Consider the following 46189-nt stretch of genomic DNA (forward strand, 5'->3'; position numbering starts at 1 on the left):
TCCCGGGCCACGGCGGCGGGCGCGGCTAGTCCGAACGAGGGATGTGCGGGCCCCGCTCTCGCCGCACGCTTGGCGCGGGACGACCCTTTTCACAAAGGAGCAGAGATGAAGGAATCCGCACAAGCCTGCGTCGCCGTGGTGACCGGCGCCTCGCGCGGTGCCGGCCGCGGCATCGCACTGGCGCTCGGCGCAGCCGGCGCCACGGTGTATGTCACCGGCCGCACCGAGACAGAAGGCAGCGCGCCGTTGCCCGGCAATATCCACGCCACCGCGCGCGAGATCGATGCGCTCGGCGGCCGCGGCATCGCGATTGCCTGCGACCACGGCGACGACGCCCGGGTCGCGGCGCTGTTCCGCCGCGTGCGCGAAGAGGCTGGAAAGCTCGACATCCTGGTGAACAACGCCACCTCCCTGCATGACCAGCTGATCCAGCCGGGGCCGTTCTGGCAGAAGCCGCTGGAGATGGCCGGCATCCTCGACGTGGGGCTGCGCTCAGCTTACGTGGCCAGCTGGCATGCCGCGCCCATCATGGCCGCGCAGGGCCGCGGGCTGATCGTGTTCACCTCGTCGTTTGGCGCCAACTGCTACATGCACGGTCCGGCCTACGGCGCGCAGAAGGCGGGCATCGACAAGTTCGCGCACGACATGGCGGTCGACCTGCGACCCTGCGGGGTTGCGGCGGTATCGCTGTGGATGGGGCCGCTGCGCACGGCGCGCACGCTGCGGGTATGGGAAGAACATCCGGACAAGTACGCGGCCTTCGCGCCGGTGGCGGAAACGCCTGAGTTCACCGGGCGGATCATCGATGCGCTGTACCGCGACCCCGCGCTGATGGACAAGTCCGGACGGGTGCTGATCGGCGCAGAGGCGGCGCTGGCCTATGGCATCGTCGATGCGGAGGGGGTGCAGCCGCCGTCTTACCGGCAGGCGCTTGGGGGGCCGCCGCCGGTGCATCCGGCGATTGTGGAATAGGGTTGGATCTGCGGGCGCATCGGCGCTTGCCACCACCGCTCACATACGCAGCCCCTCTCCCGCAAGCGGGAGAGGGGAGCAAACAAGCGCGGCCTCCTACCCTCCCTCCGACAACAACCCCGTCGTGAACACCGTCGACCGGATCAGCCACGCCCCATCAACCCGCACATACTCATCCGCATAGCGCCCCGTCAGGAACGTACGCGAACCACTGGCATCATCCAGCGCCAGGTAGGCCAGGTCCCAGCTGCCCTGCGCGGTGTTCTCATCCAGCACACGGATCTCCCCCTGCCCCGCAAAATGCATCTCCCGCAGCGTGGGTCGGCACGCCAGCTCTGCAAAGCACTGAACCAGCGCGTCGCGCCCCGCAAAGCTGCCGATCCGGTCATAGTGGATATGCGCGTGGTCAGCCACGAAGCACGCACGCATCGCATCAGGGTCCTTGTCATCGCAAGCGCGCAGGTAGCGCAGCTTGAGCGCGCGGATCGCCTCCGCGGCTTCCAGCCGCGCCACGCGCTCGGCAATGGCGGCCATTTCGGTCATGATCGATTCCCCGTTGATCAGGCTTCGCGCAGCTGGTACTTCAGCACCTTCCCCGCCGCGCTGACCGGCAGCGACGTCACGAACAGCACCTCGCGCGGCACCTTGTAGTTGGCCATGTGCCGGCGCGCCCACGCAATCAGGGTGTCGGCGTCCACGCGCGCGCCGTGGCGCAGCACCACGTAGGCGCGCCCCACTTCACCCAGCCGCTCGTGCGGCATGCCCACCACGGCCACCTGGGCCACCGCCGGATGGGCCACCAGCAGCTTCTCCACCTCGGCCGGGTAGCAGTTGAAGCCGCCCACGATAAACATGTCCTTGATGCGGTCAGTGATGCGCAGGTAGCCGCGCGCATCGAGCGTGCCCACGTCGCCGGTATGCAGCCAGCCGTCGCTGTCGATGGCTTCGGCGGTGGCTTCGGGCAGGCCGAAATAGCCCTGCATGACGTTGTAGCCGCGTACCAGCACTTCCCCCGGCTGGCCGGTGGCCACGGGCTGCCCGTGCGCATCGATGCAGCGGATTTCGATGCCCGGCATCGCGCGGCCGGACGTGGCGGCGACGGTTTCGGCGTCGTCGCCGGCACGCGTGAGCGTGGCAAAGCCGCACGATTCGGTCAGGCCATAGCCGGTGATGATGGTGTCGAAGCCCAGTTCGTCGCGCATGCGCTGGATCAGCGCCGGTGCGATCGCCGAGGCGCCGGTGACCGCCACGCGCAGCGAGCTCAGGTCGAATTCGCGCAGGCGCGGCGCGTTGAGCAGCGTCTGGTACAGCGTGGGCGGGCCGGGCAGCACCGTGATGCGCTCGTTCTCCACGCGCGTCATCACGGCTTCGGCGTCGAACACCAGGTGGGGCAGGACCGTGGCCCCGCGCGACAGCGCCGCGAGCCATCCGGCCTTGTAGCCGAAGGTATGGAAGAACGGGTTGACGATCAGGTAGCGGTCGCCAGCCCGCACCCCGGTAATGGCGGCCCAGCCGTCGATGGCGCGCAGATTCTGCGCATGGGCCGTCATCACGCCCTTGGGCCGGCCGGTGGTGCCCGAGGTGAACATGATGTCCATCGGGGTGTCGCCGCTCACGCCGGCCTCGCGCGCGGCCAACGCGGCCCTGTCCGTGCGCGGCGCCAGCCCCAGGAAATCGTCCCATGCCAGTTCGTCGGCACCGGCGCGCCGGCCCTGTCCCGGGCGCAGGATCACCAGCCGCTCCAGCGTGGCGGGACGGTGCGGGGCCAGCATCTGCGGATAGCTCTCTCCGAGGAAGCCGTCGACGCAGAACAGCAGGCGCGCGCCGCTGTCGGCCAGCACGGCGCCGGCTTCGGCCCCTTTCATGCGCGTATTCAGCGGCACCAGCGCCGCGCCCACGCTGTGCGTCGCCAGCGCCGCGATGATCCATTCGGAGAAGTTCGGCGCCCACAGCGCCACGCGGTCGCCGGGTTGCGCGCCCAGCGCCATCAGCGCACGCGCCGCCTGGATCCGGCTGGCGTCGAGCGCGGCGTAGGTCAGGCGCAGCCCGTCTTCCTGGATGGCGATGCGCTCGCCGTGGCGGCTGGCCGCGCGCCGCAGCAGCTCGGGGATGGTCTCGGCAATGCCGTCGTTTGCCGCGGCTTCGATGCCGGCCGGTGCCACAATGGCGTCGAGGGTATCTGATGGAGTCATGTCAATCCGGGAACTTCAGGTGGATCTCGCGGCTGGCCGGGCGCGCCTGGCAGGCCAGGGTCCAGCCCGCCTCCAGGTCGGCGCGGTCGAGCACATGGTTTTCGCCGAGCGTCACGTCGCCCTGCGTCACCTGGCACATGCAGGCGCCGCACAGGCCGGCGCGGCAGGAGTTGGGCGCAGCCACGCCGGCGCGCTGCAGGGCATCGAGCACGGTCTCGTCAGGCGCCGCGCCGAGCTGGTGGGTCGCGCCGTCCAGCTGCACGGTGAGTGCGGCGCCTTGCATGGTGGTCGTGGGCGCGGTGGCGGCCGCGCTGGGCGGCGCCGTTGCCACCGGCGCATCGGGCAAGGAGACGAAACGCTCCACGTGCAGCTGGCCACGCGGCACGCCCAGGGCCTGCAACGCGGCCTGGGCGCCGTCCATGAAGGGGCCGGGCCCGCAGACAAAGCATTGCGCCATGCTCCACGGCCGCACCAGTTCCTCGATCTGGCGCTGCGTGGGCGGCCCCTGCACGCTGTCCAGCCAGTGGATCACGCGCAGGCGGCCGGGATGGCTGTGCGCGAGCGCGGCCAGCGCCTCGCGAAAGATGATGGAGCGTTCGTCGCGGTTGGCATACACCAGCGTGACCGCGCCGCGCCCGTGTCGCAACGCTGCCTTGGCGATCGACAGCACCGGCGTGATGCCGCTGCCGCCCGCCAGCAGCAGGAAATCGCCATGCAGCGCAGGCGGCGTGAACACGCCGGCGGGCGGCATCGCCTCCACCGTGTCGCCGGCGCCGAGATGGTCGCAGATCCAGTTGGATACGCGACCGCTCTGCACGCGCTTGACGGTCACGCGCAGGGCGCCGTCCACGCCCGGCGTGCTGGACAGCGAATAGCAGCGCTGCAGCGGCACGCCGTCCACGGGCACGCGCAACGTGAGGAACTGGCCCGGGCGGTAGGAAAACGTCTCGCGCAGCCCCTCCGGCAGCGCGAATACCAGCGAATGCGCCTGGTCCGTCTCCGCGACCACTTCAGCAATCTGCAGCCGATGGAATTGCACTGGCGCCATGATGTCCTTGTTCCTGTCCTTGAGCCTATCCTTGACCCGCCGGGCGCGTGCTCAGGCCACGCCCATGATGGTCTGCGCGTTGTCGATACGAAGTTCCGCGCCGTTGATGAAGCGCGATTCGTCGGAAGCCAGGAACAGCACCAGGTTGGCCACGTCGCGCGGATGGCACATGCGCTGCATCGGCTCGGCGCCGCCGACCTCCTCCGGCAGGGCCGTGGCGCCGCCGGGGAGGAAGGCCGCGGTCATCGGCGTCAGGATGCCGTCCGGATGGATCGAGTTGCAGCGCACGCGGTAGCCGCTCTGCTTGCAATGGCCTGCCACCGCGCGCGTCAACGCGGCCACCGCGCCCTTGCTGGCGCTATAGGCGCAGAACGCGCCCATGCCGCCCAGCGCCGCCACCGACGACATGTTGACGATGCTGCCGCCGCCCGCCTTCATCGCGGCCACGCCGTACTTGCAGCCCAGGAAGTAGCCGTCGGCGTTGACGCGCATCACGCGTTGCCACTGCTCCAGCGTGGCGTCCTCGACCGTTCCCAGCATCAGGATGGCGGCATTGTTGACCAGCACGTTGGGCGCGCCAAAGCGCTGCGCGGTGCGCGCCATCACCTGCTGCCAGCCGGCTTCGCTGGCAATGTCGTGCGGCACGAACAGCGCGCTCTCGCCAATCTCGCGCGCCAGCGCGTGGCCCGCTTCCTCGTTGAGGTCGGTCAGCACCACGCGCGCGCCTTCGCGCGCCAGCAGCAGTGCGTCTTCCTTGCCGACGCCGCTGGCGGCCCCGGTGACGATGGCGATCTTTCCTTCAGTACGTCGGCTCATGGGTAGTCTCCTGGTGGTTGTGTGCGTGCCGGTCGCCGGCAGGCTGTCGTGCGAGATGGCGGCCCGCGTTGCGTCCCGACCAGATGCAGTCGGCAAGCGACAGGCCGCTCACGTAATGATTGGATGCGATGCCGACGGCGGTGCGGCCCACGGCGTAGAGCCCGGGGATGGGTGCCCCGCCCGCGGCAGCCAGCACGCGGCCGCTGGATTCTTCCACCGACAAGCCGCCCAGCGTGATCGCCGGGCACGGGAAGACCCGGCTGTCGGCCGAGATATCGATGGCCAGCCACGGGCCGGCCTCGAGCGACGCGCACATGGCCGCCGACTTGCCAGCCGGATCGGGCCCCTCGCCGCGCGCCGCGGCGTTATAGGCGTCGAGGGTCGACCGCAGCACCTGTCCCGGCATCCCGAGCTTGGCGGCCAGTGCCTCGACGCTGCCGGCGCGGCGCGCACCGGCCAGCATCAGCAGCGCCGCCGGCAAGGCCTGGAACGCCCACAGCCGGCCTCCCAGGCATTCACGCAGCGCCTCGCGCGCCAGCGCGCGGTTCAGCACCAGCCAGGCGCGCCCCCCGTGCCGCTCGCAGATGGCGTGGCCGAGGGTGGCGCCATAGGTTTCCTCGTTGCCGATGCGCGCGCCCAGTGCGTCGACCACGCAGCCGCGCGCCCAGGCGAACGGCGGATTGATGAAGCGCCACGCCGACACGTGCTCGAGGTGCCGCGTTGCGCCGCCCGCCGACTCGCCGAGGCGGATGCCGCTGCCGTCGCAACCGGTCGCACCCAGGCGCCAGGCCTGCTGGTACTTGCCGGCGTGGCGCGCCACCATGGCGCGGTTGAAGATAAAGCCCCCGGTGGCCAGCACCACCGCGCCGGTGCGCACCGCGACCGGGCGCGCATGGCGCAGCTCCAGTTGCAGCACGCGCGCGCGCAGCCAGTCGGCCAGCGCCGGCAGGCCGTTGTGCAGGCGCTCGGCCAGGCGCGCCAGGCGGGCATGGCGCGTCTGGTGGCGCCCCGGCGGCAGTTGCCACAGTTCGACGCCGACGACGGCGCCGTCGCGGTCGAGAATCAGCCGCCGCGCGGCGCTCTGGCGCATCACCGTGATACCCCCGCTCGCCTCCACCGCGCGGCGCAGCACGCCATACAGCGTGCGGCCGGACATGCCCGGGCCCTTCACGCGGTGTCCGCGCGGTGCCGGCGCGGCATGCTGCGCGTAGGCGGGCACTGCTTCGTTGCCGGAGTAGTACAGGTAGTAAGGCTGTGCCGGATAGGAAGTCTTGCGCGGCGGCACGGTGGCAGCAAAGCGCACTCCCAGCGCCTCCAGCCAGCCGATCATCGCGCGGCTGCCCTCGCAGAAGCCTTGCAGCGTGGCATCGCTGACCACCCCTTCGGTTTCCTGGCGCAGGTAGCCGGCCATGGCTTGCGGCGTATCGTCATAACCCGCGGCACGCTGGTAGGGCGTGCCGCCGCCGGCATAGACCACGCCGCCGCTTCTGGCGCTGGCGCCACCGCCTTCGAAGCGTTCCGCCACGATCACGCGCGCGCCGCCATGGGCGGCTTCCAGCGCGGCGCAGGCGCCGGCGGCGCCGAAGCCGACCACCACGGCATCGCAGGCAGCCTGCCACGGATGCGCGTCGGGATCATCGAGCCGCAACGGGGCGTGGACCGGTGTGACAGCGTCGTGGGCCATGGTGGCGCTTGCTCCGGGTCAGGCCGAACACAGCGCGCCCAGCGGCGCGGAGGTGGTATAGGCGCCGTCGACATAGACCAGCGGCGAAACCTCGCCGGCCAGCCTGACCTCACGCAGCCGGCCGATAAAGACCGCATGGGTGCCATAGTCGAAACGGCCATCCTGGCGGCAGAACAGGTTAGCCTGGGCATTGCGCAGGCTCGGCACGCCCAGCGTGTCGTCTTCCCATTCGCCGCTGGTGAAGCGCGCTTCGCCCTTGAGCCGGCCGCTGCAGTCCACGGCGATGTCGCGGTGGTCGGCGGCGAGCAGGTTGATGCAGAAGTCCGCGCCGACATCCAGCGGCGGGTAGATCGATGCATTGCGATGGATGCAGATCAGCAGTGAAGGCGGGTCGGCGGACAGCGAATCGACCGCGGTCACCGACATCGAATAGCGGCGCTCGCCATCGCGGCAGCTGATCACCGCGACGGAGCGGGCCATGCGCCGCATCGCCATCAGCATGTCGTCGCGCAGGGCGCTGCCGGCTTCGGCGCTGGCGCCTGCGCTGGAACTTGCGCTGGATTCGGGTCTGGCGCTCATATTGCCTCCTGTACGGGTTGAGCGGGGTGCGTCGCGGCGGCTTGCCGCGCAGGCTGCGAAATCACGTCCGCGGCGATCATGCCGAAGGTCATCGCCGGGCCCAGCGTGGACCCGGCGCCGGGATAGCTCGCGCCCATCATCGAGGCGCTGGTATTGCCGATTGCGAACAGGCCGGCGATGGCGCTGCCGTCGCCGCGCAGCACACGCGCGCTGGCGTCGGTCACCAGACCGCCCTTGGTGCCGATATCGCCGGCGTCGAGGCGCACCGCATAGAAGGGCGCCTTGCCGATCGGCGCGAGGCAGGGGTTGGGCCGTACCGCGGGGTCGCTGTAGTAGGTGTCGAACAGGTTGTCGCCCTTGCCGAATTCAGCGTCGACCCCGGTGGCCGCGTAGTCGTTCATGCGCGCGACGCTGGCGGCCAGGCCATCGGCATCGACGCCGATCTGCTGCGCCAGCTGCGCCAGCGTGTCGGCGCGCACCAGGATGCCGGACAGGCCCGCCGGAATGCTGCGATCCGGCATCACCGAGCCGGGCAGGATCGGCCCGCACGGGTACTTGTGCCGGAAGGTGGCGTCGAACACCATCCAGGCCGGCACGCTGCAGCCGGTCTGTTCGTGGTCGCGGTACATCGCGGGCACGAACTCGGAGTACGGCGCGGCCTCGTTGACGAAGCGCCGGCCCTGCCCGTTCACCACCAGGCAGCCCGGCATGGCGCGCTCGATAAACAGTGCGCGCTGTTTTTCCTCGCCCTGCACCTGCACCGTGGGCGCGCCCCAGACGTGGGACATCAGCGCCACCCCGGCGCCGGCCGCCTGCGCCGCGCGGATGGCGTCGCCGGTATTGTTGGGCGGGGTCGCGCTCCAGGCGGCCCGGGTCGGTTGCGGCAGGTATTGTTCGCGCATGGCCTGGTTGCGCTCGAAGCCGCCCGCGGCCAGGATCACGCCGCGCAGCGCGCGGATCTCCACCTCGCGTCCGTCCTGCATGGCGCGCACGCCGCGCACGGCGTCGTCCTCGACGACCAGGTCCTGCAGCGCGGTATCGAGCCACAGCGGAATCGCGCGGTCCATCATGGCGCGCCGCAGGCCGCCCACCAGGCTGTTGCCGAGCGTGAGCCGCCGGTCGCGCCGGGTCTTGCGGCGCCAGCCGAGGTCGAGCCAGTAGCGGGCGAACTGGCGCACCGCCAGGCCAAGCCAGCCGGGCGCGCGGCACAGCAGCGCATGCGCCTCGGCCGAGGTCACCGCCACGCGCCCGCCCACCAGCGTGCCGGGCGACGGCGGCCGCAGCCGCTCGAACTCTTCGCGCAACTGCGCGCCGTCGAACGGCATGGGGTCGAGCGCGCGGTAGCCCGGCATCGCCCCTGGCAGCTTCTGGTAGTAGTCGGCGTAGCGCGGCAGCGTGTAGTAGCGCACCCCCGCCTGCTGCTCCAGGTACTGCAGCATGCGCGGCGCCTGCTCCAGGTAGGCGCGGATGCGCTGCGGGTCGCCGTGCTCGCCGGTGCAGGCGAGCACGTATTCCAGGGCCCTGGCGTAGTCGTCGTGCCCGCCTGCCGGCGCGATATGGTGATTCAGCGGAATCCAGATGCCGCCGCCGGACACCGCCGAGGTGCCGCCGTACTGGCTGCTCTTCTCCAGCACCACCACCGACAGGCCGCGATCGGCGGCGCGGCAGGCGGCCAGCATGCCGCCGGCGCCGGAGCCGATCACTACCACGTCAAACTCGCTGGGCTGCATGCGCGCTCTGCTCTGGCTCATGATGGGTCCTCGTGCCGGTGCGGCTCAGATGAAGAAGTCCGTATTGGCGCGCCCCATCATCACGCCGCCCAGGTTCTGGCCGAAGCGGTCCAGGTTGTTGGCGTAGTGGGCACGCGCCGCATGCAGGTCGAGGAACCGGCGCACCATCGGGTTGCTGCGGTAGATGCCGTTGCCGCCGGCATAGCGCAGCAGGCCGTTGGCCAGCTGCGCGCAGCGCTCGGCCACCTGTGCCGACTGGAAGCGGAAAAGCAGACGGCGCGGCGTCTCGAGCTGGCCGCCGTCGCGCGCCACGGCCAGCAGTTCGTCAAAGTTGCGCTCCAGGATGGTCCGCATCTCGTCGATGGCCACCTGCGCGCTGGCGCACGCCATCTGCGCGCCACCGTCTTCCGCGGTCTTGCCGCCGCCATTGCTGCTGATGCGGCCGTCGGCATAGGCGACGAAGTCGTCCAGCGTGCCTTCCAGCGCGCCGATGCAGGCGGTGCAGACCGCGCGCACGAAGATCTGCGCGAACGGCAGCCGGTACAGCGGCACGTCATTGACGGCCAGGCCGGGGCTGGTACCCATGGCGCCATCGACGGCGCGATGGGTGCGGTAGTCCGGCACGAACACGTCGTCCACCACGATGTCGTGGCTGCCGGTCGCGCGCAGGCCCAGCACATCCCAGTTGCGCACGATCTTGTAGTCCGAGCGCGGCAGCAGGAAGGTGCGGTAGTCATAGGCGCCGCCAGATTCGGCCGGCGGCACCAGGCCGCCCAGGAAGATCCAGTCGCACAGCTCGCTGCCGCTGGAGAACTTCCAGTGGCCAGAGAAGCGGTAGCCGCCTTCCACCGGCGTGACCTTGCCCACCGGCATGTAGGTCGAGGCAATCAGCGTGGCGGGGTCGTTGCCCCACACTTCCTGTTGCGCGCGTTCATCGAACAGCGCCAGCTGCCAGTTATGCACGCCGACCACGCCATAGACCCAGGCGGTTGACATGCAGCCTTTGGCCAGCGCCATCTGGATGCGGAAAAAGGTTTGCGGGTCCAGCTCATAGCCGCCGTGGCGGCGCGGTTGCAGCACCTTGAAGAAGCCCGCGGCCTGCATCTCGGCGATGGTCTCGGCGGGAATGCGGCCTTCGGTTTCGGCCCGCGCGGCACGCTCTGCCAGCGCCGGGATCATCTGCTCGGCACGCGCGATCAGGCGTGCCGCCAGTTCCTTGGGATTGTTGTCGTGATGCACCGCGGTCTCCTTGTTTGCCTGGTTTTGTGGCTGGCATCGATATTTGCACCGGCGCGGCGGCGTGCCATCGTCTGTTGGGACTAGCTGTTATCGCGAACTCGCGCGTACGACTGCGTGGTTGCGCCCGCCCTCACCCCCGCCCCTCTCCCGCAAGCGGGAGAGGGGCGCAAACCCTCAGCGGGTCCATTAGCGTCCGGCCACATCAAGCCAGCGCGCGCAGCTTCCTGCCCTGCTTGCGGAAATGCGGGATCACGTACTCGCCGATATTGCGGATGGTCTCCAGCTGCGCCCACTGCGGCACCGTGCCCATCTGGCAGATGAACAGGATCTCGTCCGCGCCGGCATCGATCAGGCGCTGCACGTAGCCGATGCAGTCCTCCACCGTGCCGTAGGCGTGGTTCGGGTTCAGCATCATCATCGACGGATCGCTGAAATCCACCGAGACTTTCTCGGAGGCGAACTTCGTGTTGATGACGGCCTTGCCCTGCGCGTCCGTCGCGGTGACATGCTCGTCGTCCCACGTCGACGGATCAGGACGCTCGCCGCCGGCATACCAGTACGACAGCGACTCCATGAAATAGCGCTGTCCCTTGATGCCGATCTTGCGCGCGGCCAATCCGTCTTCCAGCACGATGGTCGGACACAGCGCCGCCAGGTGCTGGTGCGGGCGGAAGCCCACCTGGTCCTCCGGCTTGCGGCACTCCCACGCGGTGCGATAGATCTCGTTCTTCTTCGCCACATCGTCGGGCCCGCCGAAGCCGAGCACCAGCGCACCCATGCCGCGCGCGCCGGCGCGCTGCAGCGTGTCGGCGTTGGTGCAGGCCAGGTACATCAGCGGGTGCGGATCCTGGCGCGGCTTGGGGTGGATCGGGCGGCGCGGGATCTTGATGAACTCGCCGTCGTGCTCGATCTCGTCCTGGGTCATGATCTTCGGGATCAGGTACATCGACTCGTCGATCATCGGGTGCAGGCTGTTCAGGTCGTAGCCGAAGGTGCCGGCCTCCTGCTGGGTGCCGCCCTTGCCCACGCCGAAGTGCACGCGGCCGCCGGACAGGATGTCGAGCGTGGCGATGCGCTCGGCCACCTTCACCGGATGGTTCATCGCCGGCGGCAGGCAGACCACGCCGTGGCCGATGCCGATGCGCTGCGTGCGCCCCGCGACGAAGGCCAGGAACGTCTCCGGCGCGCTCATGTGCGCGTAGTTGGTCAGCGCGGTGTGCTCGACCGCCCAGACCACGTCGAAGCCCATGTCCTCGGCCAGCACCACCTGTTCCATGATGTCATCGAACACCTGGTGGTCGCCGGCGCGCGAGGCATCGACGGTCTGGGCTTCATAGATCAGCGAAAAACGCATTGCAGTCCCCTCTCGGTTTGTCGGTACCAGACCGCGTCCGGGGCACTGCGAGGCGCTGCGCCTTGGGCCGGAAGCGGCCGGTGTGATCGCAGTGTGGTCGGCGCAGGGCGTTGCAACATCGTCTGATTGGATTATGAGCCGCGCAGGGCGCGTCCCTATCATGGGCACCGGGCATACCGCCCGCGCTTATCGAAAGGAACAGATTCCATGCAAACCAGGCTGCTGCTTTACCCCGTCGCGGACATTGACGCCGCGCTGCCGTTCTTTACCGAAGCACTGGGACTGCCATTGAAGTTCCGTGATGCCGACCGCTATTGCGCGCTCGACGCCGGCGCGCTGACGCTGGCGCTGGTGGCCGGCGAGGAACGGCTGGTCGACCAGCCCGCGCTGGCCTTCAGGGTGGAGGCAGGAGACGATATCGCCGCGGCCATAGCGCGGCTGGTGCAGGCCGGCGCCACCGTGACGCAGGCCGCGGCGCAGGGACCGCACGAGACGCGCGCGGTACTGCGCACGCCAGAGGGCTTTGCGCTGGTGCTCAGCGCAAAGCTTGCGCCCGCCAGCTAGCCCAGCGAGATCACGCTGCTCAGCAGCATGCGCACCAGCGTGGCCTGGCGTGTCACGCCGGTCTTGGAGAAGATCGCACGCAGGTGCGCGCGTGCCGTGTTCTTGCTGATGCCGAGTTCGTCGGCGGCTTCATCGAGCGTCAGCCCGTTGGCCAGCTGCAGCGCCAGCTGCGTCTCGGCCGGGGTTAAGTCGAACAGTTGGCGCACCACGTCGTGCGAGGCCTGCGAGCGGCGCTCGGGGTCGCGGATAAACACCACGCACGCGGGGCGCTTGCGGTTGTCCTCGGACCACTCGCTCAGCGGGATGGTGCGGATCAGCACGCCCAGCCTGGCGCTGCCGGACGGACGCGTGATCGACATCGCCTCCATCAGCGCCGGCGCGGTGCCGAGGTGGCCCATCATGGCCTGGCGCAGCAGGCGCTGGAACTTGCGGTTCTCCTGGCCGTACTCGACGTCCAGCCCGCCCTTGGCGACGCGGATGCCGTCCTTTGCGCCAAGGATTTCATCGGCGGCGGCATTGGTCTTGATGATGGTGCCCGACTCGTCCAGGATCACCATGCCGACCAGCATGCGGTCGATGGCGCTGGCGTAGACGGTACGTTCCGACTCGACCACGTCCAGGCGCGAGTGCAGGTCCACCGCGCGCTTCAGGTGCGGCAGCAGGGAGGTGCACAGGGCCTTGTCCGCGACGGAGAAGTCAGGGCCGTCATGGTCGCGGCACACGCGGAAGCGGCACTCGACGCCGTCGTCGGTGCGCAGGTCGGCACCGAGGATGTAGCGGATGCCGACGTCCTTGAGGAACTGCTGGTAGAGCTCGCTCTTGCACCACATGCCGGGGCCGAGATGCTCGTCGATGGTCACCACCCGGTCCGACGGCAGCCCGATGAAAGGGTCCAGCGCGTAGTAGTAGTTGTTGTAGGAGGTCTCGCCCGGCAGGGTCGAGCCATGCTCGGACGCGTTGATCATCAGCCCGGGGCGATCGGTGGCCGGCGAGCGCAGGATCAGCGTGGCGTAATTGGCATTGAGCTGGCGCCGGATCTGCTCCAGCGCCTTGCCCCATGGCACCTGCTCCATCGGGCCCTGGTAGATATTGCCCAGCAATGCGCTGAACTCCGACAGCGACACCGTCGCCTGCGCGAACAGGTGTGCGGCCGCCTGGCTCTGGCTAACCTCCATCAGCATTTCCTCTGTCTCCATTGTGGCGTGCTCAGCGCTCCGGACGAGCCGGGCCGCTGGCTTGTGCGGGCTCTCTGGCCCTTTTTTTGTGACCCGATTATAGGGACGGCAAAGGGGGCGCGGCTGGCCCCCGCCTTCATGGTTTGCCCTAGGCGGCCCGGCCGCGCACACAAGCCGGACTAGTCCCGCGGGACAGGCCCATCGTCACGCGCCGGCCGCGCAAACACATACTCCAAACAGACTAAGGACAGACCCATCCCCGCCCGGCAAGGGCAAACCCCTATGCAACCGGTGTCGCAGGGCCGTCCTTACCCAAACAGACGATGCCCGCGCGCCGCGCCGCCGCTACAACGAGCCATGCGCGGCGATGGACGCCGCCGTTTTCAGGAGACTTCCACCATGGCGGCAACCCCGCGGCAGCAAGCCGCAGTGATCACCGGAGCGGCCAGCGGCATCGGGCGCGCGCTGGCGCAGGCGCTGGCGGCGCAAGGCTACGCGCTGGCGCTGGCCGATATCGATGCCGAAGCGCTCGAAACCGCACGCGCGGCGCTGGCGCACAACGGCGCGAGCGTCGTCGCCGTGCCCACCGACATCTGCGACGCGCGGCAGATCGCGCACCTTTGTGACGAGAGCTTCCGGCAACTGGGTCGTGTCGACCTGCTGTTCAACAACGCCGGCGTGCTGGCCACCGGCCGCTGCTGGGAATTGCCGCCCGAAGTGTTCGACCATGTCATGCGCGTCAACCTGTGGAGCGTGCTGCATGCGCTGCGCTGCTTCGTGCCGCGCATGGCCGCGCAGGGTTCAGGGCATATCGTCAACGTGGCGTCGATGGCGGGCCTCGCCGTCGGGCCCTGGCTGGCGCCCTACACGCTGTCCAAGCAGGCCGTGGTGGCGTTGAGCGAAGGGCTCGCGCTGGAGCTGCAGGCGGCGGGACTGCCGCTGGGCGTGTCCGTGGTCTGCCCCGGTCCGGTCGCCACGGGCATCGCCGCGGGCCTGGACCAGGGCGGGCCGCAGGAAGTGCTCCAGATGAACGGTGCGCTGCGCGGCGGCATTGCCGCCGGCATGACGCCCGACGCGGTCGCGCGCTGCATCCTGGACGGCGTCCGCGCTGGCCGGTTCTGGATCCTGCCGCATGAGCAGGCCGCGCACGCGGCGCTGGCACGTGCGCAGGGCATTGCCGCAGGCAGCGCGCCGTCGTTCGCGTTCCCGGACTGATTCCCCGACCGATCCAACCTGCCATCCAGGAGACACCATGCCGCTCGATCCCCAGGCCCGTGCCATGCTTGAAGCCATGGCCGCCATGCCCAGCCCCGATTTCACCACGCTGCGCGCCGCCGACTACCGCGCCGCGCTGGCGGCCATGCCGGCGTTCGCGCCCGGCGATCCCGTCGCCGCGCAGCAAGACCTCGCCATCGATGGCGCCGCGGGACCGCTGCAGGCCCGCCTCTATCGCCCCGACGCACCTTCCGGCGACAGCGCGGCACGACCGCTGCTGGTGTACTTCCACGGCGGCGGCTTTGTCCTCTGCGGCCTCGATTCGCACGACAACATCTGCCGCAGCCTGGCCCGGCGCAGCGGCGTGCTGGTGCTGTCGGTCGACTACCGGCTTGCGCCCGAGGCACGCTTTCCGGCGGCGGCCGACGATGCCGTCGCCGCGGTGCGCTGGGCCGCCGCGCATGCGGTGCAGCTGGGCGCCGACCCGTGCCGGCTGGCTGTCGCCGGCGACAGTGCCGGCGGCAACCTGGCCGCCGTGGTCTGCCAGCAGCTGCGCGGCAGCGGCATCGCACTGCGGCACCAGCTGCTGCTCTACCCCTGGCTGGACTGCAGCGATGCGGCCACGGCCAGCGCAAGCTATCGCGACTGCGCGCAGGGCTACTTCCTCAGCGCCGCGGAGCTGGACTGGTACCGCGCCCAATACCTCGCCACGCCCGCCGATGCCGATGATGTCCGCGCCAGCCCGCTGCACCAGCGCGACCTGCACGGCCTGCCGCCGGCCACCATCATCACCGCCGAATTCGATCCGCTGCGCGACCAGGGCGAGGCCTACGGCGAGGCGCTGCAGCGCGCGGGCGGCAATGCCGCCGTGCAGCGCTGGCCAGGCCAGTGCCACGGCTTCGCCAGCATGCAGGGGGTGATCGATGCCGCCAGCCACGCGCTGGACGCGGCCGCCGCGTCGCTGCGCCAGGCCTTCGGCGACGACCGCGGCCAGGAGGCAGCATGAGCCCCGCGCCCGCACTGCCGCCGATGGCCGAGGTGCTGGCGGCGCTGGCCGCGGGCCAGCGCGTGGTGGTGCTCGAGGACGAAACCGCGGAAGCCACCGGCTGCGTGCTGGTGGCCGCCGAGCGCGCCACCGAGGCCGACGTCAACTTCATGGCCGCCGAGGCGCGCGGCCTGGTGTGCATGGCCATCACCGAGGCACGCCGCGCGCTGCTGCAACTGCCGCCGATGGCAGCCAGCCAGCGCCAGCGCGAGCGCTACACCGTGTCGATCGAGGCCGCCAGCGGCGTCAGCACCGGCATTTCCGCCGCCGACCGCGCGCTGACGCTGCGCGTGGCGGCGGCGCCGCGCGCCCGGCCGCACGACCTGGTCCAGCCCGGCCATGTCTTCCCGGTGGTGGCGCAGCCGGACGGCGTGCTGCGCCGCGCGGGCTTTGCCGAAGCGTGCTCCGACCTGCCGCGGCTGGCCGGGCGCGTCGCGGCTGGCGCCTACACGATGGTGCTGGATGACGACGGCGAACTGCTGCGCGGACCTGACCTGCTGGCCTTCGCGCGACGCCACGGCCTGCCGGCGGTCTCCGTCAGCGCGCTGATCCACCACCGGTTGCTGACCGAGGGCGCGCTGCGCCGTACCCGCTCGACCGAACTGGCCACGCCGTTCGGGCGCTTCACCGTGCACGCCTACCATGACGCGCCGGTGGACGCGCTCCACCTGGCGCTGGTGCTCGGCCAGCCCGATTCGCAGACACCCGTGCTGACCCGCGTCCAGGCAGTCGAAATGCAGCGCGACGTGCTGGCCTTCGACGCGCCCGCGCCGCCGGCGTGGAACCTGGAGCGCGCGCTGGAACGGATCGGCGCCGAAGGCTGCGGCGTGCTGGTGCTGCTGGATGAGCGCGAGTCGCCGCAGCAACGGCTGGAACGGCTGGCCGCCCCGTCCGCCACGGCGCCCGCGCCGGCCTTCGCGCAGCGCGCGCTCGGCGTCGGCGCGCAGATCCTGCGCGACGTGGGCGCGCATAAGCTGCGCCTGCTGAGCCATCCGGTGCCGTATCGCGCCGTCACCGGCTTCGACCTGGAGGTTACGGAGTTTGTCCCGCCGGGCTGAGCGGCGCGCCGAAGCAGTCGGCAAAGCTGCGCGTGAAGCGCTCCACGTCGGCGTCGGGCAGGTGGTTGATGCCACCGGCCAGGCGCCGCCCGCCGCCGGTCTCGAAGGCGCGGCAGAAGTCTGCCGCGCCGGTAACGCTGTGCGCCGGCACCCGCACGCTGACCACGAAGCCGCCGCCGGACCGGGGCGACAGCAGGCCGATCGCATCGCCGGGACGCCCGCGCACCAGCTCGTTGGCCAGCACGCCGATCGCGCGCCGTGCCCACGGTGCGTCGGGCAGCACCAGCAGCGCGGCCCCGGGCATCTCATGCACGGGCGATAGCCGGCGCGCCTGGGCCATGTCGTCCTCGTAGCCCTCGCACAGCAGCGTGTAGGTGGCGCACTGCGCGGCGAAGTCCAGCGGGTCGGCGAAGGGCAGCATGTGCTGCGCGAGTTCGCCGGGATCGTAATGCAGGTCGGCCAGGCACTCGCCGTACGCGTTGTAGTTCAGGCAGGTGCCGAGCCGTTCCAGCACCGCCGTCTGGCATCCGTCCAGTCCCAGCTGCGCCGCCATGCTGCGCGCCACATCGCCGAGGTTATCGCCGAAGGCCGCGGTGATCGCCCAGCGCCGGTGGCGGCCGGCAAGGTGGCGGTCGACCAGGATGCTGGTGCAGACTTGCGCCCCCTCGTCGATATGCGCGCGCAGCCCGGCATGCGCCGGCAGCTCGCCGGCATGGTGGTGGTCGAAGTAGTCCACCCGGACGCCGGCGCCAAGCAGCCGCAGCAGCCCCCTGCGGTTCTGTTCGAGCGAGATGTCCAGCGCCGTCACGGTATCGCCGTCACGGGCGTCGATCCGCTCGAGCAACCGGATATCGCGCTTGACGCCGGTCACCAGCGTGGCATCGCTGGCGTGCAAATGATGGGCCAGGCGCAGCTGCTGCAGGGCGCACAGGCCGTCGGCGTCGCCGTTGAAGGCAAAGTAGCGTGTCATGGCATGCGGTGCGGAGGGCTCAGGGCATGAAATCGCCACCATTGGCGTCCAGCGAGGCGCCGGTGATGGCCCTGGCGTAGTCTGACACGAGAAACAGTGCCGCGCGCGCGCAATCGTCGTCGGTCGGCATGCGGCCCAGCGCAATCTGCGCGGTGACCGGTGCGATCACCTGGTCTTCGCTCACGCCCTGCTCGGCGGCGGCATGGCGCACATAGCCCTGCACCGGCGCGCCCCACATCCACCCCATGAAGATGCTGTTGGCGCGGATGCCATGCGGGCCGAGCTCGCGCGCCAGGTACTTGACCGCCACCGCCAGCGCGCCCTTGGACGCCGCGTAGCCCGATTCGCCGGGCATCGGCTTGCGCGTGGCCTGGGTGTTGATCATCACGATGGCGCCGCCGCCCTGCGGCTTCATCAGCGCGGCCACTTCCTGCGTCAGCGTCATGGTGCCGAAGACGTTGGTGTCGAACACCTGGCGCCATACGTCCAGGTCGGCGGCTTCCACCGGCTCGGGAAAGTTGCCGTGCTGGAAGGCGCTGTTGACCAGCGCGTCGATGCGGCCGAAGCGGCGCAGGGTTTCGCCGGCCAGGTGGCGGGACTGGGCGCGGTCAGTGATGTCGGTCACCACCTTGAGGACTTCACAGTCCGCGCCCAGTGCATCGATGCGGGCCTGGGCCTCGTCCAGCCTGGCGGCGGTGCGCGCGGCAATGGCAACGGCGCGGGCGCCCTCGCGCGCCGCTTCTACCGCCAGCTTGATGCCCAGGCCCGGGCCAATGCCGGATACGATGACGATCTTGTCTTTCAGCAGCATGTGGTGGTCTCCTCGTTGTTTTCTGTCTTAGTCGCGGCCCCGCACATGGCGCGCGCGATAGCCGGCGAAATCGCGTTCCAGCTGTGCCTGGCTGAGGCCAAACTGTTCCGGCGTATAGGCGTGCGCCGCACGCTGGTTGCGCGGGTTGCTTTCCATCCACGCCCACATGCCGGCGCGTGCGGCCTCGGTCAGCGGCACGCCGGCGAAGCGACAGACCGCCTGCGCCACGCCGAACGGATCGCGCACCGAGTCCTCGAAGCGCACGTCGAGGAAGCGCTCGGCAAGCATGGCGTCGCGCACGGCCATAGCGTGGTGGGTGCCGCGCCGCATCTGTTCGCTCCATTGGCGGCCCACCACGACCGGATCCGGCGCATCGGCGTACATCTTCCACAGCGTATACGCCATGCTGGCCATCGACGGGATGGTCTGCACCGGATCGCGATGGGTCAGTACCACCTGCGCGCCCGGGAATACCCGGAACAGCACCTCCAGCGTATGCAGGTGCTGCGGGGTCTTCAGCACCCAGCGCTGCGCCGCCGGTGTCTCCGCGCGCTGGCGCTTCTGCCACTGCAGGAACTGCAGCATGGTCTTCAGGCAGGCATAGACCTCGGTGTGGTCCTGGCGCGCCAGCCAGCCGGTGTAGGACGGCACATTGGCGTAGGAATCCATCGCGCACAGGAACGAATGCTCCATCAGCATGAATTCCTCGTCCGCGGCCATCGCGTCGAGCGGGTGGATGGCAAGGATGTCCGGAATCAGGCGGATCATCTGCGCAACCTCCTCGCGCGCCGCGGCGATGCGCCGGCTGGGGTCGCGCACGTCCTCGCCGGGCAGCGGCGCCGGGTAGCGGGTCTCCCACCACGCCGCCGAGCAGAAGCGCGCATCGGTGGCCAGCATGCGCTGCAGCAGGGTGGTGCCGGTGCGCGGCAGGCCGACGATGACCAGCGGGTCTTCCACGCGCTCGTGCAGGATTTCCGGATGGCGCCGGCAGTAGTCCTGGATCACCAGACGGTTCACCAGCTGGCCCTGCAGCTTGCCCGCCAGCATTTGCGAGCCTTGCGGCGACAGCTTGGCCTCGCGCGCCAGCGAGTCGGACAGCACCTGCAGCGCCTCCCGGTAGTTGCCTGGGCCGAAGTCGGCCAGGCCGCCGGCCTGCTCGCTCGCCTGCGCCAGCAGGCGCTCCACGTTGATGGCGTTCATGCGTTGTTCTCCCCGAATTCTTCATTGAGCGAGGCAAGCTTGACCACGCGCGTGCGCGGATGCGCCGGCTGCGTCGCGCCCACCCAGCGCCAGCACATGGTGCCGTGGTGATGGCCGGCGGTTTCCAGCCAGTTGGGCCGGCCCGGATCGCGCGCGCTGAGGATGACCGTGACGCCGCCGCCGGCATCGAGCCGGGCGCCGTGCTTGTTGATGCAGATGTCGTGGTAGCGGTAGTCGAGCGACTCCATCCAGTAATTGTTGATCTGGAAGTTCCAGAACTCGCAGTCCGGCACGCGGTCGACCTGGACCACCAGCGCCTCGTCATCCGCGAGCCGCCAGCAGGAGTGGTAGTAGAAGATATTGGGATCGCCGCCCGCCGCCTGGCAGACCGCCTGGTCCGCGGGCGGCAGCGCGTTGACATGGCCGGCATAACCCCTGGCCCATTCGGCAAAGATGCGCGCGGTGCCCTCGACAAAGCCCGCGGCGCGCAGCAGGCCGCCGTGCAGGCGTTCGGCGCTCAGCACGGGCGGCTTGCCGTGCCCGTCGATGCGCTCGATCTGCAGTTCGGCCGGGGTCTCCGCCTTGCGGTCGAGGAAGGTCTGGCGCACCACCAGCGCATTGGTGGCCGGCTCCATGCGCACCCAGTTGCCCGGCTGCGGCGCGGCGCTGAGGACGATCCCGAAATGCCCGTCCGGCGCCACCGCAAGCTGGTTGCTGTCGAGGAAACCAGTCTGGACCATGCGCCCGTCGGTTTCGTAGCCGCCCTTCTGCGTGCCGAAGCTGAGATACGCCACCGTGCCGCGCCGGCCGCGGATGCGATACGCCGCGTTGCCGTCCAGGCGCGCGTAGCGGTACAGGTTGTCCGGATTGTCCGCGCCGATCTTGGCGGTTTCGTGCGACGGCGAGAAAAAGCCGGGGAACGCCGGATCGGCGAACTCGACGTGCATTTCCAGCGCAATGCGCAGCAGGCGGCTCAGGTAGCGGAAGCCCTCGGCGCGCGTCAGCGCGTCCGTCGGCGCTTCGGGGCGCAGGATCTGCTGCCCGCTGCGCTTGAGCACTTCGCAAAACTCGGCCCAGGTCTGGCCGCTCAGCAATTGGTCTTCGGCGGAGATCGCCATCTGCCTGCTCCCGTGGTTGGTCGGCGCAGCAACGATACCCAGCGCCGGCCCAGCCCTTCCTCGTCCGGGTGGACTAGGAAATGCGTGCCGCGCACCGCGATTTCTTAGTCCGCCCGGACGAAGTGCCGCGAGGCCCCGGCTCGCTACCTTGTGGCCATGCCGGATCCCTGCAACGGGGCGGCACAACCAAGAGGACAAGAGGAGAACCCGATGTTGACCCACCTGGAGCAACTGGAGGCGGAGAGCATCCACATCATGCGGGAGGTGGTGGCGGAATGCGAAAACCCCGTCATGCTCTATTCGATCGGCAAGGACAGCGCCGTGATGCTGCACCTGGCGATGAAGGCCTTCCATCCGGCGCGGCCGCCGTTCCCGCTGCTGCATGTCGATACCACGTGGAAATTCCGCGAGATGATCGCATTCCGCGACCAGACCGTGGCACGGCTGGGGCTGGACCTGCGCGTGCATATCAACCCCGAAGGGCTGGCACGCCATATCAGCCCGCACGAGCACGGCTCGGCCGTCCACACCGACGTCTGGAAAACGCAAGGCCTGAAGCAGGCGCTAGACCACTATGGCTTTGACGCGGCCTTCGGCGGCGCGCGCCGCGACGAAGAGAAGTCCCGGGCCAAGGAGCGCGTGTTCTCGGTACGCACCGCGCAGCACCGCTGGGATCCCAAGATGCAGCGTCCTGAACTCTGGCGCCAGTACAACACGCGCAAGCGCAAGGGCGAGAGCCTGCGCGTGTTCCCGCTGTCGAACTGGACCGAGCTCGACATCTGGCAATACATCTACCTCAACGAGATCCCGATCGTGCCGCTCTACTTTGCCCGGGAACGGCCGGTGGTGGAGCGCGACGGCACGCTGATCATGGTCGACGACGAGCGCCTGCCGCTGCGCCCCGGCGAGACCCCGCAGCTGCGCAAGGTGCGCTTCCGCACGCTGGGCTGCTACCCGCTCACCGGAGCGATCGAGAGCGACGCCGACACGCTCGGCGGCATCATCCAGGAAATGCTGCGGGCGACCACCTCGGAGCGCCAGGGACGGCTGATCGACAGCGATTCGGCCGGTTCGATGGAGAAGAAAAAACAGGAGGGATACTTCTGATGGAAACCCTGATCGATAACGCGCCAGCGCTGGCGCAACCCGCTGGCTCGCCACAGGATGTCGCACACTATCTGCGCGCCCAGCAGAGCAAGAGCCTGCTGCGCTTCATTACCTGCGGCAGTGTCGACGACGGCAAGAGCACGCTGATCGGCAGGCTGCTGTATGAATCGAAGATGCTGTTCGAAGACCAGCTCGCCCAGCTCGAGGCCGACTCGAAGAAGATGGGCACGCAGGGCGAGGACCTCGACTTCGCGCTGCTGGTGGACGGCCTGGCCGCCGAGCGCGAGCAGGGCATCACCATCGACGTGGCGTACCGCTTCTTCGCCACCGACAAGCGCAAGTTCATCGTCGCCGACACACCGGGCCATGAACAGTACACCCGCAACATGGTCACCGGCGCCTCCACCGCCGACCTCGCCATCCTGCTGGTGGACGCGCGCCGCGGCGTGCAGACGCAGACGCGCCGCCACAGCTACCTGGTGGCCACGCTCGGCATCCGGCGCGTGGTGCTGGCCGTCAACAAGCTCGACATGGTGGACTATTCGCGCGAGGTCCATACGCGCATCGAGAACGAGTACCGCGCGTTCGCGCGGCAGATCGGCCTGACCGATATCGTCTGCATCCCCATGTCGGCGCTGCGCGGCGACAACATCACCGAGCCCAGCGCCAATACACCGTGGTACCAGGGCCCGACGCTGATGGCTCACCTGGAAAGCGTGCCGATCGACCACGCGCCCGCCCACGACGAGTCGTTCCGGATGCCGGTGCAATGGGTCAACCGCCCGAACCTGGACTTCCGCGGCTTTGCCGGCACCGTCAGCGCCGGCGAAATCCGCGCCGGCGACCGCGTGCGCGCGCTGCCCTCCGGGCGCGAGAGCCGCGTCGCCGGCATCATCGGCGCCAGCGGCGCCTGCGCGCACGCGGTGCGCGGCCAGGCGGTGACGCTGACGCTGGAAGACGAGATCGACGTCAGCCGCGGCGACGTGCTGGCGTGCGCCGAAGACCCGCCGGCGGTGGCCGACCAGTTCGAGGCCACGCTAGTCTGGATGAACGAGGACGCCATGCTGCCCGGGCGCCCTTACCTGCTCAAGCTCGGCACGCGCACCGTGGGCGTGACCGTGGCGCAGCCCAAGTACAAGATCAACGTCAACACGCTCGAGCACCTGGCCGCGCGCACGCTGGAGCTGAACGAGATCGGCGTATGCAACCTGCACCTCGACCAGCCGGTGGCGTTCGACCCCTACGCGCGCAACCGCGAGCTGGGCGGCTTCATCCTGATCGACCGCCTCACCAACAACACGGTCGGCGCCGGCATGCTGCACTTTGCGCTGCGCCGGGCGCAGAACGTGCACTGGCAGGCCATCGACGTGGACCGCCGCGCGCATGCCGCGCTCAAGCACCAGTCGCCGCGCATCGTCTGGTTTACCGGGCTCTCCGGCGCGGGCAAGTCCACCATCGCCAACCTGGTGGAAAAGCGCTTGCATGCGCTCGGCCACCACACCTACCTGCTCGACGGCGACAACGTGCGCCACGGCCTGAACAAGGACCTCGGCTTCTCCGAGGCCGACCGCGTCGAGAACATCCGGCGCGTGGCCGAGGTGGCCAGGCTGATGCTGGATGCCGGGCTGATCGTGCTGGTGTCGTTCATCTCGCCGTTCCGCTCGGAACGCGATATGGCACGCGCGCTGGCCGGGGATGGCGAGTTCATCGAAGTCTTCATCGACACCCCGCTGGCGGTGGCCGAGCAGCGCGACCCCAAGGGCCTGTACCGCAAGGCGCGTCGCGGCGAACTGAAGAACTTCACCGGCATCGATTCGCCCTATGAGCCGCCCGAGCACCCGGAAATCCGCATCGACACCACCGGCGCCAGCGCCGAGCAGGCGGCGGAGCGGATCGTGGCGTGGCTAAGGGACAGGCCCTAGGCGGAATGGACGATGAGGCGGCGGGCAGGGGCGGTACGATGGGATGCGGTGCAGGCGGCGGTGTGCGAAAGCGTCAGCGCTTGCCACCGCCCCACGCAATCGCACCCCTCTCCCGCGCAGTGGGAGAGGGGTGGGGGTGAGGGCCTGAGCATCCACGAAGTCAAGGCACAACGTGCTTGGCGGGCGCTCACCCTCACCCCCGGCCCCTCTCCCGCAAGCGGGAGAGGGGAGCAAACCATCGAGCCGCCATCATGCTGCCACCCCTCCCAGCCGCCGAGCTGAGCGCCCTGCTCGCCCAGCTCTATCAGGGGCCGACGGAAACCGTACCGTGGGCCGGCTTCCTGGAAAGCATGCGCCAGCGACTGGCCGCCGCCTTCGTCACGCTGGTGCTGCGCCACCCCGCCACCGACCGCCCCGGCCTGATCGTCAACGCCTCCGACTACGGCCCCCACCTGCCGGGCGAGCCTTCGTACAGCGAGCAGTACTACGCGCTGTGTCCCTTCCTGGACCTGCACCCCGACCGGCTCTTCAGCGCCGACGAACTGTTCGGCGAGACCGGCTGGCTGGCGCATCCGTTCTACACGCAATACCTGCAGCCGCTTGGCCTGCGCTACATCCTGGCCGCCAACCTGGTCACGCCCGATGGTGTGGAATGCGCGCTGTTCATCAGCCGCATTGCAACGGGACAAGACTTCGGCGGCGCCGAGAAGACGCTGCTGCAGGCGCTGCTGCCGCACCTGAAGCGCGCCGTCGACCTGCATGCCGCGCTCGACGTCCTTGCCTCCGAGCGCTCCCTTTACGCCGATGCCGTCGACCGCCTGCAGGTGGGCACGGTCATCCTGGACGAGCACGGCAGGTGCATCCGGACCAACGATGTCGCCGGGCGCCTGCTGCGCGCCCGCGACGGCCTCTACCTGGCTGACGGCGCGCTGCACGCGCATTGCCCGATGGAAAACCGCAGTTTCCGCAAGATCCTGGAGGGCGCCGCGCAGGCCCACGCGCTGGCCGCGCCGCGCAGCGAAGTCACCACGCTCAGCCGTCCCGCCGCGCCGACGCCGCTCAGCGTACTGGTGCGGCCCATCCCCCTCAGCTACCGCACCGAGGACAAGGCCCGCCGTCCCGCGGTGGCGGTCTTCATCCGCGATCCCGCGGGCTCGCCGCGCAACACCCACGCCAGCCTGCGCAAGCTGTTCCACCTGACGCCTACCGAAATCGAACTGGCCCTGCTGATGGTCGACGGCCTGACGCTCGATGAAGCCGCGGCGCGGCTTGGCGTGAAGAAGAACACGGCACGGGCGCACTTGCGCGGCATCTTTGCCAAGACCGGGGCGACGCGGCAGGCGGTGCTGGTGAAGATGTTGCTGTCGAGCGTGGTGGGGATGGGATAAGGGGCGAGGGGATTCGATGGCCGCGAAGTTGATCGAGGAGCGGAATCGGTCCAAGCGCTACCCCCGATCCTGCACATCTGCAACAGTCCGGAAGAACGCCATCGCTACGTCGTCGCTGTCTTGCGCCAACCTTAAAAGAGCTGGCGCCGACCATCGTAGTCGAGAACGATCTGGTTCATCGCAGCGACCAGTGCCGGATCGCCACCGTCGAGCGATTGCTCGATCGCGCGCATATAGCCCAGCAACTGCGCCTGCGCTGCATTGGCAACCTCGGTGGTGATGCCTTCGTCGTCATGCAGAATCACATACGATCGTGCGAAGCCATATATCAGGAAGTAGGCCGCGGCGTGGCGCGGATCGGCGGATATCAGCGCCTGCGACTGTTGCTTGACCGTGAGAAAGGCGTCCGTTCCCGGAACGCTGTTGGCGAATTGCTCGGTAACCGTCTTAAAGTCCATGGGATGTCTCTCAGGGGAAAAAAAGCGAATGGTTCAGACCTGCTGCAACATGCGCCGCAACAGGCCAGCTCCGTCGGGGCCCTTGTAGGCGCGCTGCCAGAGAGCCTCGACCATATTGGTGTAAAGCGACACCGCCTCCGGCGCGGCGGTCACCGAGGCGATGCCGGCTGAAATGTTGGGAAACTCGCCGAAGCGGAATGGGCTGATGGCAACGTATGAGCCGGTGGGCCGCTCGAAGACCTGGAACGTGGCGTTCGGCATGCTTTCGTTGACGATGCCGATCTGCATGCCTGCGTACTGCTGTTCAAGCAACACGGCAATGCGCTCCACCTCCGCGCGCGCCGCCAGCGACCGCTCCATGCGGGTCGCGGGCGGCAGGTCCATCCTGCCGATCAGCCCGAAATGAACGAAACGTTCGAGCTCGCGCAAGCCGATCAGGCTGAGGATTGGCGCGGGATGCGACGCATAGGATTCCTTCCGCTCGCGCAGCAAGGCCATGATTGCCTGGACCCGGCCGTCATCGTTGTCGCCGCTCTCTCTCAGCATCTGCTCGAGATAGCGCTCGTAGTCCGGCGAGGTCAGCAGGAATGAAATCGGCTCGAAATGCGCCAGGATGCGGGTAGCGCCCTGCTCTAGCTGGCGCATCCGTTCGATGTAGGCGATGGCCGACGGGTAGTATTCCGTGCCGGCGCCCAGCAGCGATTCCAGCGAGGTATCGAGGATGCCGGCCAGGCGCTCGAGCGTCTCGATCTTGACGATCTCCCCTTTCTCCATCCGGTAGACCGCCGCCCGCGAAATGCCCAGCACTTCGGCGACCTGCTCGGCCCGCAGCTGCGCGCCAAGACGGTAAGCACGCAGCCGCGCCCCCAGTGCCTCGAAGTCGATTCCGCACGTGCCGGTGGCGCGACGTTCCATTTCAGTCTCAATAATTAGATTTCCGCCACTATAGCATGGGCCGGCTGCCCTGCGCATCGCCCGTGCGGTGAGGCTAGGGAAAAACCCGGAAGGGCCGCAAAAACGCTTGCCATCCCTTCATGCGCCGCATAGTCTAAAAAAAAAGATTTTCACTGCGACTGCGCCAGCCTGGCCTGCCACCCGAGGCAATGGGAGCGACGCAGTGCTTTTTGATAGCCTTTCAGTCTAAAAATGGAGACAGCATGACAAGCCAGCCCCTGACCCAACCCGTAGCTGCGACGGAGGCGCCAACTTCTCCCTACGCGTGGAAAGCCCTGGCGGGATCCGCCATCGGCTACGCCATGGACGGGTTCGACCTGCTGATCCTGGGCTTCATGCTGCCGGCGATCAGCGCCGCGCTTGCCCTGACGACCGGCCAGTCCGGCGCGCTGGTGACATGGACGCTGGTCGGCGCCGTGGCCGGCGGCATCATCTTCGGCGCGCTGAGCGACCGCTATGGTCGCGTCCGGGTGCTCACGTGGACCATCGTGCTGTTCGCGGTGTTCACCGGCATGTGCGCCGTGGCGCAGGGCTTCTGGGACCTGCTGGTCTACCGCACCATTGCCGGCATCGGCCTGGGCGGCGAGTTTGGCATTGGCATGGCGCTGGCCGCCGAGGCGTGGCCGGCCAGCAAGCGTGCGCGCGTGTCGTCCTATGTCGCGCTGGGATGGCAATCGGGCGTGCTGATGGCCGCGCTGCTGACGCCCTTGCTGTTGCCTGTGGTGGGTTGGCGCGGGATGTTCGTGGTCGGGGTGCTGCCGGCGCTGGTGGCATGGTTTATCCGCAACCGCCTGCACGAGCCCGAAGTCTTCGTGCGCAGCGCGCGCACGGAAAAGAAGCCCAATGCATTCAAGCTGCTCGTCGCCGACGGCAAGACCACGCGCACGAGCCTGGGCATCGTGGTCCTGTGTTCGGTCCAGAACTTCGGTTACTACGGCATCATGATCTGGCTGCCGACCTACCTGTCCAGGGCGCTGGGATTTTCGCTGACCAAATCGGCGTTGTGGACCTCGGTCACTATCGTCGGCATGATGATCGGCGTCTATGTCTTTGGCCACCTGGCTGACCGTATCGGGCGCAAGCCGACCTTCCTGATCTTCCAGGCAGGCGCGGTGGCGATGGTACTGGCCTACGCCAGGTTGGACGACCCCATGACCATGCTGTGGGCCGGTGCGGTCATGGGCATGTTCGTCAACGGCATGATCGGCGGCTACGGCGCACTGATTTCCGAGGCCTACCCCACCGCGGCACGCGCCACGGCGCAGAACGTGCTGTTCAACATTGGCCGGGCGGTGGGCGGGCTTGGGCCGATCGTGGTCGGCGCCATCGCGGCCGCGTATTCGTTCCAGCTTGCGATCGCGCTGCTCGCGAGCATCTATGTGGTCGACATGATCGCCACCATCTTCCTGATCCCCGAACTGAAGGGCGTGGAACTGGAATAACTCCGGCGCCCTCCAGGCATTCCTTCGCTGCGCCGTCCGGCGCAGCCCCATCCTCAGGAGTCACCAACATGTGTGCCACTGTGTGTAGCGCGGATTCCGCGGCTACCGTAGCCTCCTATCGCTGTCGGATCGTTGAACATTACTGGGTCAATCAGCGCTACAAGTACCTCCGGCTGCAAGCGGATGCCCCGATCGCGCCGCTGACCCGGCCCGGGCAGTTCTACCAGCTCGGCTGCCCCGCCACTGCCGACGCGCAGCCGTTCCTGCTGCGGCCGATGAGCGTCTATGGCGCTGGCCCGGAAAGCGGGCGCATCGAATTCCTCTACAACGTCACCGGCGTCGGCACGCGGGCAATGGCGACCCTGCCGGTTGACGGCCATCTGGATATCGTCGGCCCGCTCGGCAATACCTTCTCGTTCAAGCCGTCGTTCCGGCGCATCCTCGTGGTCGCGCGCGGCGTCGGACTGGCAACGATGGCGCCGTTGATCCGCCAGGCCGCCGAGGCCGGCACCGCCATTACCGCGATCATGTCGGCGCGTAGCGCGGGTGACCTGATGGAGAAGGAATTCCTGCGCGGCGCCAGCGCGGAGGTGCACGCCGTGCTCGATGCCGACGGCACCTCTTCGGTCGAGGCGGTCGAGGCCCTGGCCCGCCGGCTGATCGACACGCAACGCCCCGATGCCGTCTACACCTGCGGCTCGCATCGCCTGCTGATGCTGCTGCAGCGCGTGCTGCAGGACCATCCCGGCATCCAGGGCGAAGTTGCCATGGAGCAGCGCATGGCGTGCGGCATGGGCGTGTGCCTGTCGTGCGTGCGGCTGTTCGATTGCGACGGCGACAAGCAGTTCCTGCGCGTCTGCCGCGAGGGTCCCGTTTTCAAGATTCGTGAAGTGGTTGGGGAGGTGGAATTTGGCTAATCTGACTGTCCGGGTTGGCGACCTGACGTTGCGCAACCCCGTGATGCCCGCATCCGGCTGCTTCGCCATCGAATACCGCGAGGCGATGGATCTCAACCAGCTTGGCGCGCTGGTCATCAAGAGCGTCTCGCCGAAGTCGCGCGCGGGCAACCCCACGCCGCGCGTGGCTGAGACCTTCAGCGGCATGCTGAATTCGATCGGCATCCCGAGCAAGGGACTCGATTACTACCGCAAGGAAGTCCTGCCCGCCTATACGGCGTACGACACCCCGGTGGTGGTATCGATTTCCGCCGATACCGCCGAGGAGTTTGCCGCCGCTTGCGAAGAGATGTCGTTGCCGGAAGTCGACGTGATCGAAGCCAACATCTCGTGCCCCAACCTGGAAGCGGACGGCATGGCCTTCGCCATGCTTCCCGAGACCACCTACAAGGCAGTTTCCGCCATCCGTCGCCGCACCCGGCACCCGTTCTGGGTCAAGCTGACGCCCAACGCCGGCAATATCGCCGCGGTGGCCCGCGCGGCCGAGGAAGCCGGCGCCGATGCGATCGTGATGGGCAACACCGTGCTGGGCATGGCGATTGATATCCGCACACGCAAGCCCAAGCTGGGCAATGCGATGGGCGGCCTGTCGGGGCCCGCGATCAAGCCGATTGCGCTGCGCCTGGTGCACCAGTGCTATCGCGCCGTGCGCATTCCCATCATTGGCTGCGGCGGCATCCAGAGCGCCGATGACGCGGTCGAATTCATGCTGGCAGGCGCGTCCGCCATCCAGGTCGGCACCGCCTCGTTCCGGGACCCTGCGGTCATGCAAAAGATCATCGACGGGCTCGGGGCGTATTGCGACCAGGCCGGCGTCGCCGCGATCCGCGACCTGACCGGGCAGGTGATCCTCGACCGCCAGCTCAGCGACCGCTGGCTGCGCTTTGCCCAGCAGTCGGGTTGAGCAACGGGGCCTAGCCATGGACATCCTGGAACTCAAGCCGCTGGCCGAGCAGTTGTTCGCAGACATCGGCGCGCTGTCGTTCGACGGCGTCGGCATTACCCGCGACAGCTATGGTGCCGGCGAATCGGCAGCGGTCGACTACCTGCGGCGCTTTGCCGGGGAGCACCGGCTGCAAGTGCAGAGCGACCGGGCCGCGAACCTTGTCTTCGCCCTGCCCGACGAGGACGCCGGCGCGCCTGCCGCATGGGTCGGCTCGCATATCGATTCCGTTCCCCAGGGCGGCAACTTCGACGGCCTGGCGGGGATTGTCGCCGGCCTGCTGTGCCTGCTCGCGCGAAAGGCGCAAGGCATCTCCGCTGCCGCGCCGCTGCGCGTCATCGCCTTTCGTGGCGAGGAAAGCGCCTGGTTTGGCAAAGCCTACATGGGATCGGGCGCCGCGCTGGGCAAGCTGACCACCGACGACCTGGCGCTGAAGCACCGCAGTTCCGGCAAGGCGCTCGCGGATTGCATGGCGGCCGCGGGCGCGGACATCGAAGCCATTGCCGCACAGCAACCCTTGTTCGACCGCGCCGCGGCGGCGGCATATCTTGAACTGCATATCGAACAAGGTCCGGTGATGGTGGCACGCAAGCTGCCGGTGGCGGTGGTGCCCGGCATTCGCGGCAACGTGCGGCACAACCTGATCACCTGCCTCGGCGAAGCCGGCCATTCCGGCGCCGTGCCCCGCTGGCTGCGCAAGGATGCGATGTTTGCCGTGGCCGAACTGATCACGCGGCTCGACGAACACTGGAAGGTGCTGCTGGAACGCGGCATCGACCTGGTGGTGACCACAGGAATCGTGTCCACCGATCCCGCCGAGCATTCGATTTCCCGGATTCCGGGGAAGGTCAGTTTCAGCTTCGAGGCGCGCAGCAAGAGCGTGGACACGCTGGAAGGTTTCTACCAGTTGCTGCGCACGGAATGCAAGGCCATCGGCCGCGACCGTGGCGTGCATTTCGAGTTCGACCGCCGCATCGAATCGGCGCCCGCGACGATGGACCCGGCGCTGTCGGGCCTGTTGCGCGACGCGTGTGCCGGCGCCGGCGTGCCGGTCGAGATGGTGCCGAGCGGCGCCGGGCACGATGCCTCGCTGTTCGCCAATGCCGGCATTCCCACCGCCATGCTCTTCGTACGCAACGAGCACGGTTCGCACAATCCGGACGAGGCGATGGACCTGGATGATTTCATGCTCGGCACGCAAGTCATGTATCGGGCACTTGAAGGCATTCCATCCGGGAGACAGGCATGACCGTGCAGACCCTGCCCATCCGCCGCCCGGACGACTGGCACCTGCACCTGCGCGACGCCGACCTGCTGCGCGCGGTGCTCCCGGCGTCGGCCCGCCAGTTCGGCCGTGCCATCGTGATGCCCAACCTGAAGCCGCCGGTGACCACCGCGGAAGCCGCCATGGCCTATCGTGAATGTATCCTTGGCGTATTGCCGCCGGGGTCCGAGTTCACGCCGCTGATGACCTGCTACCTGTGCGACACCACCGATCCGGCGGACATCCGCGCCGGCTTTGACGCCGGTGCCTTTGTCGCCGCAAAGCTGTATCCCGCCGGCGCCACCACCCACTCCGAATACGGCGTGACGTCGATCGACCGCATCGCCGGCGTGCTGGCTGTCATGCAGGACATCGGCATGCCGCTGCTGATCCATGGCGAAAGCACCGATCCGGCGGTCGATGTCTTTGACCGCGAAGCCGTCTTCCTGCACGCCACGCTGCGGCCATTGCTGGCGCGCTACCCACGTTTGAAAGTGGTGCTGGAACACATCACCACCGCCGAGGCCGCCGACTTCGTCATGCGCGACCCCAGCGGCAGGCTGGCAGCCACCATCACGCCGCAGCACCTGATGTTCAACCGCAATGCCATGTTTGCGGGCGGCATCCGGCCGCACCACTACTGCCTGCCGGTACTGAAGCGCGAGCGGCACCGGCTGGCGCTGCGGCACGCCGCCACCTCGGGCTCGCCGGCATTTTTCCTCGGCACCGATTCGGCGCCGCATGACACCGGCGCCAAGGAGTCCGCCTGCGGTTGCGCCGGCATCTTCAGTGCGCCGGTCGCGCTGCAAGCCTACGTGACCGTGTTCGACGAGGAACAGGCACTGGATCGCTTCGAAGCCTTCGCCAGCGACAACGGCGCGCGCTTCTACGGCATGCCGCCGAACCAGCAGACCATCACCTTGCACCGCAGCCCCACGCACGTGTCCGGGCAGATCGATTTGCCGGACGGCCGGCGCATCCGCCCGTTCCTTTTCGGCGAGACGCTGCCATGGACGCTCGCCTGGCCGGACGATGACCTTGATCGGATCGCATCATGACCCATACCTATCGCACCGAAGCCGACCTGCTTGGCGAACGCCAGGTGCCGGCCGACGCCTACTACGGCGTCCACACCCTGCGCGCCGCGGAGAACTTTCAGATCAGCGGCACCCCCATCTCCTCATGGCCGGAACTGATCATTGCGCTGGCCTCGGTCAAGCAGGCCGCCGCCGAGGCCAATGCCGAACTCGGCCTGTTGCCGGCCGACCTGCGCGACGCCATCCTGGCTGCCTGCCATGACGTGCGCGAAGGCATGCTGCACGACCAGTTCATTGTCGACACGATCCAGGGCGGCGCCGGCACCTCGACGAACATGAATGCCAACGAGGTCATCTGCAACCGCGCGCTGGAACACATGGGGCACCGCAAGGGCGAATACCAGTTCCTGCACCCGAACGAGCACGTGAACATGGCGCAGAGCACCAACGACGTCTATCCCACGGCGCTGCGCATTGCCACCTACTTTGCCATCGGGCACCTGCTTGAAGCGATGGAAACCCTGCGCGCTGCCTTTGACCGCAAGTCGAATGAATTCTCCGGCCTGCTCAAGCTCGGCCGCACCCAGTTGCAGGATGCGGTGCCGATGACGCTCGGCCAGGAGTTCTCCACGTATGCGGTCATGCTCGAGGAAGACATGGCGCGCCTGCGCGAAACCGCCCTGCTGATCCGCGAGATCAACCTCGGCGCAACCGCGATCGGCACCGGCATTACCGCGCATCCCGACTACGCGCCCAAGGCCTTGTCCGCATTGCGGCGGATCACCGGCATCGACCTGTGCCTGGCCCCCAACCTGGTGGAAGCCACGCAGGATTGCGGCGCCTTCGTGCAGATCTCGGGCGTGCTCAAGCGCATCGCCGTCAAGCTGTCCAAGACGTGCAATGACTTGCGGCTGTTGTCGAGCGGTCCGCGCGCCGGCTTCGGCGAGATCAACCTGCCGCCGATGCAGGCGGGATCGTCGATCATGCCGGGCAAGGTCAACCCGGTTATCCCGGAAGTCGTGAACCAGATCGCCTTCGAAGTCTTCGGCAACGACATCACCATCACCTTTGCCGCCGAGGCCGGCCAGTTGCAGCTCAATGCCTTCGAGCCGGTCATCGCCGCGAGCCTGCTGCGCAGCTTCCGGCATTTGACCAATGGCTGCGTGACGCTGGCACAAAAATGCGTCGACGGCATTACCGCGAACCCTGAACGCCTGCGCGAGACCATCGAGCGTTCGATCGCACTGGTTACGGCGCTCAATCCCGTGATCGGGTACAAGAACGCGACCTCGGTCGCCGCCGAGGCCCATGCCAGGGGCACCACCATACGCGAAGTGGTGCTGGCACGGGGCCTGATGACCGCCGAGGCACTCGACGAAGCCTTGCGCCCCGAAACGCTGATCCGGCCGCGTCCCGACAAGCTGGAGGGCAAGCCATGAACGAGGGCGTCTTCATGCACCGCCATCGCAATGCGCTCACGCTCCAGAAATCGGTCGGACGAGCGCTGCTCGAGGCCGGCTGCGTTCGCTTCCGCGGCGACGAGCCATTCCGCCTGCCCTCGGGTTGGGCCAGCCCGGTCTACATCGATTGCCGCCGGCTGATTTCCTACCCGGCCTTGCGTCGCGCGCTGTTGCAGCGCGGCCTGCAACTGTTGCGCGAGCGCGGCCGTCTGCAACGCATCGACGTGGTCGCCGGCGCGGAATCGAGTGGTATCGCGTTCGCCGCGTGGGTCGCCGAAGCGCTTGACCTGCCGCTGGTCTACGTGCGCAAGGAAGCCCGCGGCCTCGGCCCCGCCGCGCAAGTCGTCGGCGACCTCCGCGCCGGCGACCGCGTGCTGCTGGTCGACGACATGATGGCTGCGGGCCGGTCCAAGGCGAATTTCTGCGCGGCACTGTCCGACGCCGGCGCGGTCGTGCAGGACATCCTGGTCCTGTTCGACTACGGCACGTTCCCGACACAGGCGGCCCTGTCCCGCTGGCGGCCGGACGTCCATGCCCTGGCTACGTGGCGCGACATCCTCGACGCGGCGCGCGATGCCCGCGAAGTCGCAGCAGCACACCTGGCCGAGCTGCAAGCCTTCCTGGCAGACCCGCCACGCTGGTCCGGCCAGCACGGCGGCATCGCCGCCTAGATCTCAACCACAAACCGTTTGCCAGCCTTTCGCCCGTCATGCACGGGCGGCGGCCCCTTTTTTCCCGATTTTCCTGAATCCCCGCCATGGACGACGCCTTCAGACAAAGCGCCCTCGCCTATCACCGCGGCGCGACCACGATCACCGAATCGATGAAGCTGGCGTGCGTCCACGCGCTGGCCGCGTTGGCCGAAGAGGCCCCCGGGCATGAAGTCGCCGCTGCCTACCCCGGCGAGTCCTTCGCGTTTGGTCCCGACTACCTGATCCCGAAGCCGTTCGATCCGCGCCTGATCACCCGCCTGGCGCCCGCGGTCGCCCAGGCGGCCATCGACGCCGGCGTCGCGCGCCGGCCGATCGCGGACATGGCGGCCTATCGCTCGCAACTCGCGGCACGTCGGCGGCAAGCCTTCCCACACCCCACCAACTGAAAACAATCGGAGGAGACCATGCATCTGAAACACCGGGCCCTGGCGACAGCCGCCATGGCCGCAAGCCTTGCGCAGCCTGCACCGGCCCAAGCGGGCGTCAGCCTTTACGGCCAGGTCGACGCCTTCGTCGGCAGCACCCGCGCCGCGGGCGGCGAGCGTACCGCGATCCTCGGCGCGGGCGGCATGCAGACCTCGTACTGGGGCATGCGCGGCACCGAAGAGCTGGGCGACGGGCTCAAGGCCATCTTCGACCTGAATGGCTTCTACCGGGTCGACACGGGGCGCTCCGGTCGCTCCGACACCGACGGCTTCCTGACGCGCAGCGCCTATGCCGGCCTGCAATCGTCGAAGTACGGCACAGTGCGGCTCGGCCGCAACACCACGCCATACTTCCTGTCGACGATCCTGTTCAATCCGCTGGTCGATTCCTACCATTTCGGCCCATCGATCTTTCACACCTACAAGACGGCCTCCGACGGACGCGTGTTCGACCCCGGCATCATCGGCGATTCGGGGTGGTCGAACTCGGTCGTGTATTCGTCGCCAACGGCCGGCGGCCTGACCGTGAACCTGATCTATGCGTTCGGCGAGCAGCCGGGCAGCACGGGCCAGAACAAATGGGGCGGCAATCTCACTTACTTTGCCGGCGCCTTCGCCGCCACAGCCGCGTTCCAGCAAGTCCGGTTCAACACCGTGCCCGGCGACGTCACGGCCCCCGCGGCGCTCACCGGCTTCGACAAGCAGACCGCGGCGCAGCTTGGCGTCAGCTATGACTTCGGTGTCGCCAAGCTGTTCGGGCAGGCACAGTACATCCGTACCGCGGTCAATGGCGCGCAGGGCGATATCCGGCACGCCAACGGGCAGGTCGGCGTGTCGATTCCTGTCGGGGCGGGCAATGTGTTGACCTCGTACGCCTATGGCAACACACGCAACGACGTGGCCGGGATGGGCCGGCATTCGGCCGCCGTTGCCTATGACTACAACTTGTCGAAGCGGACCGACCTGTATGCCGCGTATTTCTACGACCGCTTGACGGGGCAGCCGCATGCCGAGACGATAGGCGCCGGCATGCGGCATCGGTTCTAGCTGTTGGCGACTGGACAGAGTTGGCGCAGAGCGCCCCTGGTGATGCGGCGCTATCGAATGGCGCCGCGCCATGACCGATCTGCGCACGCCCTCCCTCGCCTTTGGCTGTACCTAGTGCATGAACGACAGGGACGACAAGGCAAGCGGACTGGCCTCTCGCAATCGCTCTGGCCCAGGGTTTTGCCGCTAACAATCCATTACAAACAGGGCGATCGGTTTGCGCTATTCTCCGCAGCCAACATGACGCGGCCAGCGCTGGCCACTGACCCACCAGGCCCGAGGCCGGAGAACTTATGACGAGAATCTGCTCGCTTTTCGTGACGGTCGTGGCCGTGCTGGCAACCGCAGGCACCGCCCATGCGCAGCATATCGTCGGTGGGATGGGCGAAGCAGTCAGGATCGGCGCTTTCTCCGAGCCGGGCCAGGCCAGCCGCAACCGTGGCTTTGCTGCCGACAGCCGTGCCGCCAAGGCAGGCCAGGAACGAACCCGCGCCGCCGCCAGCCAGCAGCCACGACGGGGGGACGCGCGGGCATCGGCTGGATTGCTGCCGGGAAGACATCTGCCCTGACGGCTGGCAGGCGTTCCCGCAAGGGAATAGCTGACAGAGCCAGGCCAGCGGAAATCGAGATCCGGTTTCCTGCGGCCACTGCTACAGCGGATCAAACAGCGCTCTGTCGACGGCGGCCGCTCCTGCTGCTGCCCGCTTCCTCATTCGTCATCGCCCATCTCGCTTGCGCCAACGCGAACGCCGTCTGCCTCGAACGCTCGCGTTGCCTCGCATTGCCTGTCCGTCGTCGATTGTTTCCGTTCGGTCAACATACTGAAGGCCTTCGCGAGGCTACTGGCGTTCGCTCCCCCTGCCTACAATCGGTTGCAACGATGGTCGCACAAGACGTGCGACGTCGAGAAGCATGTCCGCGCAACGAAGCGGAACGCCCCTGCCGCCTGATGCGGTTTACCCACCCGATTGACAGGACTACTGAAGATGAGCGAAACCACCCGCAATGTGCAGCCGGTTACCGCCAGGCTTGGCAAAGAAGGTTCTGGCGAACTTGTGCCTTCCCGCTACGCCGTGCGCGTGGGCGACGTCGACGTCGTGCTGATCAGCGATGGCATTCTGCCGCTGCCGACCTCTACCATGTCCACCAACGTGAGCCAGGCGGACCGCAACGAATGGTTCGATGGCCGTTTCCTGCAACGTGACGTGTTCGACTGGGCGCTGAATATCGCGCTGGTGCGCAGCGGTGAACGCCTGATCCTGATCGACTCGGGCGTGGGCGACGGTTTTGAGTATTTCACGCGCGCCGGTCGGTCGGTGATGCGCCTGGAATCGTCGGGTATCGACCTGGCTGCGATCACCGATATCGTGATCACCCATATGCACATGGATCACGTCGGCGGACTGAATGTGGATGGCGTCAAGGCCAAACTGCGCCCGGACGTGCGGATCCACGTAGCGGCGGCGGAAGTGGCGTTCTGGAAGAATCCGGACTTCAGCAGGACGGTAATGCCGGAGGCAGTCCCTCCCGCGTTGCGCAAGGCTGCCGCAAAATTCGCTGAGCTCTACAGCGAAAACATCGTGCCGTTCGACCAGGCAGTGGAAGTCGCCGCGGGCGTGTCGGCGCGCGTAACCGGCGGGCACACGCCGGGGCACTGCGTCGTGGACGTCGCATCGAACGGCGAGAAACTGACGTTCGTGGGCGACGCGATTTTCGAAGTCGGCTTCGACCAACCCGAATGGCAAAATGGCTTCGAGCACGATCCCGAAGCGGCTGTGGACGTCCGTATCGCGCTGCTCAACGAAGCCGCGGAAACCGGTGCCCTGCTTGCCGCTGCGCATGTCGCATTCCCGTCCATCGGCCACATTGCAAAGAACGGCAAAGTCTTTCGCTTCGTGCCGGTGCAATGGGATTACTGATGGATGGGCGACGACCGACCGTGGTCGTATAGATTGCCCAGCGCGGCATGCGCAGCGACCGCAAGCGATGCGTTCAATGCTTGAGGATAGCTGTCGTCCCTGGAGGGCAAGACAGGTTCTCCGCTCGCGCGGCGGAGAACCCCAAGGCGCCGTGGCTAGTGGACCGACCCCGGCTGCAGTTCGACCTTGATCCAGCCGGGCTGGCGCAAATCAAAGGCCTGGTAGGCCTCGATCGCCGAGGTCATCGGCTCGCGCCGCGTCAGGATGGCGGCCGGGTCGACCGCACCGGTGCGCACCAGTTCGACCAGCCGCGGGATATAGGCGCGGTGGTTGCAGTTGCCCATGCGCACGGTCAGGTTCTTGTTCATCGCCGCGCCGATCGGGAAACTGCGGTCGGTGGGCGGATACACGCCGATGATCGACAGCGTGCCGGCCTTGGCCAGCGCGCGGATGGCCCAGTCCAGTGCCTGCGCCGGCGCGTCCCCGGGAACCCAGTTGCCCTGCGCCGACGGGTGGGCATGCGGCGCCAGGCGCGCGGCCTCCTGTTCACTGTCCGGGATGGACGGATCTTGCGCCGCCGGACCATGGTGCGCGTGCATGGCATCGACGCCCACGGCATCGATAGCCCGGTCCACGCCAATGCCGCCGGTCAGCTGCACGATGGCCTCCACCGGATCTTCGGTATCGAAGTTCACTACCTCCGCGCCCTGCGCGCGCGCCATGTCGAGCCGGTCCGGCACCGCATCCACGGCAAAGATGCGGCCCGCGCCCATCAGCCTCGCCGATGCGATCACGAACTGCCCCACCGGGCCGCAGCCGAACACCGCCACCGTATGGCCAGGATGGATATTGGCGAGGTCGGCGCCGAAATAGCCTGTCGGGAAAATGTCGGAAAGCATGATCGCCTGCTCGTCGCTAATGTTGTCCGGCAGCTTGACCAGGTTGACGTGGGCGAACGGCACCCGCGCTTTTTCTGCCTGCAGCCCCTGGAACGGCCCGGTCTGCTCGGGCCCGCCATAGAAGGCGGTGCCAGCCTGCTTGCCGTGCGGGTTGGCGTTGTCGCACTGCGCGTAGTAGCCGGCGCGGCAGTACGAGCAATAGCCGCAGGCAATGGTGGACGGGATCACGACCCGGTCGCCCACGCTGAGGTTGCGCACGCCTTTGCCCACCGCCTCGACCACGCCCACGCCCTCGTGGCCGAGCACGGTGCCGGGCGCCAACCCTTCCATGGTGCCGCGCACGAAGTGCAGGTCGGTGCCGCAGATGGCACTGGCGGTGAGGCGCACGATGGCGTCGGTATCCTGCTCGATTACCGGCTCTGGCACGTCATCGAGCCGGATGTCGCCGATACCGTGAAATACAACCGCTTTCATGGTGTCCTCCACATGAAGCCGGAGCCACCTCCGGCGAAGTCACTGGGAGTACCGATGCTGCAAGGAACATTCCCGAGGGCTACCCGCAAGGCGCCGGCGCAGGGAGCGGAGGCCGAAAGCGCGCCCTGGCAATTTCTGCTACGCGCCTTGCAATCCATTCCGGCGCGCGCAGGCACCAGGGCTTCAAGGCGCGTCACACAGCGAGCCTTCTGCTGCAGAGCAGCCCGAAGACTGCCTTGGCGAGGTTGCAGGTGCCGCAGCGTGCGCGGCCGCGTCGTCGTCATGGCGTGCCACAGGCTCCGGCAACCCGGCGGACACAGATGACTCGGGCATGTCGATTGCTAAATCACACCTGGCGCCCGAACGATCTACCACACACCTAATGTGGCAACCGGCCCGCCGCGCTGGCCGCTGCGCGCAGCCACTTGCGGCTCAGGCGGCAAGTATCCGCGTCGTGCCGCGATCGAGGTCCCGAGCCGGCGCGCCATCCCGCTTGTTACGCTGGCGCCCCCCTGTCAAGGAGACACGAATCATGAAGCTGTACTACGCTCCCGGCGCATGCTCGCTCGCGCCACATATCGCCCTCATCGAGACCGGCCTTCCCTTCTCCACCGAGCGCGTCGACTTGCGCGCCCAGCCGCACAAAACCGAGCGTGGCGCTGACTACAAGACCCTCAATGCCAAGGACTACGTGCCAACGCTGGCGCTCGATAACGGCGATCTGCTGACGGAGGCGGCTGTGGTGCTTCAGTACATCGCCGACCAGGCCCCGGAAAAAGGACTGGCTCCGGCGTGCAATACGCTTGAGCGCTATCACTTGCAGGAATGGCTGAATTTCATTTCGTCGGAACTGCATAAGGGCTTTGGGCCATTCTGGAAACCCGACACGCCGCAGGAACAGAAAGACGCGACGTGGGAACGCCTGTCACAGCGGTTCGACTGGATGGCCCCGCAGCTCACGGACAAGGACTACCTGATGGGGCAGTTCAGCGTCGCCGACGCCTACCTGTTCACCATCCTGAGATGGCCCGACCATTTCAAGCTGTCGCTTGAACGCTGGCCTGCGCTGCAAGCGTTTCGGTCGAGAGTTGCCGCGCGCCCCGCGGTGCAGCAGGCGCTGAAGGATGAGGGTATTGGTTGACCTACGGCGCCACTGCCTCACTTGCCATGCTGTTTGCCGTGGGCGTGGCGCCCGGTCGCCGTTGTTCTGGCGACAGACCATTCTCGAACACGGGCAAAGGAGCGGCTCGACTGGAAAGGAATTTTGACATAGTGGGGGTATGGCAGGCAGTGTGCTGTAGGCCGGCCAGCATGTCGCACTTGACCCGCTCTTGCCTCACAAATGAGTCGAGGTGCATCGTGCGCTGTTAGGGATGCGACGCAGACACTGCAGCAGACGCAGGAGGTGGATTTTCGGTCGAGATATGCATTGAATCTTGCGCATTACCTGCTTGTCAGAACAGGGACAGTGCAACATAAGCGCACGACTCGGACAAGGCTGGCGGGCGCGAAATAGAAGCTGCCCCGCGAGCCCGTTTGGGGCGCCCTATGACGACTGCGACCCGCCGTGCATGATCCACGGCGATTATGTCGACGCAGGAGTGAGTCGCGCACTCCAAGAGAAGTGCACGACTTGTTTGCGTCTTCCCGCACTAGTTGTCGAGTTTCACCCCGGACTGGGCGACGATATCCTTCCACTTGACGTAGTCTGCCTGCACGAAATCGGCAAACTCCTTCGGCGACATCTGCTTAGGCTCCGCACCCTGCTCATGGATGGCTCGAATCACCGAAGGAGAAGAGAGAACCTTGTTGACCTCGGCGTTGATGCGGTTCACGATCTCCGGCGGGGTCTTCGCCGGCGCAAACAGCCCATACCACGTGCTGACATCTACCTCTTTGTATCCACTTTCGGCTACAGTCGGGACGTCTGGGAGAGAGGAACTTCGCTTCGCAGAGGTGACAGCTATCGGTCGCAGCGTGCCAGCTTTGATTTGCGCAAGAACGGACGGGACTGAGGCCACCATCAAGTCAACATTGCCGGCGATGGTGTCCGGAATCGCAGCACTCGATCCCTTGTAGGGAACATGCAATAGTTTGATACCCGCTGCACGGCTGAAAATCTCGGCCGCCAGATGGACCGTTGTACCACTCCCGGGAGAACCATACTTAAGCGAGCCCGGCGCGGCGCGTGCAGCTTTCACGACGTCACCAAGTGTCTTGAGCTTGGAATTGACCGATGTAACCATGACAATGGGCGTATAGGCTACATGGCTGACCGCGACAAGATCGCGGCCTGGTACATAGGTTACGGACTTGTAGATCCACGGAGCCACGGACAAATTGTCCTTCTGGCCCATAACCAGGTCATAGCCGCCTGGCGCGGACCGTACAATGTCTGCGATCCCGACGGTCCCCCCAGCCCCAGGCTTGTTCTCTGGCACGAAGTTCCACTTCGTCGCCTGTGACACTTCTGTAGTCACCAAGCGAGTCAGAATGTCCGAGCCACCGCCGGGCGTCCATGGAATAACGACTCGGATTGGCTTCGTCGGCCAAGGCGAACTGGCCTGTGCCTGCGCGCTAGTGAGTCCGCACGCCATCAGAAAGATGGCAAAGATTGTCTTTATCACCTTGTGTCTCCTTTAGTTTAAGTCTTGATGCCGCGAGCATTCTCGGCTCGATGGCATTGTCGTGTACTAAACCCGGCAAACGTGAAACGACCCAGCCAAGTAATTAAGGCTTAAGGAATTTCAGAAATTAATCTGAGGGCGCTCAAACGAGCCTATCGTCCTCAACAGCGGAGCTTTCGGCTGACGAAGTAGCACCGCACAGAGATCAGTTCTGTATCATTTGCCCCGTCTCCAACCAAAATTTGAGTCTAGTCATAGGCTCCTTGGATACTTGAGAAAGTAACCGCGTTAGCTGCCTGATAACGTTCTGAGACTGGTCCCCTGCCAGATCCGATCCTTTACCAGATCCGTCATGACGTCGCGGAGCAGCTTATAGACCGCATCAGTCGCAGCGCTGGATGCATTGAGAGAGGAGGTACAAACTGAGAGGGGGCGTGTGAATTGCTGGGCACGAACCTTCAACACCTGTACCTCTCCAGCAGCTTCCTCCTTCGCGACCACTGCCCATGGAAGGAATGTCGATGCGATGTTCTGGACCACACACGCCTTCAACAGCGTGAGCGAATCCAACTCCGCAACCGGCTTGAAACTTAGCCCGGCGATCGTACAGGCGGTATCCACCACCAAACGCATGCTGTTGCCAACGGCAGGCATCACGAGCTTCGTCTCCAACGCCTCTTCCAGGCTGATACTCGTCCGCCCCTTATCCGAAAAAGGACTATTCGGTGGGCAAACATAGAAGAGTTCCTCGTCCAGCACTGTCTGAATCTCAAGTCCTCTTGGCGCATGATCAAGGAACAGGATAGACATATCAAGTCGACCGCTTAACGTGAACTCTTGTAGCAGAACACTCAGTCCTTCGACAATCTGCAGCCGCACCAGCGGAAGGTGCTCATGGCATGCACGGATCATTGCAATGCCAAGTAGCTCTGCCATGGCGGACGGCAAGCCAAGGCAAACTGTGCCGCATGGTTCGGCACTAGCGTTGGCCACGTCCTCTTGCGCGATCTCCGCCTGACGTTGAATCAGCCGGGCGTGGCGATACAGAAGGCGCCCGGGCTCCGTCAGCGTTACACCTGTGGAGCGACGCAGGAACAGTTGGTTGTGGAGTTCGCTCTCCAGTGCTGCGATTTGGGTACTGATTGCCGATTGGGCAACGTGCAATTGATCGCTAGCCTTGGATATGCTTCCTAAATCAGCAACTTTCAGAAAGTACTTCAGTTGTCGCATGTCCATCGTCGTCTGCCTTTCCAGCCGCCGGGCCGTTTGCATATTCCTCGAGGTAGCGATGAGCATCGAGGGCAGCCATGCAGCCTGTCGCGGCGCTAGTAATAGCTTGACGATACACCTGATCCTGAACGTCGCCCGCAGCGAACACCCCCGGGATGCTGGTCATGGTCGCGTAGCCATTGAGGCCTGACCTCGTGATGATGTAGCCATTGTCCATCTCCAACTTGCCAGCGAAGATGCCGGTATTCGGGGAATGACCGATGGCAATGAAACAGCCCTTAACGGATACCTCTTCAGTCTTACCATCGGCAAGTTGGCTGAGGCGCACGGCGGAGACTCCGTGCTCGCTCCCTAGTACTTCATCAAGGACGGCTCCCAACTTCAAGGAAACGACACCCTCTCGCACTTTGTCCATCAGGCGACCAACTAGAATCGGCTCGGCCCTGAGCTTGTCCTTCCGATGGACGAGAGTGACCCGACTGGCAATGTTCGATAGCAGCAGTGCTTCCTCGACTGCGGTGTTTCCCCCACCGATCACGCAGACGTCCTCTCCTTGGTAGAAAAATCCGTCACATGTGGCGCATCCGGAAACGCCGCGCCCCATGAAGTCCTTTTCCGATGGCAACCCGAGCCACTTAGCAGATGCGCCCGTCGCGATGATGAGCGTGTCACATGTGTAGGTTCCACCTTCGCCGTGAAGCGTGAATGGTCTTTCCTCGAGCGACACTGCTCGGACGTGATCCTCCACAATCGTCGTTTCGAACCTTGCAGCATGATCGCGCAACCGCTGCATGAGCTCGGGACCTTGTACGCCGTTTACATCGCCTGGCCAATTCTCCACGTCCGTCGTCGTGGTCAACTGCCCGCCAGGCTCACGCCCGGCGATGAGCATCGGTTTGAGATTCGCTCGCGCCGCATATAGGGCGGCGGTGTATCCGGCAGGCCCCGATCCGACGATGGCGACCTTGGCATGTTTGATAGCGGTCATGCTGCAATCCTGATGACAAACGATTCGTTCCGCTCTTACTCGAAGCGGCCGGGATTAATGGAATTCGCTTTGTGAGGTTAAGCGGATTATTCCCAGAGACCTTGCGGCATTGGCAGGCCTTCGTAATCCTCCTCAGAAAGGGTCACTGGCAATTTAATCCCCTTTTCACTGAGCAAGGCAATCAATTGGCGCGTATGCTGGGCCGAGTGCCACGTGGAGCGTTCCAGGAATTGGTGCAGTGGATGTTCGCCGTAGAACATTTTCAGCACCTGGGTGCAGGACTTATCGTCAAGCTTTGCCCACCATGCTTCCACCCTTTCCTTGAGTTCATTGCCCTCTCGAAGGATGTCGTCGATGCTACTGATGCGGTCTGGTGCGTCAACGTTGGCAACAATTGTCCAGTCTTCGAGCCCCTCCAGTACCGTTTGGAGAAATGCATCTACGACCTGGAAGATGTGATAGCTGAGGTCGCGATAGGTGCGCGGTCGTCCCGGAAATACGGGGCTGTTAAACAATTCATCCGGCATCTGCGGTGTGATGGCGAGCGCCACGGTTAGTACCTTCATCCACTTTTTTACCAAGACTTCGGGTGGCAGCCGGTCCATGACAGCATCGAGTCGGTCAACGAAGCGTGCCACGTCCTCGATAGACTGCGCGTAGACGTATTGGTCCCCTTTCGAGACCACTGGAACCGACCTCGCTCCTAGCCGGCGCAATTCATTTCGACCCTCGGTATCCGACAGCACGTTGACCGATTTGAATGGGATTTCGTGGCGGGTCAAAAACTCCTTGACGCGCACACAGCTCGAGCAGCCGGGTTGCCAGAAAACGCTGTACGGGTGGGTGGCACTGTCCATTTGTACTTCCTCTCGGTTTGAATGGGTTGGTAGAAGTATCGTAGCCATGCGTCCGTACACTCGGAAACATGGTTTCCCGATACCACCATCTGAAATGCAGATGGCGGCTTAGGGTCGCCCAAACCAGCCTTTTCCATAACGACGTGCAGAATATGCCGCATATGGCACATATTCTGAGCTTGGTCGAACACCCCAACGAGAAGTGGTCGCTGCCAGCAGGTGTGCGCGTCGTCGTAAGCTACGAGGCCGGCCAGGACGGGTTTTGGATCTCTCGGGCGCTTCAGGCGGGCGCCATCGAGTGCTACGTCATCGATCCGGCCAGCATTCCGGTTGAACGCCACAAGCGGCGCGCGAAGACCGGCCGGCTCGATGTCATCAAGCTGGTGATCAACCGGCGCGCATGGCTACGCGGTGAGCGCGATCGCATGCACGTAGTTCACATGCCATCGCCGCGGGACGAAGCGTCGCGGCACCTGATGCGCGATCGCAGGCAACTGCAGAAGGAAGTGCTGCAGCACCGCGACCGCACGCGCAAACTGCTGGCCACGTTCGGTTGCTGGGATGAAGTGGATCACATGCACTTCGCCGGCCGGCTCGCCCGTGACGAGGTGAAGTGTCACGACGGCGCGCCGTTGCCCTCCGAAATGCGCGAGCGGCTGCTGCGCGAGTGCGAACGGCTGGCGCTGGCGCAGCAGCAACTCGCGGCGCTGGAGAAGACGCGGCAGGCAAGCCTGCCCGCACCCGCGCGCCAGCGACGCGATGACCTAGCGCGCCTGAAGGGGATTGGCGAAGTAGGCGCGTCGCGCCTCGCGCTCGAATTGTTCTGGAGGGAGTTCAGCAATCGGCGCCAAGTGGGTGCCTGTACGGGGCTGGTGGCCCAGCCCTACGACAGCGGCGAGAGCCAGGTCGACCAGGGCATCAGCAAACAAGGCAACCGACGAGTGCGCGCGTTAGTGGTCGAGATGGCATGGTGCAGGCTGCGCCACCAGCCCGATAGTCTACTCACGCGCTGGTTCAACGCACGCACCCAGAGCACGGGCCAAACCGGCGGGCCCGGCGCATCGCAATCGTTGCCGTCGCACGGCGACTCGCCATTGCGCTGTGGCGTTATCTGAAAGACGGGCCAGTCGCGGACCTTACCATACTGGGACCGCGACTGGCATCGAAGCACATATGTCTCATTTACCTTGGAAGCCGCCATTAAGCGGGGCGGGATCGAAGGGCCGCTTCGGGTCGGAAGCGGAAATCCGTGGTCGCTGCCGGCCAGCGACCCACGATCGCCCGTCTACGGCCCGTTTGAGACGTCGCG

40 protein-coding genes and 2 pseudogenes are annotated in these 46189 nt (G+C 66.8%); 21 read left to right on the forward strand and 21 right to left on the reverse strand.

Annotated elements, in window-relative coordinates; genetic code table 11:
- The first annotated feature begins 105 nt into the window (after positions 1-105).
- Positions 106-972, forward strand: coding sequence for an SDR family NAD(P)-dependent oxidoreductase (locus tag ACOCMH_RS12155; protein WP_427307204.1), 867 nt, complete (start codon positions 106-108; stop codon positions 970-972).
- A 96-nt stretch (positions 973-1068) separates the two neighbouring features.
- On the opposite strand, the gene ACOCMH_RS12160 is transcribed toward ACOCMH_RS12155, so the two are convergent.
- The 9 genes from ACOCMH_RS12160 to ACOCMH_RS12200 form a co-directional block, all read right to left on the reverse strand.
- A complete protein-coding gene (locus tag ACOCMH_RS12160) occupies positions 1069-1515 on the reverse strand; it encodes a nuclear transport factor 2 family protein (protein WP_427307205.1) in 447 nt (148 codons plus the stop codon).
- A 17-nt stretch (positions 1516-1532) separates the two neighbouring features.
- Positions 1533-3164, reverse strand: a complete 1632-nt coding sequence (locus tag ACOCMH_RS12165) for a FadD3 family acyl-CoA ligase (protein WP_427307206.1) — start codon at positions 3162-3164, stop codon at positions 1533-1535.
- A gap of 1 nt (position 3165) precedes the next feature.
- The gene (locus ACOCMH_RS12170; protein WP_427307207.1) at positions 3166-4212 is read right to left on the reverse strand and encodes a 2Fe-2S iron-sulfur cluster-binding protein; all 1047 of its coding nucleotides are present in this window, start codon (positions 4210-4212) and stop codon (positions 3166-3168) included.
- Positions 4213-4263: 51 nt separating this feature from the next.
- Positions 4264-5028 carry an SDR family oxidoreductase gene (locus ACOCMH_RS12175; protein WP_427307208.1) on the reverse strand — a complete coding sequence of 255 codons (765 nt, stop codon included), beginning with the start codon at positions 5026-5028 and terminating at the stop codon, positions 4264-4266.
- The gene (locus ACOCMH_RS12180; RefSeq protein ID WP_427307209.1) at positions 5012-6712 is read right to left on the reverse strand and encodes an FAD-binding protein; all 1701 of its coding nucleotides are present in this window, start codon (positions 6710-6712) and stop codon (positions 5012-5014) included. The genes ACOCMH_RS12175 and ACOCMH_RS12180 overlap by 17 nt, the downstream gene beginning before the upstream one ends.
- Before the next feature lie 18 nt (positions 6713-6730).
- A complete protein-coding gene (locus tag ACOCMH_RS12185) occupies positions 6731-7291 on the reverse strand; it encodes a flavin reductase family protein (RefSeq protein ID WP_427307210.1) in 561 nt (186 codons plus the stop codon).
- The gene (locus ACOCMH_RS12190) at positions 7288-9042 is read right to left on the reverse strand and encodes an FAD-dependent oxidoreductase (RefSeq protein ID WP_427307211.1); all 1755 of its coding nucleotides are present in this window, start codon (positions 9040-9042) and stop codon (positions 7288-7290) included. Before ACOCMH_RS12190 ends, ACOCMH_RS12185 begins: the two co-directional genes overlap by 4 nt.
- Before the next feature lie 24 nt (positions 9043-9066).
- Positions 9067-10260, reverse strand: a complete 1194-nt coding sequence (locus ACOCMH_RS12195; protein ID WP_427307212.1) for an acyl-CoA dehydrogenase family protein — start codon at positions 10258-10260, stop codon at positions 9067-9069.
- A 202-nt stretch (positions 10261-10462) separates the two neighbouring features.
- Positions 10463-11614, reverse strand: coding sequence for an LLM class flavin-dependent oxidoreductase (locus ACOCMH_RS12200; RefSeq protein ID WP_427307213.1), 1152 nt, complete (start codon positions 11612-11614; stop codon positions 10463-10465).
- Between the two features lie 207 nt (positions 11615-11821).
- Between ACOCMH_RS12200 and ACOCMH_RS12205 the strand changes: the two genes are divergently transcribed.
- Entirely contained in the window at positions 11822-12178 is a 357-nt protein-coding gene (locus ACOCMH_RS12205) for a VOC family protein (RefSeq protein WP_427307214.1), read from the forward strand.
- Here the strand turns inward: ACOCMH_RS12205 and ACOCMH_RS12210 are convergent.
- Positions 12175-13359, reverse strand: coding sequence for a helix-turn-helix transcriptional regulator (locus tag ACOCMH_RS12210; RefSeq protein WP_427307215.1), 1185 nt, complete (start codon positions 13357-13359; stop codon positions 12175-12177). The genes ACOCMH_RS12205 and ACOCMH_RS12210 overlap by 4 nt on opposite strands.
- A 393-nt stretch (positions 13360-13752) precedes the next feature.
- Between ACOCMH_RS12210 and ACOCMH_RS12215 the strand changes: the two genes are divergently transcribed.
- The 3 genes from ACOCMH_RS12215 to ACOCMH_RS12225 are packed head-to-tail and all read left to right on the forward strand — an operon-like array spanning position 13753 to position 16671.
- Positions 13753-14568 carry an SDR family NAD(P)-dependent oxidoreductase gene (locus ACOCMH_RS12215; RefSeq protein ID WP_427307216.1) on the forward strand — a complete coding sequence of 272 codons (816 nt, stop codon included), beginning with the start codon at positions 13753-13755 and terminating at the stop codon, positions 14566-14568.
- A 37-nt stretch (positions 14569-14605) separates the two neighbouring features.
- Positions 14606-15574 (forward strand): alpha/beta hydrolase, encoded by a 969-nt coding sequence (locus tag ACOCMH_RS12220; protein ID WP_427307217.1) that lies wholly within the window; start codon positions 14606-14608, stop codon positions 15572-15574.
- On the forward strand, positions 15571-16671 hold the full coding sequence (locus tag ACOCMH_RS12225) for a 3,4-dihydroxy-2-butanone-4-phosphate synthase (protein WP_427307218.1): 1101 nt from the start codon (positions 15571-15573) through the stop codon (positions 16669-16671). Before ACOCMH_RS12220 ends, ACOCMH_RS12225 begins: the two co-directional genes overlap by 4 nt.
- Here ACOCMH_RS12225 and ACOCMH_RS12230 read toward each other — a convergent pair.
- Genes ACOCMH_RS12230 through ACOCMH_RS12245 form a run of 4 tightly spaced genes read right to left on the reverse strand, consistent with a single transcriptional unit; the run spans position 16646 to position 20770 of the window.
- Positions 16646-17641 (reverse strand): acetyltransferase, encoded by a 996-nt coding sequence (locus tag ACOCMH_RS12230; protein WP_427307219.1) that lies wholly within the window; start codon positions 17639-17641, stop codon positions 16646-16648. The two genes, ACOCMH_RS12225 and ACOCMH_RS12230, sit on opposite strands and share 26 nt — an antisense overlap.
- 19 nt (positions 17642-17660) lie before the next feature.
- Positions 17661-18452 carry an SDR family oxidoreductase gene (locus tag ACOCMH_RS12235; protein WP_427307220.1) on the reverse strand — a complete coding sequence of 264 codons (792 nt, stop codon included), beginning with the start codon at positions 18450-18452 and terminating at the stop codon, positions 17661-17663.
- Positions 18453-18479: 27 nt separating this feature from the next.
- Complete coding sequence (locus tag ACOCMH_RS12240; protein ID WP_427307221.1) at positions 18480-19652, reverse strand: sulfotransferase family protein; 1173 nt, start codon at positions 19650-19652, stop codon at positions 18480-18482.
- A complete protein-coding gene (locus ACOCMH_RS12245; RefSeq protein WP_427307222.1) occupies positions 19649-20770 on the reverse strand; it encodes a hypothetical protein in 1122 nt (373 codons plus the stop codon). Before ACOCMH_RS12245 ends, ACOCMH_RS12240 begins: the two co-directional genes overlap by 4 nt.
- A 156-nt stretch (positions 20771-20926) precedes the next feature.
- Here ACOCMH_RS12245 and cysD point away from each other — a divergent pair, with 156 nt between their 5' ends.
- From cysD to ACOCMH_RS12260, 3 genes are all read left to right on the forward strand, one after another.
- Positions 20927-21877 carry a sulfate adenylyltransferase subunit CysD gene (gene cysD, locus ACOCMH_RS12250; protein WP_427307223.1) on the forward strand — a complete coding sequence of 317 codons (951 nt, stop codon included), beginning with the start codon at positions 20927-20929 and terminating at the stop codon, positions 21875-21877.
- Positions 21877-23799, forward strand: a complete 1923-nt coding sequence (cysN, locus tag ACOCMH_RS12255; RefSeq protein WP_427307224.1) for a sulfate adenylyltransferase subunit CysN — start codon at positions 21877-21879, stop codon at positions 23797-23799. Before cysD ends, cysN begins: the two co-directional genes overlap by 1 nt.
- A 251-nt stretch (positions 23800-24050) precedes the next feature.
- Positions 24051-25187, forward strand: coding sequence for a helix-turn-helix transcriptional regulator (locus ACOCMH_RS12260; RefSeq protein ID WP_427307225.1), 1137 nt, complete (start codon positions 24051-24053; stop codon positions 25185-25187).
- 131 nt (positions 25188-25318) lie between these two features.
- On the opposite strand, the gene ACOCMH_RS12265 is transcribed toward ACOCMH_RS12260, so the two are convergent.
- Both ACOCMH_RS12265 and ACOCMH_RS12270 read right to left on the reverse strand, forming a co-directional pair.
- Positions 25319-25645 (reverse strand): hypothetical protein, encoded by a 327-nt coding sequence (locus ACOCMH_RS12265; protein ID WP_427307226.1) that lies wholly within the window; start codon positions 25643-25645, stop codon positions 25319-25321.
- Positions 25646-25678: 33 nt separating this feature from the next.
- Positions 25679-26560 carry a helix-turn-helix domain-containing protein gene (locus tag ACOCMH_RS12270; RefSeq protein ID WP_427307227.1) on the reverse strand — a complete coding sequence of 294 codons (882 nt, stop codon included), beginning with the start codon at positions 26558-26560 and terminating at the stop codon, positions 25679-25681.
- Between the two features lie 242 nt (positions 26561-26802).
- On the opposite strand from ACOCMH_RS12270, the gene ACOCMH_RS12275 reads away from it, so the two are divergent.
- The 11 genes and pseudogenes from ACOCMH_RS12275 (at position 26803) to ACOCMH_RS12325 (ending at position 37805) form a co-directional block, all read left to right on the forward strand.
- Positions 26803-28041 (forward strand): MFS transporter, encoded by a 1239-nt coding sequence (locus ACOCMH_RS12275; RefSeq protein ID WP_427307228.1) that lies wholly within the window; start codon positions 26803-26805, stop codon positions 28039-28041.
- A gap of 68 nt (positions 28042-28109) precedes the next feature.
- Positions 28110-28958, forward strand: a complete 849-nt coding sequence (locus ACOCMH_RS12280; protein WP_427307229.1) for a dihydroorotate dehydrogenase electron transfer subunit — start codon at positions 28110-28112, stop codon at positions 28956-28958.
- On the forward strand, positions 28951-29901 hold the full coding sequence (locus tag ACOCMH_RS12285) for a dihydroorotate dehydrogenase (RefSeq protein WP_427307230.1): 951 nt from the start codon (positions 28951-28953) through the stop codon (positions 29899-29901). Before ACOCMH_RS12280 ends, ACOCMH_RS12285 begins: the two co-directional genes overlap by 8 nt.
- 16 nt (positions 29902-29917) lie before the next feature.
- Positions 29918-31189, forward strand: coding sequence for a Zn-dependent hydrolase (locus ACOCMH_RS12290; RefSeq protein ID WP_427307231.1), 1272 nt, complete (start codon positions 29918-29920; stop codon positions 31187-31189).
- Positions 31186-32262: a dihydroorotase gene (gene pyrC, locus ACOCMH_RS12295; RefSeq protein ID WP_427307232.1), complete on the forward strand. Its 1077-nt coding sequence runs from the start codon at positions 31186-31188 to the stop codon at positions 32260-32262. Before ACOCMH_RS12290 ends, pyrC begins: the two co-directional genes overlap by 4 nt.
- Positions 32259-33680: an aspartate ammonia-lyase gene (aspA, locus tag ACOCMH_RS12300; protein ID WP_427307233.1), complete on the forward strand. Its 1422-nt coding sequence runs from the start codon at positions 32259-32261 to the stop codon at positions 33678-33680. The genes pyrC and aspA overlap by 4 nt, the downstream gene beginning before the upstream one ends.
- A complete protein-coding gene (locus ACOCMH_RS12305) occupies positions 33677-34372 on the forward strand; it encodes an orotate phosphoribosyltransferase (protein WP_427307234.1) in 696 nt (231 codons plus the stop codon). The genes aspA and ACOCMH_RS12305 overlap by 4 nt, the downstream gene beginning before the upstream one ends.
- Before the next feature lie 128 nt (positions 34373-34500).
- Positions 34501-34758 (forward strand): annotated as a pseudogene (locus ACOCMH_RS12310) (NADP-dependent malic enzyme); the annotation flags it as partial.
- A 60-nt stretch (positions 34759-34818) separates the two neighbouring features.
- Positions 34819-35886: a porin gene (locus ACOCMH_RS12315; protein WP_427307235.1), complete on the forward strand. Its 1068-nt coding sequence runs from the start codon at positions 34819-34821 to the stop codon at positions 35884-35886.
- Positions 35887-36179: 293 nt separating this feature from the next.
- Positions 36180-36455 (forward strand): hypothetical protein, encoded by a 276-nt coding sequence (locus ACOCMH_RS12320; RefSeq protein WP_427307236.1) that lies wholly within the window; start codon positions 36180-36182, stop codon positions 36453-36455.
- A 417-nt stretch (positions 36456-36872) separates the two neighbouring features.
- Positions 36873-37805, forward strand: coding sequence for an MBL fold metallo-hydrolase (locus ACOCMH_RS12325; RefSeq protein WP_427307237.1), 933 nt, complete (start codon positions 36873-36875; stop codon positions 37803-37805).
- Between the two features lie 155 nt (positions 37806-37960).
- Here ACOCMH_RS12325 and ACOCMH_RS12330 read toward each other — a convergent pair whose 3' ends face one another.
- Entirely contained in the window at positions 37961-39178 is a 1218-nt protein-coding gene (locus tag ACOCMH_RS12330; RefSeq protein WP_427307238.1) for a zinc-dependent alcohol dehydrogenase, read from the reverse strand.
- A gap of 532 nt (positions 39179-39710) precedes the next feature.
- Between ACOCMH_RS12330 and gstA the strand changes: the two genes are divergently transcribed.
- Complete coding sequence (gstA, locus tag ACOCMH_RS12335; protein WP_427307239.1) at positions 39711-40319, forward strand: glutathione transferase GstA; 609 nt, start codon at positions 39711-39713, stop codon at positions 40317-40319.
- Between the two features lie 511 nt (positions 40320-40830).
- Here gstA and ACOCMH_RS12340 read toward each other — a convergent pair.
- The 4 genes from ACOCMH_RS12340 to ACOCMH_RS12355 form a co-directional block, all read right to left on the reverse strand.
- Complete coding sequence (locus ACOCMH_RS12340; RefSeq protein ID WP_427307240.1) at positions 40831-41805, reverse strand: Bug family tripartite tricarboxylate transporter substrate binding protein; 975 nt, start codon at positions 41803-41805, stop codon at positions 40831-40833.
- A gap of 288 nt (positions 41806-42093) precedes the next feature.
- Positions 42094-43035, reverse strand: coding sequence for a LysR substrate-binding domain-containing protein (locus ACOCMH_RS12345; protein ID WP_427307241.1), 942 nt, complete (start codon positions 43033-43035; stop codon positions 42094-42096).
- Positions 43001-44023: a thioredoxin-disulfide reductase gene (gene trxB, locus ACOCMH_RS12350; RefSeq protein WP_427307242.1), complete on the reverse strand. Its 1023-nt coding sequence runs from the start codon at positions 44021-44023 to the stop codon at positions 43001-43003. The genes ACOCMH_RS12345 and trxB overlap by 35 nt, the downstream gene beginning before the upstream one ends.
- A gap of 86 nt (positions 44024-44109) precedes the next feature.
- Complete coding sequence (locus ACOCMH_RS12355) at positions 44110-44880, reverse strand: glutaredoxin domain-containing protein (protein ID WP_427307243.1); 771 nt, start codon at positions 44878-44880, stop codon at positions 44110-44112.
- Positions 44881-45074: 194 nt separating this feature from the next.
- On the opposite strand from ACOCMH_RS12355, the pseudogene ACOCMH_RS12360 reads away from it, so the two are divergent.
- Positions 45075-46084 (forward strand): annotated as a pseudogene (locus tag ACOCMH_RS12360) (IS110 family transposase); the annotation flags it as partial.
- Between the last annotated feature and the right edge of the window lie 105 nt (positions 46085-46189).

The organism is Cupriavidus sp. H39 (assembly GCF_050271075.1).
Lineage (GTDB): Bacteria > Pseudomonadota > Gammaproteobacteria > Burkholderiales > Burkholderiaceae > Cupriavidus > Cupriavidus necator_B.

Bases quoted from the DNA above. Each gene is read 5' to 3' on its own strand.
- cysD (WP_427307223.1), top strand. From the start codon at position 20,927: ATGCCGGATCCCTGCAACGGGGCGGCACAACCAAGAGGACAAGAGGAG.
- ACOCMH_RS12305 (WP_427307234.1), top strand. From the start codon at position 33,677: ATGAACGAGGGCGTCTTCATGCACCGCCATCGCAATGCGCTCACGCTC.
- ACOCMH_RS12210 (WP_427307215.1), bottom strand. From the start codon at position 13,359: ATGCTGATGGAGGTTAGCCAGAGCCAGGCGGCCGCACACCTGTTCGCG.
- trxB (WP_427307242.1), bottom strand. From the start codon at position 44,023: ATGACCGCTATCAAACATGCCAAGGTCGCCATCGTCGGATCGGGGCCT.
- ACOCMH_RS12215 (WP_427307216.1), top strand. From the start codon at position 13,753: ATGGCGGCAACCCCGCGGCAGCAAGCCGCAGTGATCACCGGAGCGGCC.
- ACOCMH_RS12260 (WP_427307225.1), top strand. From the start codon at position 24,051: ATGCTGCCACCCCTCCCAGCCGCCGAGCTGAGCGCCCTGCTCGCCCAG.
- ACOCMH_RS12230 (WP_427307219.1), bottom strand. From the start codon at position 17,641: ATGACACGCTACTTTGCCTTCAACGGCGACGCCGACGGCCTGTGCGCC.
- ACOCMH_RS12170 (WP_427307207.1), bottom strand. From the start codon at position 4,212: ATGGCGCCAGTGCAATTCCATCGGCTGCAGATTGCTGAAGTGGTCGCG.
- ACOCMH_RS12175 (WP_427307208.1), bottom strand. From the start codon at position 5,028: ATGAGCCGACGTACTGAAGGAAAGATCGCCATCGTCACCGGGGCCGCC.
- ACOCMH_RS12290 (WP_427307231.1), top strand. From the start codon at position 29,918: ATGGACATCCTGGAACTCAAGCCGCTGGCCGAGCAGTTGTTCGCAGAC.
- ACOCMH_RS12240 (WP_427307221.1), bottom strand. From the start codon at position 19,652: ATGAACGCCATCAACGTGGAGCGCCTGCTGGCGCAGGCGAGCGAGCAG.
- ACOCMH_RS12235 (WP_427307220.1), bottom strand. From the start codon at position 18,452: ATGCTGCTGAAAGACAAGATCGTCATCGTATCCGGCATTGGCCCGGGC.
- ACOCMH_RS12165 (WP_427307206.1), bottom strand. From the start codon at position 3,164: ATGACTCCATCAGATACCCTCGACGCCATTGTGGCACCGGCCGGCATC.
- ACOCMH_RS12270 (WP_427307227.1), bottom strand. From the start codon at position 26,560: ATGGAACGTCGCGCCACCGGCACGTGCGGAATCGACTTCGAGGCACTG.
- ACOCMH_RS12265 (WP_427307226.1), bottom strand. From the start codon at position 25,645: ATGGACTTTAAGACGGTTACCGAGCAATTCGCCAACAGCGTTCCGGGA.
- ACOCMH_RS12315 (WP_427307235.1), top strand. From the start codon at position 34,819: ATGCATCTGAAACACCGGGCCCTGGCGACAGCCGCCATGGCCGCAAGC.
- ACOCMH_RS12180 (WP_427307209.1), bottom strand. From the start codon at position 6,712: ATGGCCCACGACGCTGTCACACCGGTCCACGCCCCGTTGCGGCTCGAT.
- ACOCMH_RS12160 (WP_427307205.1), bottom strand. From the start codon at position 1,515: ATGACCGAAATGGCCGCCATTGCCGAGCGCGTGGCGCGGCTGGAAGCC.
- ACOCMH_RS12225 (WP_427307218.1), top strand. From the start codon at position 15,571: ATGAGCCCCGCGCCCGCACTGCCGCCGATGGCCGAGGTGCTGGCGGCG.
- ACOCMH_RS12205 (WP_427307214.1), top strand. From the start codon at position 11,822: ATGCAAACCAGGCTGCTGCTTTACCCCGTCGCGGACATTGACGCCGCG.
- ACOCMH_RS12275 (WP_427307228.1), top strand. From the start codon at position 26,803: ATGACAAGCCAGCCCCTGACCCAACCCGTAGCTGCGACGGAGGCGCCA.
- ACOCMH_RS12280 (WP_427307229.1), top strand. From the start codon at position 28,110: ATGTGTGCCACTGTGTGTAGCGCGGATTCCGCGGCTACCGTAGCCTCC.
- ACOCMH_RS12220 (WP_427307217.1), top strand. From the start codon at position 14,606: ATGCCGCTCGATCCCCAGGCCCGTGCCATGCTTGAAGCCATGGCCGCC.
- cysN (WP_427307224.1), top strand. From the start codon at position 21,877: ATGGAAACCCTGATCGATAACGCGCCAGCGCTGGCGCAACCCGCTGGC.
- aspA (WP_427307233.1), top strand. From the start codon at position 32,259: ATGACCCATACCTATCGCACCGAAGCCGACCTGCTTGGCGAACGCCAG.
- ACOCMH_RS12200 (WP_427307213.1), bottom strand. From the start codon at position 11,614: ATGCGTTTTTCGCTGATCTATGAAGCCCAGACCGTCGATGCCTCGCGC.
- pyrC (WP_427307232.1), top strand. From the start codon at position 31,186: ATGACCGTGCAGACCCTGCCCATCCGCCGCCCGGACGACTGGCACCTG.
- ACOCMH_RS12345 (WP_427307241.1), bottom strand. From the start codon at position 43,035: ATGCGACAACTGAAGTACTTTCTGAAAGTTGCTGATTTAGGAAGCATA.
- ACOCMH_RS12325 (WP_427307237.1), top strand. From the start codon at position 36,873: ATGAGCGAAACCACCCGCAATGTGCAGCCGGTTACCGCCAGGCTTGGC.
- ACOCMH_RS12190 (WP_427307211.1), bottom strand. From the start codon at position 9,042: ATGAGCCAGAGCAGAGCGCGCATGCAGCCCAGCGAGTTTGACGTGGTA.
- ACOCMH_RS12155 (WP_427307204.1), top strand. From the start codon at position 106: ATGAAGGAATCCGCACAAGCCTGCGTCGCCGTGGTGACCGGCGCCTCG.
- ACOCMH_RS12330 (WP_427307238.1), bottom strand. From the start codon at position 39,178: ATGAAAGCGGTTGTATTTCACGGTATCGGCGACATCCGGCTCGATGAC.
- ACOCMH_RS12245 (WP_427307222.1), bottom strand. From the start codon at position 20,770: ATGGCGATCTCCGCCGAAGACCAATTGCTGAGCGGCCAGACCTGGGCC.
- gstA (WP_427307239.1), top strand. From the start codon at position 39,711: ATGAAGCTGTACTACGCTCCCGGCGCATGCTCGCTCGCGCCACATATC.
- ACOCMH_RS12185 (WP_427307210.1), bottom strand. From the start codon at position 7,291: ATGAGCGCCAGACCCGAATCCAGCGCAAGTTCCAGCGCAGGCGCCAGC.
- ACOCMH_RS12355 (WP_427307243.1), bottom strand. From the start codon at position 44,880: ATGGACAGTGCCACCCACCCGTACAGCGTTTTCTGGCAACCCGGCTGC.
- ACOCMH_RS12320 (WP_427307236.1), top strand. From the start codon at position 36,180: ATGACGAGAATCTGCTCGCTTTTCGTGACGGTCGTGGCCGTGCTGGCA.